This window comes from Pseudobutyrivibrio sp. JW11, assembly GCF_900115355.1.
Lineage (GTDB): Bacteria > Bacillota > Clostridia > Lachnospirales > Lachnospiraceae > Pseudobutyrivibrio > Pseudobutyrivibrio ruminis.
The window spans coordinates 1-57,671 of the sequence record NZ_FOWB01000018.1; the positions used below are offsets into that span (position 1 = coordinate 1).

At 39.9% G+C, this 57,671-nt stretch carries 54 protein-coding genes, 5 tRNA genes, 1 rRNA gene and 1 pseudogene (1 of these 61 running past the window's edge); 55 read left to right on the plus strand and 6 right to left on the minus strand.

The features are described from left to right. The 7 genes from BM102_RS12430 to BM102_RS12460 form a co-directional block, all read left to right on the plus strand. Nucleotides 1-316, plus strand: a 23S ribosomal RNA gene (locus tag BM102_RS12430); the annotation flags it as partial. A gap of 61 nt (nt 317-377) precedes the next feature. Further along, nucleotides 378-451, plus strand: a tRNA-Asp gene (locus tag BM102_RS12435). Nucleotides 452-463: 12 nt separating this feature from the next. Next, nucleotides 464-536, plus strand: a tRNA-Val gene (locus tag BM102_RS12440). 21 nt (nt 537-557) lie between these two features. Beyond that, nucleotides 558-639, plus strand: a tRNA-Tyr gene (locus tag BM102_RS12445). A 13-nt stretch (nt 640-652) separates the two neighbouring features. Further along, nucleotides 653-726, plus strand: a tRNA-Met gene (locus tag BM102_RS12450). Between the two features lie 6 nt (nt 727-732). After that, nucleotides 733-805 (plus strand) — tRNA-Phe (locus BM102_RS12455). A gap of 64 nt (nt 806-869) precedes the next feature. Further along, nucleotides 870-1,802: a D-2-hydroxyacid dehydrogenase gene (locus BM102_RS12460; protein ID WP_090482408.1), complete on the plus strand. Its 933-nt coding sequence runs from the start codon at nt 870-872 to the stop codon at nt 1,800-1,802. Here BM102_RS12460 and BM102_RS12465 read toward each other — a convergent pair. Next, nucleotides 1,799-2,797 (minus strand): zinc dependent phospholipase C family protein, encoded by a 999-nt coding sequence (locus tag BM102_RS12465; protein ID WP_090482411.1) that lies wholly within the window; start codon nt 2,795-2,797, stop codon nt 1,799-1,801. The genes BM102_RS12460 and BM102_RS12465 overlap by 4 nt on opposite strands. Nucleotides 2,798-3,074: 277 nt before the next feature. Here BM102_RS12465 and BM102_RS12470 point away from each other — a divergent pair, with 277 nt between their 5' ends. From BM102_RS12470 to BM102_RS12485, 4 genes are all read left to right on the plus strand, one after another. Beyond that, on the plus strand, nt 3,075-4,508 hold the full coding sequence (locus BM102_RS12470; RefSeq protein ID WP_074792115.1) for a radical SAM/SPASM domain-containing protein: 1,434 nt from the start codon (nt 3,075-3,077) through the stop codon (nt 4,506-4,508). Nucleotides 4,509-4,757: 249 nt separating this feature from the next. After that, on the plus strand, nt 4,758-6,185 hold the full coding sequence (locus BM102_RS12475) for an ATP-binding protein (protein WP_090482414.1): 1,428 nt from the start codon (nt 4,758-4,760) through the stop codon (nt 6,183-6,185). 36 nt (nt 6,186-6,221) lie between these two features. Further along, nucleotides 6,222-7,049 carry a transketolase gene (locus BM102_RS12480; RefSeq protein WP_033152596.1) on the plus strand — a complete coding sequence of 276 codons (828 nt, stop codon included), beginning with the start codon at nt 6,222-6,224 and terminating at the stop codon, nt 7,047-7,049. Continuing rightward, nucleotides 7,049-7,987, plus strand: a complete 939-nt coding sequence (locus tag BM102_RS12485) for a transketolase family protein (RefSeq protein WP_090482417.1) — start codon at nt 7,049-7,051, stop codon at nt 7,985-7,987. The genes BM102_RS12480 and BM102_RS12485 overlap by 1 nt, the downstream gene beginning before the upstream one ends. A gap of 90 nt (nt 7,988-8,077) precedes the next feature. Here the strand turns inward: BM102_RS12485 and BM102_RS12490 are convergent, their stop codons facing one another. Together BM102_RS12490 and BM102_RS12495 are read right to left on the minus strand one after the other, a co-directional pair. Next, nucleotides 8,078-8,992 carry a PucR family transcriptional regulator gene (locus tag BM102_RS12490; protein ID WP_090482420.1) on the minus strand — a complete coding sequence of 305 codons (915 nt, stop codon included), beginning with the start codon at nt 8,990-8,992 and terminating at the stop codon, nt 8,078-8,080. Nucleotides 8,993-9,037: 45 nt separating this feature from the next. Then, nucleotides 9,038-10,144, minus strand: coding sequence for an ABC transporter ATP-binding protein (locus BM102_RS12495; RefSeq protein WP_044936733.1), 1,107 nt, complete (start codon nt 10,142-10,144; stop codon nt 9,038-9,040). A 294-nt stretch (nt 10,145-10,438) separates the two neighbouring features. Between BM102_RS12495 and BM102_RS12500 the strand changes: the two genes are divergently transcribed. The 3 genes from BM102_RS12500 to dnaB are packed head-to-tail and all read left to right on the plus strand — an operon-like array spanning nt 10,439 to nt 14,308. Beyond that, the gene (locus BM102_RS12500; protein WP_090482424.1) at nt 10,439-12,496 is read left to right on the plus strand and encodes a GGDEF domain-containing protein; all 2,058 of its coding nucleotides are present in this window, start codon (nt 10,439-10,441) and stop codon (nt 12,494-12,496) included. Then, complete coding sequence (rplI, locus tag BM102_RS12505; protein WP_090482427.1) at nt 12,493-12,939, plus strand: 50S ribosomal protein L9; 447 nt, start codon at nt 12,493-12,495, stop codon at nt 12,937-12,939. Before BM102_RS12500 ends, rplI begins: the two co-directional genes overlap by 4 nt. A 16-nt stretch (nt 12,940-12,955) precedes the next feature. Next, a complete protein-coding gene (dnaB, locus tag BM102_RS12510; RefSeq protein WP_044936727.1) occupies nt 12,956-14,308 on the plus strand; it encodes a replicative DNA helicase in 1,353 nt (450 codons plus the stop codon). Between the two features lie 152 nt (nt 14,309-14,460). On the opposite strand, the gene BM102_RS12515 is transcribed toward dnaB, so the two are convergent. Continuing rightward, nucleotides 14,461-15,090, minus strand: coding sequence for a hypothetical protein (locus BM102_RS12515; RefSeq protein ID WP_090482429.1), 630 nt, complete (start codon nt 15,088-15,090; stop codon nt 14,461-14,463). Beyond that, nucleotides 15,068-16,363 (minus strand): serine/threonine protein kinase, encoded by a 1,296-nt coding sequence (locus tag BM102_RS12520; protein ID WP_177194970.1) that lies wholly within the window; start codon nt 16,361-16,363, stop codon nt 15,068-15,070. The genes BM102_RS12515 and BM102_RS12520 overlap by 23 nt, the downstream gene beginning before the upstream one ends. Nucleotides 16,364-16,607: 244 nt before the next feature. Between BM102_RS12520 and BM102_RS12525 the strand changes: the two genes are divergently transcribed. Continuing rightward, complete coding sequence (locus tag BM102_RS12525) at nt 16,608-17,354, plus strand: adaptor protein MecA (RefSeq protein ID WP_044936720.1); 747 nt, start codon at nt 16,608-16,610, stop codon at nt 17,352-17,354. Nucleotides 17,355-17,878: 524 nt separating this feature from the next. Continuing rightward, nucleotides 17,879-19,162 (plus strand): annotated as a pseudogene (gene ltrA / locus BM102_RS12530) (group II intron reverse transcriptase/maturase). Between the two features lie 90 nt (nt 19,163-19,252). Here ltrA and BM102_RS12535 read toward each other — a convergent pair. Further along, complete coding sequence (locus BM102_RS12535; RefSeq protein WP_015550586.1) at nt 19,253-19,459, minus strand: DUF1858 domain-containing protein; 207 nt, start codon at nt 19,457-19,459, stop codon at nt 19,253-19,255. 330 nt (nt 19,460-19,789) lie between these two features. Between BM102_RS12535 and BM102_RS12540 the strand changes: the two genes are divergently transcribed. The 39 genes from BM102_RS12540 to BM102_RS12735 form a co-directional block, all read left to right on the plus strand. Next, nucleotides 19,790-19,960 (plus strand): DUF362 domain-containing protein, encoded by a 171-nt coding sequence (locus BM102_RS12540; protein ID WP_090482436.1) that lies wholly within the window; start codon nt 19,790-19,792, stop codon nt 19,958-19,960. Between the two features lie 816 nt (nt 19,961-20,776). Beyond that, entirely contained in the window at nt 20,777-22,519 is a 1,743-nt protein-coding gene (locus tag BM102_RS12550; RefSeq protein ID WP_177194971.1) for a glycosyl hydrolase family 18 protein, read from the plus strand. Between the two features lie 86 nt (nt 22,520-22,605). Further along, entirely contained in the window at nt 22,606-23,667 is a 1,062-nt protein-coding gene (locus BM102_RS12555; protein WP_044936716.1) for an L-threonylcarbamoyladenylate synthase, read from the plus strand. A 29-nt stretch (nt 23,668-23,696) separates the two neighbouring features. After that, complete coding sequence (locus tag BM102_RS12560; RefSeq protein WP_074792137.1) at nt 23,697-24,149, plus strand: arsenate reductase/protein-tyrosine-phosphatase family protein; 453 nt, start codon at nt 23,697-23,699, stop codon at nt 24,147-24,149. 44 nt (nt 24,150-24,193) lie between these two features. After that, entirely contained in the window at nt 24,194-24,679 is a 486-nt protein-coding gene (locus BM102_RS12565) for a deoxycytidylate deaminase (protein WP_044936711.1), read from the plus strand. A gap of 32 nt (nt 24,680-24,711) precedes the next feature. After that, a complete protein-coding gene (locus tag BM102_RS12570; protein WP_033152619.1) occupies nt 24,712-25,014 on the plus strand; it encodes an AtpZ/AtpI family protein in 303 nt (100 codons plus the stop codon). After that, nucleotides 25,007-25,453 (plus strand): hypothetical protein, encoded by a 447-nt coding sequence (locus tag BM102_RS12575; RefSeq protein ID WP_177175634.1) that lies wholly within the window; start codon nt 25,007-25,009, stop codon nt 25,451-25,453. The genes BM102_RS12570 and BM102_RS12575 overlap by 8 nt, the downstream gene beginning before the upstream one ends. After that, nucleotides 25,450-26,178, plus strand: a complete 729-nt coding sequence (gene atpB / locus BM102_RS12580) for a F0F1 ATP synthase subunit A (protein WP_044936707.1) — start codon at nt 25,450-25,452, stop codon at nt 26,176-26,178. The genes BM102_RS12575 and atpB overlap by 4 nt, the downstream gene beginning before the upstream one ends. Before the next feature lie 45 nt (nt 26,179-26,223). Further along, nucleotides 26,224-26,481: an ATP synthase F0 subunit C gene (gene atpE, locus BM102_RS12585; protein ID WP_033152623.1), complete on the plus strand. Its 258-nt coding sequence runs from the start codon at nt 26,224-26,226 to the stop codon at nt 26,479-26,481. A 40-nt stretch (nt 26,482-26,521) separates the two neighbouring features. Further along, a complete protein-coding gene (atpF, locus tag BM102_RS12590) occupies nt 26,522-27,037 on the plus strand; it encodes a F0F1 ATP synthase subunit B (protein WP_044936705.1) in 516 nt (171 codons plus the stop codon). Next, complete coding sequence (atpH, locus tag BM102_RS12595) at nt 27,025-27,591, plus strand: ATP synthase F1 subunit delta (protein WP_044936702.1); 567 nt, start codon at nt 27,025-27,027, stop codon at nt 27,589-27,591. Before atpF ends, atpH begins: the two co-directional genes overlap by 13 nt. Beyond that, nucleotides 27,588-29,093 (plus strand): F0F1 ATP synthase subunit alpha, encoded by a 1,506-nt coding sequence (gene atpA, locus BM102_RS12600; RefSeq protein WP_074792143.1) that lies wholly within the window; start codon nt 27,588-27,590, stop codon nt 29,091-29,093. Before atpH ends, atpA begins: the two co-directional genes overlap by 4 nt. A gap of 15 nt (nt 29,094-29,108) precedes the next feature. Next, nucleotides 29,109-29,975, plus strand: coding sequence for an ATP synthase F1 subunit gamma (atpG, locus tag BM102_RS12605; RefSeq protein ID WP_090482445.1), 867 nt, complete (start codon nt 29,109-29,111; stop codon nt 29,973-29,975). Nucleotides 29,976-29,997: 22 nt separating this feature from the next. Then, complete coding sequence (gene atpD, locus BM102_RS12610) at nt 29,998-31,395, plus strand: F0F1 ATP synthase subunit beta (protein ID WP_044936696.1); 1,398 nt, start codon at nt 29,998-30,000, stop codon at nt 31,393-31,395. Between the two features lie 13 nt (nt 31,396-31,408). Then, on the plus strand, nt 31,409-31,813 hold the full coding sequence (atpC, locus tag BM102_RS12615; protein WP_044936693.1) for an ATP synthase F1 subunit epsilon: 405 nt from the start codon (nt 31,409-31,411) through the stop codon (nt 31,811-31,813). A gap of 25 nt (nt 31,814-31,838) precedes the next feature. Beyond that, nucleotides 31,839-32,066, plus strand: coding sequence for a hypothetical protein (locus tag BM102_RS12620; RefSeq protein ID WP_044936691.1), 228 nt, complete (start codon nt 31,839-31,841; stop codon nt 32,064-32,066). A 134-nt stretch (nt 32,067-32,200) separates the two neighbouring features. After that, nucleotides 32,201-33,259: a phosphate/phosphite/phosphonate ABC transporter substrate-binding protein gene (locus tag BM102_RS12625; protein ID WP_044936689.1), complete on the plus strand. Its 1,059-nt coding sequence runs from the start codon at nt 32,201-32,203 to the stop codon at nt 33,257-33,259. Between the two features lie 81 nt (nt 33,260-33,340). Continuing rightward, on the plus strand, nt 33,341-34,114 hold the full coding sequence (phnC, locus tag BM102_RS12630) for a phosphonate ABC transporter ATP-binding protein (protein WP_033152645.1): 774 nt from the start codon (nt 33,341-33,343) through the stop codon (nt 34,112-34,114). 4 nt (nt 34,115-34,118) lie between these two features. Beyond that, on the plus strand, nt 34,119-34,943 hold the full coding sequence (gene phnE, locus BM102_RS12635; RefSeq protein ID WP_090482448.1) for a phosphonate ABC transporter, permease protein PhnE: 825 nt from the start codon (nt 34,119-34,121) through the stop codon (nt 34,941-34,943). Between the two features lie 12 nt (nt 34,944-34,955). Beyond that, nucleotides 34,956-35,765 carry a phosphonate ABC transporter, permease protein PhnE gene (gene phnE / locus BM102_RS12640; RefSeq protein ID WP_044936684.1) on the plus strand — a complete coding sequence of 270 codons (810 nt, stop codon included), beginning with the start codon at nt 34,956-34,958 and terminating at the stop codon, nt 35,763-35,765. A gap of 11 nt (nt 35,766-35,776) precedes the next feature. Beyond that, complete coding sequence (locus BM102_RS12645; protein ID WP_090482451.1) at nt 35,777-37,309, plus strand: bifunctional metallophosphatase/5'-nucleotidase; 1,533 nt, start codon at nt 35,777-35,779, stop codon at nt 37,307-37,309. A 133-nt stretch (nt 37,310-37,442) separates the two neighbouring features. Next, nucleotides 37,443-37,946, plus strand: coding sequence for a transcription elongation factor GreA (gene greA / locus BM102_RS12650; protein WP_044936680.1), 504 nt, complete (start codon nt 37,443-37,445; stop codon nt 37,944-37,946). 17 nt (nt 37,947-37,963) lie between these two features. Beyond that, nucleotides 37,964-39,223: a tocopherol cyclase family protein gene (locus tag BM102_RS12655; RefSeq protein ID WP_143085495.1), complete on the plus strand. Its 1,260-nt coding sequence runs from the start codon at nt 37,964-37,966 to the stop codon at nt 39,221-39,223. A gap of 20 nt (nt 39,224-39,243) precedes the next feature. Continuing rightward, the gene (locus BM102_RS12660; RefSeq protein WP_090482453.1) at nt 39,244-40,680 is read left to right on the plus strand and encodes an aminoacyl-histidine dipeptidase; all 1,437 of its coding nucleotides are present in this window, start codon (nt 39,244-39,246) and stop codon (nt 40,678-40,680) included. 32 nt (nt 40,681-40,712) lie between these two features. Beyond that, complete coding sequence (locus BM102_RS12665) at nt 40,713-41,786, plus strand: 6-phosphofructokinase (protein WP_044936676.1); 1,074 nt, start codon at nt 40,713-40,715, stop codon at nt 41,784-41,786. A gap of 33 nt (nt 41,787-41,819) precedes the next feature. Beyond that, entirely contained in the window at nt 41,820-43,409 is a 1,590-nt protein-coding gene (gene dnaX / locus BM102_RS12670; RefSeq protein WP_044936674.1) for a DNA polymerase III subunit gamma/tau, read from the plus strand. 15 nt (nt 43,410-43,424) lie between these two features. Next, complete coding sequence (locus tag BM102_RS12675) at nt 43,425-43,766, plus strand: YbaB/EbfC family nucleoid-associated protein (protein WP_028243206.1); 342 nt, start codon at nt 43,425-43,427, stop codon at nt 43,764-43,766. Between the two features lie 3 nt (nt 43,767-43,769). Further along, on the plus strand, nt 43,770-44,369 hold the full coding sequence (gene recR, locus BM102_RS12680; protein ID WP_044936671.1) for a recombination mediator RecR: 600 nt from the start codon (nt 43,770-43,772) through the stop codon (nt 44,367-44,369). A gap of 22 nt (nt 44,370-44,391) precedes the next feature. Further along, a complete protein-coding gene (locus BM102_RS12685) occupies nt 44,392-47,400 on the plus strand; it encodes a toll/interleukin-1 receptor domain-containing protein (RefSeq protein WP_177194972.1) in 3,009 nt (1,002 codons plus the stop codon). A 310-nt stretch (nt 47,401-47,710) separates the two neighbouring features. Then, the gene (locus BM102_RS12690; RefSeq protein ID WP_090482459.1) at nt 47,711-51,067 is read left to right on the plus strand and encodes an Ig-like domain-containing protein; all 3,357 of its coding nucleotides are present in this window, start codon (nt 47,711-47,713) and stop codon (nt 51,065-51,067) included. 14 nt (nt 51,068-51,081) lie between these two features. Then, nucleotides 51,082-52,563 carry a trypsin-like peptidase domain-containing protein gene (locus BM102_RS12695; protein WP_090482461.1) on the plus strand — a complete coding sequence of 494 codons (1,482 nt, stop codon included), beginning with the start codon at nt 51,082-51,084 and terminating at the stop codon, nt 52,561-52,563. Beyond that, nucleotides 52,553-53,335 carry a PP2C family protein-serine/threonine phosphatase gene (locus BM102_RS12700; RefSeq protein WP_090482463.1) on the plus strand — a complete coding sequence of 261 codons (783 nt, stop codon included), beginning with the start codon at nt 52,553-52,555 and terminating at the stop codon, nt 53,333-53,335. Before BM102_RS12695 ends, BM102_RS12700 begins: the two co-directional genes overlap by 11 nt. A 1-nt stretch (nt 53,336) precedes the next feature. Beyond that, nucleotides 53,337-55,031, plus strand: coding sequence for a serine/threonine protein kinase (locus BM102_RS12705; RefSeq protein ID WP_090482466.1), 1,695 nt, complete (start codon nt 53,337-53,339; stop codon nt 55,029-55,031). Between the two features lie 2 nt (nt 55,032-55,033). Beyond that, entirely contained in the window at nt 55,034-55,414 is a 381-nt protein-coding gene (locus BM102_RS12710; RefSeq protein WP_090482469.1) for a hypothetical protein, read from the plus strand. A gap of 65 nt (nt 55,415-55,479) precedes the next feature. Then, entirely contained in the window at nt 55,480-55,764 is a 285-nt protein-coding gene (locus BM102_RS12715) for a hypothetical protein (protein ID WP_090482472.1), read from the plus strand. Nucleotides 55,765-55,781: 17 nt separating this feature from the next. After that, nucleotides 55,782-56,087: a WXG100 family type VII secretion target gene (locus BM102_RS12720; protein WP_090482474.1), complete on the plus strand. Its 306-nt coding sequence runs from the start codon at nt 55,782-55,784 to the stop codon at nt 56,085-56,087. Between the two features lie 59 nt (nt 56,088-56,146). Further along, nucleotides 56,147-56,575, plus strand: coding sequence for a hypothetical protein (locus tag BM102_RS12725; RefSeq protein WP_090482476.1), 429 nt, complete (start codon nt 56,147-56,149; stop codon nt 56,573-56,575). A gap of 16 nt (nt 56,576-56,591) precedes the next feature. Beyond that, complete coding sequence (locus tag BM102_RS12730) at nt 56,592-56,957, plus strand: hypothetical protein (RefSeq protein ID WP_090482479.1); 366 nt, start codon at nt 56,592-56,594, stop codon at nt 56,955-56,957. A 24-nt stretch (nt 56,958-56,981) separates the two neighbouring features. Next, nucleotides 56,982-57,671: part of an LXG domain-containing protein coding region (locus tag BM102_RS12735; RefSeq protein ID WP_143085496.1), annotated on the plus strand (this coding region is incomplete at its 3' end). Its footprint extends 30 nt past the window's final position; the window shows 690 of its 720 annotated nt.

A 57,671-nucleotide genomic window follows, 5' to 3' on the forward strand; every position in this document is an offset into this window, starting at 1 on the left:
TTCAGAACGTCGTGAGACAGTTCGGTCCCTATCCGGCGCGGGCGTAGGATATTTGAGAGGAGCTGCCCCTAGTACGAGAGGACCGGGGTGGACGGACCACTGGTGTATCAGCTGTCGACCAACGGCATAGCTGAGTAGCCAAGTCTGGACGGGATAAACGCTGAAGGCATCTAAGCGTGAAGCCCCCCTCAAGATGAGATATCCCATTCCTTTAAGGAAATAAGATCCCTTATAGACGATAAGGTAGATAGGTTCAAGGTGTAAGTGCGGTAACGCATTCAGCTGATGAATACTAATAGATCGAAGGTTTATTCTAAAAAGAAGATATGTAGTATCGGAATACTGTGTGAAGTTTTGAGGTTGTTATAACCTTAAATGGCCTCATGGCTCAGTTGGTTAGAGCGCCGCCCTGTCACGGCGGAGGTCGAGGGTTCAAGTCCCTCTGGGGTCGTTTTAATAATGTGGGATCTTAGCTCAGCTGGGAGAGCATCTGCCTTACAAGCAGGGGGTCACAGGTTCGAGCCCTGTAGGTCCCACTTAATTAAATATTTTACTATGGGCGGTTTCCCGAGTGGCCAAAGGGGACAGACTGTAAATCTGCTGCAAATTGCTTCGGTGGTTCGAATCCACCACCGCCCATCTTTTTTAATATCGCGGGATGGAGCAGTCTGGAAGCTCGCCGGGCTCATAACCCGGAGGTCGGTGGTTCAAATCCATCTCCCGCAACTACGTGCCCAGATAGCTCAGTTGGTAGAGCAGAGGACTGAAAATCCTCGTGTCGTTGGTTCGATTCCGACTCTGGGCACTTGTTTTTTATAAACCTTCAAGATATAATGCTTGAAGGTTTTTTTGTATTTATAGGAGGCAATATGAAAATAGTATTTTTAGACAGAAAATCTATAGGTGAAGATATAGATTTAAGTTGTTTTAATGAATTTGGGGATGTTGTTATATATGATTATTCTACCCCAGAAGAGGCAGCTGAAAGAACCGTGGATGCCGATGTGGTTATCATAAATAAAGTACCAATCAATGAAAATACAATTGGCAAGGCTAATAATCTTAAGCTTGTATGTGTTACAGCTACGGGAACTAATAATCTTGATAAGGATTACTTAGACAAGAGAAATATAGCCTGGAGAAATGTGGCTGGATACTCAACTGAAGCGGTTGCTCAGCATACATTAGCTTTATTACTTAATTTATATGAGCATCTACGTTATTACGATGATTATGTAAAAAGCGAAAAGTACGTAAATGATAAGTTATTTACACATTTTGAGATGCATTTTAACGAAATAGCTAATAAGACATGGGGCGTTATTGGATTAGGTGCTATTGGAAAAAGAGTGGCAGAAATAGCAACTTGCCTTGGTGCGAATGTAGTTTACTATTCTACTAGTGGAAAGAATCACAGCGATATCTACAAAGAAGTCGATTTTGACACTTTGTTATCCACATCAGATGTTATCTCTATCCACGCACCACTTGATGAAAACACCTTACACTTAATGGATAAGAATGCATTTGAAAAGATGAAAAATAGTGCCATTCTCATAAATGTTGGTAGAGGTCCAATCGTTGTGGAAAAAGACCTTGCGGACGCACTTGAGAGTGGACAAATAGCTGGAGCTGGCTTAGACGTACTTGATGTTGAGCCTATGTCTCCAGAAAATCCACTACGCAATATAAAAGACAGCAACAAGCTTATCATTACACCACATATTGCGTGGGCAGCTGTAGAAGCAAGACAGCGCTTGATGAAGATTATTTACAATCAGGTAAAGGATTACTTTAATTAATCAAGAGGTAAACCTGATAGATAACTATTGTCACTGAGACTTACTAATAATTTGTTTCTATAATGAAGATACATATTTGTTTCAGTGACAGTATCGATATCTGAATCAAAGAATGAAGTATTACCGCAGGATTTCATATAAAGGTTAATTCGTTCTATGAAGTCAGGCATAGCTTCATTGAATAATTCAAAAATACTTTCGTTTCTATTAATTGAAGGATTCCAAGGATTGTGCCAGTTGGCATTGAAAGAATTGCAAGGGTCGTTGTACTTAATAATAGTATCACTAGGAATCATAGACGAAATAACATCGCATTTAAAGAATAGGTGCTCTATTCTTTGAATGCGTTTTTTCTTTTTTCCTGATGGATCATTCATTAATCGATTCAGTTTTATAAATGATTTTATAGCATTTTTTATAGTTCCATATCGTACGTGATATTCTGGGAAAGCTCGGTTTATGCTTATAAAAAGCAATTCTGTAATAACTCGTTTCTCGTTGTCTGAAGGTGATACAGTTCTAGCATAATCAAATTGACTAGGGAGTACATGCTTAAAATGATTTAGAACCAAATGATCTATATCAGTTTCTAGAGAAACATGTCTTCCGAAATCATATATGCCACTTTTCTTCAGATTATTAAAATGATCACTTTTAAAATAGACATAAGGATGGCAAATCACATCCAAGGAATAATGACCCATAAATCCCATTATATAAGCATCACAAATACGTCTATCGTGAGCATCATCAAAGCTATTTCTTGCATCAAAAAGGTAATCAAAAAAAAGCATAACCCGTTCTCTATGCATTACATTTCCAATATTCTTCTTATAAAAGACATATGCAGGGATATGATAGAAAAAGATATCAGGCCCTTGAAGGCCCAATCCAAAACATGTCTGATGTTTTTCAATCAGATTCTTAGTATCGTCAGATTCGATGAATGATATACATTGTTCTCCGAAAGTTAAATGAGTAATAAAACCTGGCATATATTCTCCCAATACAAAAATAAAAATTTACCCCGAATTTACCAAGCTAGAATACCTTTATGATAAAGGAACAATAAATGCAATAACTTGGTATAAATCCATAATACCATATATAGTGGTACATATTGCTAAAATACTGTGAAATAAGATTATATAGCAAACCTATACATATGAAAAAAATTGTATAAATCAAAAAACAAAGAAAAAACTTTGTATATAGCATAAAAATTTGTGGAATCTATACTAAAGTTAGGTTAAATGAAACGGAGGAACTAAAATGGGAGTAAAAGATAATGTTGAAAGAGCTGCATTTAGTGCGGCTATAGATGAAGTTCTGAAGAATGTAAAAAAGAATCCACAGAAAAGCCTATTAAAGATTGTTGATATGACAGAGAAAATGATGGGTGGAAGTAGTAAAGGATTCCGTACAGCTGCTTTTGCAGGAGCTAGAGATCTCATTAATCAAGAAGACTCTAAGTGGATGAACTATGTTACACGATTATTAACTGAAACAGATCCACATGTTGCAAAAATGACAGCATTAAATCTTGGATACCAGGCTGCATTTAAAGGTACCAAGATGATTAGGGAGAATAGAGAAAAATTTGGTTGTAATATACCATGGCTGATTCTCATGGATCCAACAAGTGCCTGCAATCTTCGTTGCACAGGATGTTGGGCAGCTGAGTATGGTCATAAACTTAATTTAACATTTGAAGAATTGGACAGCATTGTCACCCAAGGTAAGGAACTTGGAATTTACTTCTATATGTTAACTGGTGGCGAACCACTTGTTAGAAAGGCTGATATTATAAAGCTTTGCGAGAAGCATAATGATTGTGCATTCCATAGCTACACAAATGGAACACTTGTAGATCAGGCATTTTGTGATGAAATGAAGAGAGTAGGAAATTTATCACTTTCAATTTCTCTTGAGGGCTTTGAAGATGCAAATGATTTCCGCCGTGGTGAAGGTGTATTCGCAAAGGTAATTCATGCCATGGATTTACTCCATGAAAATGGATTAATTTTCGGTAATTCAGTTTGCTATACATCAAAGAATATGGATTCAGTAACTTCTGATGAATTCTTTGATTTATTGATTGAACATGGATCAAGATTTGCTTGGTATTTCCATCTTATGCCAGTTGGAATGAAGGCTTCTCCAGAATTAATGCCTTCTCCAGAACAAAGAGAGTACATTTATCATAGACTTCGTGAAGTTCGTGGCCGTGAAGGTGGTAAAGAAATTTATGTTATGGACTTCCAGAACGATGGAGAGTTTGTTGGTGGATGCATTGCCGGAGGAAGAAACTATTGCCATATTAATCCAAAGGGCGATGTAGAGCCATGCGTATTTATACATTATTCTGGTGCAAATATTCGTGAAAAATCTCTTATTGAGTGTCTCCAGCAGCCATTATTCATGGAGTACAGAAAAGGACAGCCATTTAATGACAATATGCTTAGACCTTGTCCTATGTTGGAAAATCCAGAACTTCTTCAAGAGATGGTTAAGCGTTCAGGTGCTCATTCTACAGATGTTGAGCAAGAAGAGCCTGTTGAGCATTTATGTGAAAAGTGCGCAGAATATGCAGCAAACTGGAAGCCAACAGCAGATAAGCTTTGGGAAGAGCATCCATACAGACAAAAAGGATATATTAATTATGCAAATGCAGAAGAAAAGGGATATGCATATAAAGTAAATTAATAAAGATGCTTTAGACCTGACAGAGATCAGCTGTCAGGTCTTTTTTTAGCCATTATAAGGTAAAAAAAGAGAATGCATAGTTGATAAAAATAAGAGATAATGCTAAAGTAAAGAAAGGTTATTAAAGATTATTCTAAAATAGTTTAGAATAATAAAAATTAAATCTTAATATTTTCAGAATATTGCATCCATAGTTGAAACGTGATACCATGGATTTGCACGCTAGTTAGTGTGTAAAGGAGAGGTGTTATGTTTAAAGGACGCAAATCAGAAATTGAAAAACTAAATGGATTTTATGAGGGAGAAGAAGCATCCGTTGCAGTTGTTTCTGGCCAATTGGGGGTTGGAAAGACAGCTCTATTAAGAGAGTTTGCAAAGGATAAAGAAGCCATTTTTTTCGAGGCTTACGAGACTACTGCTAAGCATCAGTTTGAGCAGATTAGCAAAACTATAGGCTCGTCAACTGTTCTTGATGGGGAGGCATTTTGCCAAGAAATTTCTAAGAGGGCTGCAAAATCTAAGCAGCTTATCATCATTGACCAATACCCTCATATTGTTAAGTCAGATCCAGATTTTGATAAAAAACTTCATGAATATATCGTCGGAGAATGGAAGAAATTACCAGTTAAGCTCATTCTATGTTCCGATGCGTTTATGCTTGTTGATAAATACATAAAGGGTAAAAAGGCCCTATGGAAAAACGATATAACACTTGATTTGGTAGTTCAGCCATTAGGATTTTATGACTCTTGCGAGTTTTTTGCAGATGCTAGTCCGAAGGAAGCTGCATTTTTATATGGCATTACAGGCGGTATTCCATACAACCTGGTACGCACAGCAGCACTACTTGGAATAGATGGTTACGATATGTACGGCATCAGTCCAATACATGGTGAAGATAAAATAAAAGAAGTGGCGTACAAGCTGTTTTTGGATAAGAATTGCAATCTTGGTTTGAATCCGGAGCAGGTTATGGCTACTGAGCTTCGTGAGCTATCATATTACAACTATATGCTTGCGACACTTGCCAAGGGATTAAATAGAGTTAATCAGATTTCAGTAGAGGTTGAAAAGCCAAAGGATGTTGTGGTTCCTTACTTGAACTCGCTAATGTCGATTGGCGTTTGTACAAAGGATACAGCAATCACTGAGATTACAAATAGAAAGAAAACTCGTTATTCGATAGTTAATACCAGCACATTATTCTGGTACAAGCACATTGTGGCAAACTACAATTTATATATTTCAGGTCAGGTTGATGAGCTTTGGGACACAATCAAAGCAGACATTGATGACTATATGAAGGAAGTATTCATCAAAATATGTGCTGAATACTTACGAGATAGAAGCGATAATAACCTTCTTCCATTTACTATCGAAGAGATTGGAAACTGGTGGGTTAATGACGATGAAGCAGGAACCACAGATGGGTTTGATTTGGTATCACTTGGAAAATGTGATGGCAAGTCAGCTACGATTTTTGCCCAGTGCTATTATATCCATGAGCCAATAGAAGTTGCTCAATTAAAGTCATTAATTGAAAAAACAAAGCAGCTTCACAGACAGGGAGATGCATTTTATCTAGTATTTTCTAATGCAGGCTTCCATGAAAATGCTATCACCATTTCATCAGCAATCAAAAACATTATGTTGATTACGTTGGATGAAATGAGATAATTATAGGTTTTACCCAATGATTTTAGGAGGAGAAAAATGACAAATCAAGAGCTAGTAAAAACTGCTATTGAAGTCCGCAAGGGAATCATTGAAGGTGTTCACGCTGCAAAAGCTGGACATCCAGGCGGATCTCTTTCAGCAACAGAGGTATTTACATATCTCTACTTTGAGGAGATGAATATCGATCCAAAGAATCCAAAGAAGGCAGACAGAGATAGATTCGTGCTTTCAAAGGGACACACTGCACCAGGTCTTTATGCCACACTTGCGCAGAGAGGCTTCTTCCCAGTTGAGGATTTAAAGGGCCTTCGTAGCATTGGAAGTCACTTACAGGGACATCCATGTGTGCAGCATACACCAGGTATTGATGCATCATCAGGTTCACTTGGCCAGGGAATTTCTGTAGCAACAGGTATGGCTCTTTCAGCAAAACTCTCTAATGAATCTTATAGAGTTTATACACTTCTTGGAGATGGTGAAATCCAGGAAGGTCAGGTATGGGAAGCTGCTATGTTCGCAGCTGCAAAGAAGCTTGATAACCTTTGCGTAATCGTAGACAACAACGGTCTTCAGATTGATGGACGTATCGAGGACGTAAACAGCCCATATCCAATCCCAGACAAATTCAGAGCATTCAACTTCCATGTAGTAGAAGTTGCAGATGGAAATGATTTTGATCAGCTTCGCGCTGCTTTCAAAGAAGCAAGAGAAACAAAAGGACAGCCTACTGCAATCATTATGAAAACAGTAAAGGGCAAGGGTGTTTCATTTATGGAGAACCAGGTAGGATGGCACGGAAAAGCTCCTAACGACGAGGAGTATGCTATCGCTATGGAAGAATTAAAGAAAGCAGGTGAAGAGTAATGGCAGATGTTAAGAAAATCGCAACTCGTGAGAGCTACGGTAACGCTCTCGTTGCTTTAGGTGAGAAATATGACAATTTAGTAGTTCTTGATGCTGACCTTGCAGAGGCTACAAAGACAGGTATTTTTAAGAAGGCATTTCCTGAGCGCCATATTGACTGTGGTATTGCAGAGTCAAACATGGTTGGTATTGCAGCAGGTCTTGCTAGCACAGGAAAGGTTCCATTCTGCTCATCATTTGCAATGTTTGCAGCAGGACGTGCTTTCGAGCAGGTACGTAACTCAGTTGGTTACCCACACCTCAATGTAAAGATTGGTGCAACTCATGCTGGTATTTCAGTAGGTGAGGACGGTGCTTCACATCAGTGTAACGAGGATATCGCTCTTATGCGTACAATCCCAGGCATGACTATCATCAATCCTTCTGATGATGTTGAAGCAAAGGCTGCTGTAGAGGCTGCTTACAAGATGGATGGTCCAGTTTACCTTCGTTTTGGACGTCTTGCAGTACCTGTAATCAACGACAGACCAGATTATAAGTTTGAAATTGGTAAGGGTGTTGTTCTTAAAGAGGGCAAGGATCTTACAATCATTGCTACAGGTCTTGAGGTTAATGAATCACTTGAAGCTGCAAAGAAGCTTGCTGAAGACGGAATTGATGCTGAGGTTATCAATATCCACACAATCAAGCCTATCGATGCTGATCTTATCGTAAAGAGCGCATCTAAGACTGGCAAGGTTGTAACAGTAGAAGAGCATTCAATTATCGGTGGTCTTGGTGGAGCTGTTGCAGAAGTTCTTTCAGAGAAGTGCCCTACAAAGATGCTTCGCATCGGCGTAAAGGATACATTCGGTGAGTCAGGCCCAGCTGTAAAGCTTCTTGCTAAGTATGAGCTCGACGCCGAGGGAATCTACAAGCAGATTAAAGCATTTGTATAATCAAGTATAACTAAAGCCAATTAGTTACGGCTACATGCCTGCTAATTGGCTATTTTTATGTTCTGTATTAACTTAAATGATAATTCTTATTTATCTACTGCGAATGTAATTGTAAAGCATCAATGATAGCTTCACCGTAATTGCATCCGAAAATTTTCTCACGTCATATCCTGTTAGATCGGCGAATTTATCCAGACGATATATCAAGGTATTACGATGAATGAACATTTTGCGGGAAGTCTCGGCAAGCGACAAATCATTATCGAAAAATGCCTCTAAAAGGTTCAAAGTTTCCACGTCAAGCTGCGCTAAAATGTCGATATTTATATGGTTGTTTAGATATGTTTCAACTTCATCCTCTGGAATATTGTAAAGCAAACGTCCCAGACCCATGGTGCTGTATGAATATACATGGTCGGAGCTTCTAAATATATTTCCAATATGCATAGCCAAAACAATATCTTTATAAGAATTAGGTAACTCAGTGAATTTGCTTATAGGCAAATCGTAAGAAACCTTAAAACTCAAAAATGCTTCTGACTCTAACATATCTAAGAACTCATTGCAGTACTGAAGGATATCCTCGTCAGATGGAACAGTATCGAAGTGGACGATTATCGCAATGTGCTTTGAATCTATTTGAACCAAAGCATCCTGGGAATCAGGCAATAAACTCTTCAACAACGATACGGCTTCCTTTGGATAATCAACCTGACTTTCCAAATAGAAAAGCATACGGATGGCATTTTCATCAATATGAAAGCGATGAATGTAAGCGGCTGCATCAGAGTAGGAAAGCTCTCTGGTTAAATAGGCCCTATAAAAAGAGCTCTTCGAGTCCAGCACATTAAAGCGGACAACCATTTCTTTTAATTTATTAACGGTTTCCTCATCTGATAATTCTGAATCAGTGATTTGAAAATTAATGCCTGTAGCCTTTGATAATTGTTCTAGTAATTTTTCCTTTTTATCATCGAAATTCATAAAAAAAGAGGTACCTTTCAAAAAGATACCTCCATTTTAAATCATTAAATTGGACTAATCAATTGATTAGTTAGCAATTGTAAGCTCTGTGTCCTTATCGAAGAAGTGAGCCTTCTCCATATCAAGAGCAAACTTAACTGTGTCGCCACCTCTAGCTGTTGTACGAGGGTCAACTCTTGCTGTAACCTGAGTTCCAGCATAATCGAAGTATAAGTAAACCTCTGCACCAAGAAGCTCGTATACAGAAATCTTAGCTTCGATAACTGAAGAAGACTGTGTATCAACGTAAATCTGAGAATCATGAATATCCTCTGGACGGATACCAAGGATTACTTCCTTACCACCGTAGTTCTTCTCTGAAAGAGCCTTTGTCTTTGCTGGTGGAATCTGGATTGTAGCACCGTTAACCTGGATAGCTGTGCAATCAGCGTTAAGTGTACCATTGAGGAAGTTCATCTGTGGTGAACCAATGAATCCAGCAACGAACAGGTTGCATGGCTTCTGATAAAGGTTTGCAGGTGTATCGATCTGCTGAACAACACCGTCCTTCATAACTACGATTCTTGTACCAAGTGTCATAGCCTCTGTCTGATCATGTGTAACGTAAATCATTGTAGCTCCGAGTGAATCATGAAGCTTAGAAATCTCTGTTCTCATCTGAACACGAAGCTTTGCATCAAGGTTTGAAAGAGGCTCATCCATAAGGAATACCTTAGGGTTACGAACGATTGCACGACCCATAGCAACACGCTGTCTCTGACCACCTGAAAGAGCCTTTGGCTTTCTGTCAAGAAGCTTCTCAAGGTCAAGGATCTTAGCAGCCTCACGTACCTTCTTATCGATTTCGTCCTTTGGTACCTTACGAAGCTTAAGACCAAATGCCATGTTATCGTAAACTGTCATATGTGGATAAAGAGCGTAGTTTTGGAATACCATTGCGATATCTCTGTCCTTAGGCTCTACGTCGTTCATAAGCTTTCCGTCGATGAGAAGCTCACCTGAAGAAATTTCCTCAAGACCTGCGATCATACGAAGAGTTGTAGACTTACCACAACCAGAAGGTCCTACGAAAATGATGAATTCCTGATCCTTAATCTCAAGGTTGAAATCCTTAACAGCCTGGAAGCCATTTGGATAAACCTTATTAATGTTTTTTAATGAAATGTCTGCCATAATAAAATATCCTCTCTTTGAAAAATTAGGGTTCCCCCCTGAACTATCTAAAATTATAAAAAATGGTGAAACTGTGAACAATGTTAGAATAACCAAAAAATACAAAAACGTTTCGTTATTTTAACAACGGGCTGTGAAATATATACAAAATGGTCCTATATGAATTGAGCACATATTCCATACTTGGATAATAAATTATATAAAACTGGATGTGATATGATATAATACATGCCAAAGGTAGAATTGAGGTAACTATCTGATGATAGTAGAGAATTGACTAATCGGGAGAATATTATGGAAGCATTAAAGTATAGGAATCGTCTGAAAAGATATCTGAGATTCCCTCTGTACATGCTTATTATTTTTTTAATAGGTTGTATCATTCTAAGCTTTGTAAATCCAAAGGCAGCCGGCATAACACTTATCTTTGTTCTAGTTTATGGTGTAGCCTGCTTTGCATATTACAAGGCCAATCTTAAATCCTTTAAAAACACAATAATTGAATACGCAGTTCATTATGGAACAGTCCAAAAGGAGCTTTTAAAGAACTTTAGATTGCCATATGTATTGCTAGATTCTACTGGAAGAATCATGTGGATGAATGAGGAGTTTTGTCAGCTTGTTGATAAAAACAAAACTTACAATAAATCAATCACAAGCATCTTCTCAGAAATCACACGTGAAGGAATCGACCATGCTAAGGATGACAACTTCGATATTCATATTGAATATAATGAGAGAAAGTATTTAGCATGCCTTCAGCGACTTGATATGACCGAGCCTCTTCAGGGCAGCAATCTTGTTGCTAATATGGATGAAGTTACTGATGGATTAGTAGCTATCATCTTGTTTGATGAGACAGATATTCAAGCTACAAAAGCAAAGATTAACGACCAGGGCATGGTAATGGCCCTTCTTTATGTAGATAATTACGATGAAGTATTTGATCAGGTAGAGAATGCAAAGCGCTCAATGCTTTTAGCACTCCTTGATAGAAAGATTAATAAATACTTTGGCGAAGCTGATGCAATAGTTAGCCGTCTTGAAAAAGATAAATACCTCATCATGTTCCAGCACAAATATCTCAAGAATTTCGAGGATGATAAATTCTCTATCGTGGAAGATATTACTGGAATAAAGATGGGAAATGATAAAGATATCACAGTAAGTATTGGTATCGGACTTGGAAGCGACAACTACAATCAAAAGGCACAGTATGCACATGTTGCTATCGATCTTGCACTTGCTCGTGGCGGATGCCAGGTAGTTGTTAAGAATGGACAGGACGTTTCTTATTATGGTACTCATGGTAAGGAAGTGGAGCGTTCAACTCGTGTTAAGGCCAGAGTTAAGGCACAGGCCCTTCGCGAGCTCATGGAAACAAGAGAAAGAATTATTGTTATGGGACACAATCTTTCTGATGCAGACTGCTTAGGAGCATCAGTTGGTGTGTTCTGCGCAGGTCGAGAAATTGGAAAGCCTGTAAATATCGTTATTGATACAATCACAAGCTCTATGCGCCCAGTTGTTGAGAGCTTTACAGAAAAGGGCGAGTACCCAGACGACATGTTCATCACAAGTGAGCAGGCACTCAATCTTTGCAATGAAAACACCCTTATTATGGTTGTTGATACCAACAGACCAAGCTATGTGGAATGTCCAGGACTTCTATATAAAAATAAAAACATCGTTGTAATTGATCACCACAGACAGGTGGAGGAGATTATTGAAAATCCAATTCTCTCTTACATCGAGCCTTATGCATCATCTGCAAGTGAGATGATTGCCGAGGTGCTTCAGTATTTCGCAGAGAAAATCAATATCAACCCAACTGAGGCTGATTGTATTTATGCAGGTATCTTGATTGATACAAACAACTTTATGACAAAGACTGGTGTTCGTACATTTGAGGCAGCTGCCTTCCTCCGTAGAAATGGAGCAGAGGTTACTAGAGTTAGAAAGATGCTTCGTGAAAATATGGAGACATACAAGGCCCGCGCAGAAATCGTTAGAAATGCAGCAGTATACAGAGATGCATTTGCCATCGCAGAATGTGAGCCAGATGGAAATCTTGAAAGCCCAACAGTAGTTGGCGCTCAGGCAGCTAATGAGCTTCTTAATATCGTAGGTATTAAAGCGTCATTTGTTTTGACAAAATATATGGACAAGATTTTCATCAGTTCTCGTTCAATCGATGAAATCGATGTTCAGAGTATTATGGCCCGCCTGGGTGGTGGTGGACATGTAAATATTGCAGGAGCCCAGATTCAAAATCGTACACTTGATGAGGTTCGTGAGGACCTTGAAGCAACAATAGATAAAATGCTAGAAGAAGGAGAAATTAGGCTATGAAAGTAATACTTCTTTCAGACGTAAAGTCACTTGGTAAAAAAGGCGAGGTTGTAGAGGTTAGCGAAGGCTACGCAAGAAATATGCTCTTCAAGAAAAAGCTTGGAGTAGAGGCAACAAACGCAGCACTCAATGACCTTAAGCTTCAGAATAAACACGATGAAAAAGTCGCTCAGGAAAACTATGAAGCAGCACTTGCATTTGAAAAAGAAATTGCAGAGTGGAAAGTAGAAACAAAGATTAAAACAGGTGAGGGCGGAAGAACCTTCGGATCTGTTTCAACAAAAGAAATCGCTGAGGCTGCAAAGAAGCAGTACGGCAAAGAAATCGACAAAAAGAAAATTGTTCTTGATGATCCAATCAGATCCCTTGGAACATACGAGGTAAAGGTAAAGCTTCATCCAAAGGTAACAGCAACACTTCGTGTACATGTTTCAGAACAATAAATAAAGGAAAGAATACATAATGGAAGATGTAATTCGCAGACAAATGCCCAACTCTTTGGAGGCGGAGCAGTCAGTAATCGGTTCAATGATTGTTGATAGAGATGTAATTGTTGAGTGTTCAGAAATCCTCATCAAAGACGATTTTTATCATCAGCAGTACGGAATGCTTTTCGAAGCAATCGTAGAACTTTTTAATGCTGGCGAGCCTGTTGATGAGGTTACTCTTCAAAATAAGCTTAAAGAAAAGGGGGTTCCACCGGAATTTGCTTCGTTGGAATTCATCCAGGAGCTTGTACTTGGAGTACCAACCACAGTCAATGCTAAAAGCTACGCTAATATCGTAAAAGATAAGGCAGTACTTAGAAATGTAATTAAAGTAAATCAGAAAATCGAGAACATGTGCTTTGAAGGCACTGATGATGTTGATACTATTTTGAACCAGACTGAAAGAGATATTTTCTCATTGGTTCAGAACAGAGGAAACACAGACTATGTTCCAATCCGTCAGGTTGTTATGAATGCAATCGCAAAGATTGAACAGGCTTCAAAGCAGAAGGGTGTAGTTACAGGTATCCCAACAGGATTTATCGATTTGGATAGACAGACTGCTGGACTTCAGCCTTCGGATCTTATCCTTATTGCGGCCCGTCCTTCAATGGGTAAAACAGCCTTCGTTCTTAACCTGGCACAGCACATCACTATTCACGAGCATCTTTGTGCAGCAATATTCTCACTGGAAATGTCAAAGGAGCAATTGGTTAACCGTCTTTTTGCTCTGGAGTCAAGAGTAGATGCGCAAAAGCTTAGAACAGGTAATCTTCAGGAGGCAGATTGGGAAAACCTCATCGAAGGTGCTGGTAAAATCGGTAACTCAAAGCTTATTATTGATGATACACCAGGTATTTCAATTGGTGAGCTTCGAAGCAAATGTAGAAAGTTCAAAATGGAATTTGGCTTGTCTATTATTATCATCGACTACTTACAGTTGATGTCTGGTAATGGTAAATCAGAAAGTAGACAGCAGGAAATTTCAGATATTTCACGTTCACTAAAGGGACTTGCCCGTGAGCTAAACGTACCTGTTATAGCACTATCACAGCTTTCCCGTGCGGTTGAGCAGCGTCCTGACCACAGACCTATGATGTCGGATTTGCGTGAATCCGGAGCCATCGAGCAGGATGCCGACGTGGTTATGTTCATTTACCGTGATGATTACTATAACCATGATACAGAATTAAAAAATGTTTCAGAAATCATCGTAGCTAAACAACGTAACGGTCCTATCGGAACTATCGAGCTTACATGGCTCCCAGAATACACAAGATTCGCAAACCGCGACAGAAGCCAGTATGCAAACCATGATGAATAAAATAAGAGGGCGATATTTCGCCCTCTATTTTTGTACTCTAATATATTTTCAATTTTTAATTCGTTTTTATTTGTCTTTTTCAGTATGGACTTCAATTTGACGATACTGGAGTCCTTTATCAGAGTAATACTCATATAACTCATTCCCCGCAGCTACTCTATTAATTGAAACAATGCCTCAAAGTCTGATTCTTTCAAACGAAAAGGATTGTTTATGATAGGGAGGCCTTGAATAGAATCATATTTCTTTATATTAAATAACGCTTTATCATTAACTTCATTTGATTTGGTTAAAAACCCAATATTTTTCATATCTACTACTCCTTCCATATTATTTATAAATCTGTAAACATCACGTTTACACCAAGGCATAAGAGATCCTATCAAAAATTGCTTATCACACTGGTTGTAAATAGAAGCGTTTTCTGGAGTAAGCTTGTCAAAATCCACAATCACATATCCATCCCATTCGTTAATGAGATAGCTGGCAACAGATGTGTTACATCCCAAAGCGTAAACAACATCCATATATTTGTAGCAAGTGATGTCTTTATATTTCATTTGATGTTCTCCAACAAATCCCAATAGTTGGCTATCATCAGAAATTTCAATATAAAGAACCGGCTTTTTAAGCCCAGAGCTTAAAAAATTTGCTAAACAAAGGCACAAGTGAGTGACACCAAGCTTATGAGAAACCGCTGTAACAGATATCTTTTTATTTTTTTCGAATTTATTTTTTGTTGACTTATTAAGCCAGTGTTTAAACAGTAAAATCCTTTTCATTCTTCAGAACCATAGAAAAAAATCTATCTTCATCCTTAGATAAATTCAAAGACCACTTATTTGATGGATACATGAAAACCTTTTTATGTAAATCCTTTGCAAGTTTCAAGGAAAAAAGTTTGTTAGAAAAATTAGAAATAACATAAACAGTTTTATCCTTGATCCAATATGGATAATTTATAGTTTTCCAAGGAGATGCACTTACTATATAAAATATAATTTGAGCATCTGAAATGTATTTGTCATTAGTACCACAGTCCAGGACATAAAGACCTTTTGGAGGTGTGTAACTTTCTATGGCATCCCCATAATTTAGAATACCTCTAAAGTTTTTGTGGTATAAAACACCTGACCTAACGTGGCTGTCTTTGAAATGTTCCCAAAGATGATGAACAGTGTCTTTTTCAAAATCTTTGTAGTATGTTTCTATATGTTTGCTATTAAGAAAGCGACATAGATTAATAGCGATATGAGTGGTTCCGACTCCACAATCGGCTCCAATCACGGCTATTTTCCTAACGAGAATGCCTGATTCCGTATTTTCATTAGCTCTAACTCCCTGTAGTTTTAGCAACTGTGACTTTAATTCAATGATAGAATTGTGCCTATCAGTTGGATTTGCAGCAGTGGCTTTATCTACTAGTTTTTTCAACCTGAAATCATCTTTTGCATAACTATTAATCTGCAAAAACTCAATTATCTTTCCAACGCTGTATATATCACAACGCTCATCAAGCTTTTGGCCTTTTAACTGTTCAGGTGCGGCCCAATTTTTTGTGCCTAAGGGCATAGCCGTAGCCGACTGAGACTTTTTTATAGCAATACCAAAGTCAATAAGGCGTAGTTTATCACCCTGCAAAATAAGATGCTCTGGCTTTAAATCCCTGTAAAGCACAGGCTCCGGCTCTGCAGAATGCAACGCTTCAAAGATATGGCATACTTCAATGGCCAATCTATATAGCTCTTCTTTAGATAACTTAGTTTGTAACAGATACTCCCTGAGGGAAATTCCTTCAATAAATTCCTCAACTAGGTAGTACATATCATTTGTATCTTCTACACTAAAAATGGTGGGTATTCGGGATGATTTAATCCCTTGTAAAAGATGTGCTTCGGATAGGATGCTGTGTGCATTAGGACTCGCCTTGTGAATGGCTTTAAGAATTCTTAATGCTCCTATCGACTTATAATTGACAAGTAATACTGCGGTAGCTGCTGTTTCTTGCAGTATACGAATGACTTCGTACTTGTCTTCAATACCTTTTGGTATCAATCTATCAGCTCCTTCCTTTCGGAAAGGCATCTCGCAGACAAGTTTATAACACAGAACAAATTATAATGCAAGCACAAATTTGAAAAAAGTTTTTGTTTTATAACAAATCACTTTATAAAAATTTAATACTTTTATCACCTTTTATATGGTATCTTTGCTTTACTTTCCGATATAATATATATATAATCCATATAAGAAAAATGCTAATAGTAGCGCATCTTATATCGATCGGGAGGTGATTTTTATGAAGATTGAAAGAATCAACGAAAACCAGATCAGATGCACTCTGTCTAGAGAAGATTTAATAAGCCGACACATTAAGCTCTCAGAATTAGCTTATGGTTCTGCAAAGGCCAGAGAATTATTTAGAGAACTTATGGAACAGGCTTCCTACCAGTACGGTTTTGAAGCGGAAGATATTCCACTTATGATAGAAGCTATACCACTTTCATCAGAATCCATTGTCCTTCTTGTGACAAAGGTAGAAAATCCTGACGAGCTTGACACTCGTTTCTCAAGATTTTCAGAGGATGACGATGACTACGATGATGATGACGAAATCATCGATGCACCAGCAAAGCCATTTAATGAGGCAGCAGCAGACGACATACTTAACATATTCAACAGTCTTATTGAAAAGGCACAGGAAGCTATAACAGCTTCACCAGAAAAGGCAGCAAAAAATGGTTTGCCAGTGGACATCACAAAGATGTTTGTTTTCGACAACATGGATGATGTAATCCGACTTTCTGGAATACTTGGTAGCTTTTACAAGGGAAAGAATTCTCTCTATAAGAGTCCATTTGATAACAAATACTATTTAGTAGTTAGTAAATCAGATGATACAGCTGAAACATACAATAAAGTATGCAACATCTTATCAGAATACAGTGATCAGCAGAATTATGTAGTTGGTACAGACCAATACATGGCTGAGCACTATGAAGTACTTGTCAACGGTGATGCGGTACAGAAATTAGCAATGATATAAAAAAAGAGCTTCGCTATGCGAAGCTCTTTTTTAATGTTTGCGCGCCATGGGCGCGCTCTAACGGGTGCAAGTCCCGAACACGCCCAGATAGTGGGAAGTGTATAGCTGAACAGCAAGGGTGTCCATCGTGAGGTGGAATCTGAAGGAAGCTGCAAGCAAATCTCTGGTCCGACGGACAGAAATCACATATAAGGCTAGGCTACGAGAGACAAGTTGGCATTAAGCAACAAAGTCTAATAACTATCACATTTGTAGTAGCAGAGTAAATGTGGCGGATATATGGAGAGAAAGAGCGTGCACCTTAAGCGTGGAGGTCTCACAGAGGTTCCATTAGCCTAGTAACAACGAACTGTGAGAAGTCAGCCGAGCCCATAGTAGTGAAGAAATCTCTGTAATGGAGATGGAGCGAAGGGGTGAACAATCAATAAGTTTGAGTATGTCTCGTGTTGCAGAAATGACAACATCTGCCGTAATCAATCGGGAAAAGGGTGGTCAAATCAAGCGAGGCGGAAAGGAAAGAACGCATGGACACAAGTAGTCTAATGGAGCAGATACTATCTAGCGATAATCTCAACAGAGCATATCTGCAAGTCGTACGAAACAAAGGAGCAGAGGGAGTGGACGGAATGAAGTACACAGAACTCAAAGACCACCTTGAAAAGAACGGCGATATCATCAAGGACCAGTTGAGGACAAGAAAGTATAAACCTCAGCCAGTACGAAGAGTGGAGATACCAAAGCCTGATGGTGGTATCAGAAACCTAGGAGTACCAACAGTAACAGACAGATTCATACAACAAGCCATAGCACAGGTTTTAACACCAATCTATGAGGAACAATTCCATGACCACAGTTATGGATTCAGACCTAATAGATGTGCACAGCAAGCAATCCTAACAGCGCTCGATATGATGAATGATGGTTATGACTGGATTGTAGACATTGACTTGGAGAAGTTCTTTGACACAGTTAATCACGATAAACTTATGACTATCATAGGTAGAACCATAAAAGACGGAGATGTTATTTCTATCGTTAGGAAATACCTGGTCAGTGGAATCATGATTGATGATGAGTACGAGGACTCTATTGTGGGAACACCACAAGGAGGAAATCTCTCGCCATTATTGGCGAATATCATGTTGAATGAACTTGATAAGGAGATGGAAAAGCGTGGGCTTAACTTTGTAAGATACGCAGATGATTGTATCATCATGGTTGGTAGTGAAATGTCTGCTAATAGAGTCATGAGAAATATCTCGCGATTCATTGAAGAGAAACTAGGTCTCAAGGTCAATATGACCAAGAGTAAAGTGGACAAGCCGCAAGGACTTAAATACCTTGGATTTGGATTCTACTTTGACTCAAGAGCACATCAGTTTAAGGCAAAACCACATGCGAAATCAGTAGCGAAGTTTAAGAAAAGAATGAAAGAACTTACATGACGTAGTTGGGGCGTTAGCAACAGCTACAAAGTTAAGAAACTCAATCAGCTTATTCGAGGTTGGATAAACTACTTCAGGATAGGAAGTATGAAAACACTTTGTAAAGAACTTGATAGAAACATCAGGTTTAGACTTCGTATGTGTATTTGGAAGCATTGGAAAACTCCGCAGAATAGAGCTAAGAATTTGATGAAGCTAGACGTACCAAGATGGGCAGCGTATAAAATCGCCTATTGTGGAGACAGATATGCAAGACTCGCTCATAATGGATGGGTGCAAAAGGCTATAAGTACAAAGAGACTAACCTCATTTGGATTAGTCTCAATGTTAGATTACTACACCGTAAGGTGTGTTACTTGTTAAGTTGATTGAACCGCCGTGTACGGAACCGTACGCACGGTGGTGTGAGAGGTCGGGAGATTAATTAAATCTCCCTCCTACTCGATTTGCGTTTTAAGCCTTTGAATCAAGGAATGTATTAATCTCTTCAACGAGATCATCAGCATCGATACCGTGTACCATTGCTGCCTCCTCGATAGTCTCCATCTGTGAAGATGGGCATCCGAGGCAGTGCATGCCGATATTAAGTAAGATAGGAGCTACATCAGCATCAATCTGAAGAAGCTCGCCGATCATAGTTGCTTTAGAAACTCTTGCCATTTTGACTTCTCCTTTCTTAACATTTCAATTGATAATAACATGCTTTTTTTCTTTTCGCAAACCATTATTCCAATGTTGTGAATTATATACAATTACATTGTGCTCAATTTGAAGTTGGCGCGAAACTAATTTGTGTACACAATTAAAACAACTGTTAGCCTGAATCAACAGGAGTTAGAATAATATAACCGCGGTGAGCCCTGATTTTAAAGGGATTCATAAAAAAACAATTTTGTCCTTGATTTAGACACAATTTAGGTGTAATATATGAGACATCAAACGAAATTGATTAATTTTTATCAATTAAGATATTTAAGGAGGATTTTAACTATGGCATACGTTATTTCTGATTCATGCGTATCATGTGGTACATGCGAGCCTGAGTGCCCAGTAGGAGCTATCTCACAGGGAGATTCACAGTTCAACATCGACGCTGACGCTTGCGTTGAGTGTGGTACATGTGCAGGTGTTTGCCCAACAGGAGCAATCTCTCAGGGCTAATAGCTTAATCAAGAAAACCGGTTAAAGAGCATCGCAATCGCGGTGCTCTTTTTTTGTGCCTGCTCCCCGGCACCCCCGTTGTGAGTAAGGACCCCGGCCCAGGCCCCTCCCAACAAAATATATATGGAATTGTCCCCCTTGTAGTGTGGGCTATATGTTTATTTACTTGCATCGTCTGCGGATTATGTTTTTCTAAGCATCACGTGTCGCATTTTTTATGGTGCGTGTTCTTTAAATTCTTTGCACTTCTAACGCCGCTGTTGTTAGAGTGGGCAGACACACACTATTTATAAGTATTGATCTCCACAGCAAGCTTAGGAATAATTGCCGCGGCATTTGTAGTGAGCCTAGAAAATTAGAAAGGGGAATTTTGAGATGATAGGCGTGAGGCGCCATGGACGGCGCCGAGAGCCCGACAACGAAACGGACTGAGTTAAAGGGCGGCGCCTAATCATCCAAAATCCCCTTTCTAAATTTTCTTGGCAAACGGAGTATGAGCGCAATTATCCTAAGCCTTGTGTGGAGAGTAATAGGTAGACTTCAAGTGTCTGCCCTCTACCTACAGTGGCTTCGAAGTGCAAAACCAATTAAAGGACACGCACTTAATGCTCCCTTGTGATGCTAAGAAAAACTATAATCCTTGCGCTGTCTGCGTAAATAAACATATAGCCCACACTACAGGGGGACAATTCCATGAAAACCTCGAGGGAGGGGCCTGGGCCGGGGTGCAGTGCGGGGAGCGGGGCCACATAAAGGTGGAATTTGGCGGGATGGTTTGTTATACTTTGAGGGAATATAGATACGAGGGAGATGCTTATGAGCAATACGTATAGACATAGACGAAAGAGAAAGAAAAGATTTAGGATTCCGAGGGGTTATATTTACATTGCGGCAGGAATTATAGCTCTTGCGGTGCTGATAGTTGGCATATATGCGATTAAGAAGTATACGCCTACAAAAGAGCATATGGATTTGGCGGATTACTTCCAGGTATTCCATGAAAACGAAGCAGCGGTCGTTTTGGATGGAGAATATATCAGTTCTGAGCTTGAGGAGCATGGTTATGCCATAGTAAATGATGGCAATGTTTATTTGGAGCTTGGATTTGTAAAGGATTATCTGGATGATGGATATGTTTACGATTCATCAGAGATTACTCTGAGATATGCTACTGATTCTGAGGTTTATACTGCAACAGTTGGTAGTGCAGATTATTCAATAGATAAGAGCAATAATAGTCTTGGCTTGCCAGTAGTATTGGCGCAGGATGATACAGTCTATATTGCGGAGGATTATCTTAAGCTTCTTACAGATTTCAAGATTAATTATTATTCAGAGCCTGATAGAGTTGTTGTCCAGACTGTAGGTTCATCTACAGATTTGTATACAGCAAAGCGTAAGACTCAGATTAGAAAGCTTAATGGTCCAAAGAGCCCAGTCCTTGAGGATGTCACAAAGGGCGAAGCTATCTACGTTGTTCGTGATACAGGTAAGTGGAGCTTTGTTGTTTCAGAAAATGGTGTTATGGGTTACATCAAAAATAGTGCCATAACATTTAAGAGTACTGAGACAGTTGAAGCAGAGTTGCCTGAGCGTACATACAATCATATTTCAGCAGGACAGGATATTTCATTGCTTTGGCATCAGGTTACAAACCAGTCAGCGAATGGAGATATTGCCACAGTTCTTGCAAGCTCAACAGGTGTTGATGTTATGTCACCAACCTGGTTTTATTTGAATGATAACAAAGGCGGAATTGCTTCAATCGCAAGCTCTTCATATGTAAGTACATGTCATGCAAATAATGTGCAGGTATGGGGCCTTGTTAGCAATCTTGAGGATGCAGATGTTGATACAACAACAGTTTTAAACACTACATCATCAAGAGACGCATTAGTTAATAATCTTATTGCGCAGGCTATAACATACGGTCTTGATGGAATCAATATTGATATCGAGCAGCTCTCAGGAGATGCAGCAGATGGATATATTCAGTTCATCAAGGAGCTTTCTATTAAATGTGAAAAGAACGATATCATTCTTTCAGTAGACAATTATGTACCTACTGCTTCATCTGAGATTTATAATCGAGCAGAGCAGGCTAAGTATGCTGATTACGTAATCATCATGGGTTACGATGAGCATTATGGCGGAAGCGAGGAAGCAGGTTCTGTTGCATCAATTAATTGGGTAGATCAGGGTGTGGCTGACACACTTAACGATGTACCAGCTGAACAGGTAATCCTTGGTATGCCATTCTATTGTAGAGTTTGGGAAGTGGCAGAGGATGGTTCTGTTGATAGCACAGCTTACGGAATGGATGCAATTCAGTCATATCTTAAGACAAACGGTGTGTCTGCAGCATGGTCAGATGAGTATGGTCAGTACTACGCAGAATATGCTGATGGAAGCACAACTTACAAGATTTGGGTGGAGGATGAAACTTCCATCGAAGAAAAGTTAAAGGTAATGGATAAATACAATCTGGCTGGAGGAGCCTTCTGGAAGAAGGGCTTTGATAGTACAGGAGTATGGAATATTATTGCAAAGTACCTATAAGAGAACACAAAAAAATCATGGTTTTATGGGCTTTGTAACAGTTCAAAAAGATTGAGTTCTAATGGAAAAGTGATATAATTTTGAGTATGATTACTAGGATTATGGATGTTTCTGCAGAGCCAATCAATATGGAATATATCAGTGAGGCTTCTGAGATACTTAGAAAGGGAGGGCTTGTAGCCTTTCCGACAGAGACAGTTTACGGATTAGGCGGTGACGCCAAAGATAAGGAGGCCTCGCGTAAGATATACGCAGCAAAGGGTCGTCCATCGGACAACCCTTTAATTGTACATATTGCAAGGTTCTCACAGTTACAAGAAATTTCAAAGGATTTGCCAGAGAACGCTAAAAAGCTGGCAGATGCATTTTGGCCAGGACCACTTACAATGGTGGTCAACAAAAACGAGGTTATCCCATACGAGACAACAGGTGGTCTTGATACGGTGGCAGTAAGAATGCCAAACAATCCAATCGCCTTAGCACTTATTGAGGAAAGTGGATGTATGATTGCGGCACCTAGCGCCAACACATCAGGCCGACCAAGCCCTACAAAGGCTAGTCACGTATACGAGGATTTATCAGGAAAGATAGACGCCATCTTGGATGGAGGTGCTGTAGATATCGGATTGGAGTCTACCATCGTAGATTTGACAGAGGATGTTGTTACAATCCTTAGGCCAGGATACATCAATATGGAAATGCTGAAAGAGGTGGTTGGAGAGGTCAGAATCGACCCAGGCATTGTCTACAACGACAAAGGCACCACCAGTGGAGCAAAGCCAAAAGCACCAGGAATGAGATATAAGCATTATGCACCTAAGGGTGATTTGACTATCATTTCCGGTGATGAGGATAAAGTCGTAGCCAAAATCAATGAGCTTACAAAAGCAGCAATTGAGGCTGGTTCAAAGGTTGGTATTATCGCTACATCAGAAACTGCGGATAGATATAGCGATGGTCAGATTCTTGTAATAGGGGACAGATCTGACGAGGGCAGCATAGCTCACAATCTTTACGACATTCTACGAAAGTTTGACGAACTTGGTGTAGATTTGATATATTCTGAAAGCTTCGCTACTCCAAATATGGGGCAGGCAATCATGAATCGATTGTTGAAAGCAGCTGGTCAGAAGACACTTGACGTTTAGGCATCAACCGGCAGTCAGGAGAATATGAAATGAAAAATATTAATAGAGTGATTTTTGCTTCCGGTAGTGGAACATCGCGAGCCCCCATGGCGGCGGCGATTTTCCATGCCACTGAGCACAGCAGGCCGATAATTTGTGAGGCCAGGGGACTTATAGTTCAGTTCCCGGAGCCGTTGAATCAAAAGGCGGAAGCGATTTTAATCAGTAATGGCACTACGCTGAAGGATTACTCTTCCAAACAGTTACTAGATACGGATTTTTCCGAATCCACACTTGTAATCACAATGGAAGAGACCCAAAGGCAAAAAATATTAAGTGAATATGCAAACGCCACAGAGGAAAATACACGCCTCTTAAACGAGCTCGTTGGGGACGAGCTTGAGGTGATGGATCCCTATGGTGGCTCAGTACAGACCTATGGTTTGTGCTACGAAGTCTTAAAGGCTTCGATTGAGAAGTTAATGAGGGTTATTGAGGCATAAATATAAATAAGGCAAGAATTATATACGTATTGGAGGAATAGACCATGAGTGATAAGAGACTTGATTATATTAGCTGGGATGAGTACTTTATGGGCGTTGCAGTATTATCGGGTATGAGATCTAAGGACCCAAATACACAGGTTGGAGCTTGTATTGTTAGCCAGGACAATAAGATTTTATCAATGGGCTACAATGGTTTTCCAAATGGATGTTCAGATGATGAGTTCCCTTGGGCAAGAGTAGGGGACCCTCTGGAAAATAAATATTTCTATACAACACACAGCGAATTGAACGCTATCCTGAACTACCGAGGTGGTTCACTGGAAGGTTCAAAGCTGTACGTGTCACTATTTCCATGTAACGAATGTGCAAAGGCTATTATTCAGTCAGGCATAAAAACTGTTATCTACGACAGTGATAAATACGAAAACACACCATCAGTTATAGCATCAAAGCGCATGCTTAGAGCTGCTGGGGTAGAGTTCTATCAGTACAAGCATACTGGTAGAGAGATTTCATTTACACTTTAAGCAACTGTAAATTGAACAAATAGGAGCTTACATTGAGGGACAAGAAGAAGACAAATCGTGAAGTGGCCAATTCGCTGGTAATGGTACTTCAATTTGGAATAAATGTAATAGTGCCGATTTTCTTATGTATGGCAGTGGGGATTGTGTTATCAAAAGTGACCAGTTCTCACAGCGACATGTATATCATCGGAGGAATTCTGATAGGCATAGTTGCTGCATTTAACGGGGCATATCGTTCGGTTAAGGGATACTTAAAAAATGAAGAATCCCCAGGGCAGCGAGCAAGACGTCTGGAAGAAGAGGCAAAAAATCAGTCAGAGGAAAAGCATGATTAATTGGATGAAAAGACTAAATCAAGCTCTACCTGGCTTGGTTTTAGGAATACTAATATACGGTGTTTTAATTGAACTGATTGGGGTTTGGTTTGTAACTGACAAAGTCAGATACACCAGCGGACTTCTAATAGGAGTTGGATGTGCCACATTTATGGCAATCCACATAGCAATGATTATCGAAGAATCAGTTCGCATAGGAAAGGGGCATGAAAAATATCTTTCCTTTAAATCTGTGATGCGATACTTAATCGTATGCGCAGTGATGATTTTGATGATGGTCTTTAAACTTGGCAACATGTTTACAGCTCTCATCGGTATTTTAGGGCTTAAGGTAAGTGCATATGCGCAGCCTTTGCTAATAAAGAGACTCGGAAAAACTAGTTCCAATATATCCGAGGGTAATGATGAAGAACTTAATACAAAGGAGGTGAAAGTGTGACAGAAGGAATTTTGCTGGCCTCAAGCGATACTGTGGACATGATAAAAGGCTTGTTCAAATACGAAGTCTTTGGTCATGAAGTTTGGATCACAACTTCCCATGTCTGCATCCTTATCGTGTGGCTTGCGTTGGTTATATTTTCTCTTATTGCCAACCGTAAGCTGAAGCATGCCACTGAAGTTCCTGATACCTTCCAGAGTATCTTGGAGTTGATAGTAGGACTCTTAGATAAGATGGTGGAAGGAAGTATGGGTAAGCACGCACCAGTGTTTGCAAACTGGATTTGTACCATATTCTGTTTCATTTTGGTATCTAACTTATCCGGTTTGGTTGGCTTAAGACCACCAACAGCCGATTACGGCACAACATTGGCCCTTGCATTAATTACCTTTGTTTGCATTCATGTAGTAAAGGTAAGGCACCAGAGCGCGAAGGACATTTGGATTGACAAGTGTTCTCCATTGCCACCATGGCTACCAATCTGGATGCCAATAAACGTAATATCCGATATTGCGGTGCCTATTTCAATGTCACTACGTTTATTTGCAAACGTTCTTTCAGGAACAATCATTATGGGTCTTGTATATGGATTGCTAGGAAAGTTCGCCTTGATATGGCCTGCAGCATTGCATGTATATTTCGATATTTTCTCAGGTGCAATCCAGACCTATGTATTCTGTATGTTGACAATGACATACATAGCTCAGTCTTATGGTGATTCGTAAAGGGACTGAAAACAAAAAGTTTACTATATTAGGAGGAAAACATTTATGAACATTACAGGAGAAGATTTAATAAAAGCTTGTTCAGCAATCGGTGCCGGCTTAGCAGTTATCGCTGGTATTGGTCCTGGTATTGGACAGGGTATTGCAGCTGGTCATGGTGCAGCAGCCGTTGGTCGTAACCCAGGAGCACAGGGACAGATCATGTCTACTATGTTACTTGGTCAGGCCGTTGCCGAGACAACTGGTCTTTACGGACTTGTAATTGCCCTTCTGTTACTCTTTGTACAGCCATTAGTAGGCTAAGGAAACTAGGAAGAAAAATTTTAAGAAGGAGGGCTAAAAGTTGGAAAGACTATTTGATTTAGACTTTCAGTTAGTAAATGATGTAGTGCTTTTAGCCATAGCAATGTTCTTCCTATTCCTTATAATGTCAAACAAGCTTTTCAATCCAGCAAGAAAGCTTCTGCAGGATAGAAAAGATGGCATTGCAAGGGACATTGCAGATGCAAAGAAAGAAAAGGAAGAGGCAGAAAAGCTAAAGGCAGAGTACGAAGCAAAGCTAAAGAACATCAGCAAAGAGCGTGATGAAATTTTAGCAGAAGCAAGACAAAAAGCCTTAAAGAGTGAAACCAAGATTGTAAGCGACGCTAAGGAAGAAGCTGCAGCAATCATTGCAAGAGCAAATGAGGAAGCTGAGCTTGAGAAGAAGAAGGTTGCAGACGAGGTTAAGCAGGAAATGATTTCTGTAGCTGCATTGATGGCACAGAAGGTTGTAGCTGCCAACATCGACACAACAATTCAGAATTCCTTAGTAGAGCAAACACTTAAGGAAATGGGTGAAGGAACATGGCTAAATTAGTCTCAAACGTATATGGTGATGCATTGTTTGAGCTAGCTGTGGAATCAGGGAAAATCGATGATTTCCTGAAGGAAGCTGAAGGAGTCATTGATGTTGTTAAATCAAACGACGGCTTTTCTCAGATGATGAATCATCCAAAAATTAATAAAGAAGAAAAGCTTCAAATCATCGACGAGGTTTTCAAAGGCAGAGTCAGTGATGAAATGGTAGGTCTCTTAAGAATGCTTGAAGAGAAGGACCATTCAAAGGATATCGAGACAGTGCTCAACTACTTTATTGATCGAGTATTCGATTATAAAAAGATTGGTAAGGCAACAGTTTCAACTCCTATGGAATTGACAGAAGCACAGAAAAACGATGTCGAGAAGCGTTTACTTCAAACTACCGATTATGCTTCATTTGTCATGACATACAAGGTAGACCCTGAATTAATCGGGGGTATGGTAATTCGCATTAAAGATAGAGTCATTGATAGTTCAATCAAGACTCAGATTAGTAAATTAACTCACGAGTTATCAAATATTCAATTGAAAGTAGGTGAATGCGCTCCATGAATTTAAAACCAGAAGAGATTAGCTCGGTTATTAAAGAGCAGATGAAACGCTATGCTGCGCAGCTTGACGTGTCAGACGTTGGAACTGTCATTCAGGTTGCAGATGGAATTGCACGTATTCACGGATTACAGAATGCTATGCAGGGCGAACTTTTAGAGTTCCCTGGCGAAGTATACGGCATGGTATTAAACCTTGAGGAAGACAATGTTGGTTGCGTACTCTTAGGTAACGACAAGAACATCAATGAAGGCGATACAGTTAAGACTACTGGTCGTGTTGTTGAGGTTCCAGTTGGAAATGCAATGCTTGGACGTGTAGTTAATGCACTTGGACAGCCTATCGATGGAAAGGGACCTATTGATACTACAAAGTTCCGTCCAATCGAGCGTGTTGCTTCAGGCGTTATCTCTCGTAAATCCGTTGATACACCATTGCAGACAGGTATTAAAGCCATCGATTCCATGATTCCAATCGGACGTGGACAGCGTGAGCTTATTATCGGTGATAGACAGACAGGTAAAACTGCTATCGCTATCGATACAATTATCAATCAGAAGGGACAGGGCGTAAAATGTATTTACGTTGCAATTGGCCAGAAGGCATCAACAGTTGCAGCCCTTGTTAAAACTTTAGAGGAATATGGTGCTATGGCATGGACAACAGTTGTTGCTGCTACAGCTTCAGAGCTTGCTCCACTTCAGTACATCGCTCCATATTCAGGATGTGCCATCGGTGAAGAGTGGATGGAAAACGGTGAGGATGTTCTTATCATCTATGATGATTTAAGTAAGCATGCTACTGCATACCGTACACTTTCATTACTTCTCCGTCGTCCACCAGGACGTGAGGCTTACCCAGGTGATGTATTCTACTTACACTCAAGACTTCTTGAGCGTGCTGCTAGACTTTCAGACAAACTGGGCGGAGGATCACTTACCGCACTTCCTATCATTGAGACACAGGCAGGCGATGTATCTGCATACATCCCTACAAACGTTATCTCAATTACTGATGGTCAGATTTATCTTGAGACAGAAGCTTTCAACGCAGGTTTCAGACCAGCCGTAAACGCAGGTCTTTCAGTATCCCGTGTAGGTGGTTCTGCTCAGATTAAGGCTATGAAGAAAATCGCAGCTCCTATCCGTGTAGAGCTTGCTCAGTACCGAGAGCTTGCAGCTTTCGCACAGTTCGGTTCAGAGCTTGATGCAGATACAGCTGAGAAGCTTGCACAAGGTGAGCGTATCAAGGAAATGCTTAAGCAACCACAGTACGCACCAATGCCAGTAGAGTATCAGATTATGATTATCTACGCTGCTACAAAGAAATATCTTCTTGATATTCCTACAGCAGATATTCAGGCATTTGAAAAAGCTTTATTTGATCTTGTTGATACAAAGTATCCAGAGATTCCAGAGGCTATTAAGACAACTAAGGTTCTCGAGGATGACATGGAGCAGAAGCTTATCGCTGCTATTGAGGAGTGTAAAAAGAGCTACAAGTAAGGAGGGTGATCTGTTATGGCCTCAATGAGAGACATAAAAAGAAGAAAACAGAGTGTTAGTAGCACTCAGCAGATCACTAAGGCCATGAAGCTTGTATCTACAGTAAAGCTCCAGAAGGCTAGAAGCAAGGCAGAGCAGACTACACCATACTTCAATGCTATGTACAACACAATTTGTAGCATGCTTGCCAAGGCTGGCAACGTAAACAACAGATATTTGCAGGATAATGGTTCTGATAAGATTGGCGTTATCGTCATCACATCAAACCGTGGTCTTGCAGGTGGTTACAACTCAAACGTTGTAAAGATGATTACAGGTGCCGGCATGAAGCCTGATGAAGTAAAGCTTTACACAATAGGTCATAAAGGTGGTGAGAGCCTTGCTCACAAGGGTTACACTGTGGCAAAGGACTATTCTCCAGTAATGGAGGCACCAACTTATGCAGATGCTATGGCAATCTGTAATGACGTTCTTTCCGACTATGCTAATGGTGAGATCGGACAGATTTATCTTGTGTACACACACTTCAAAAATACAGTAAGCCAGATTCCAAAGCTTATGAAGCTGTTACCAGCTGAAATTAGTGAAGAGGATGTAGAGGCTGCAAAATCTACAGGGGCTGAAGCTCTTATGAATTTTGAGCCAAACGAGGAAGAAGCTTTAGAGCTTATCATTCCAAAGTATGTTACTTCATTAGTTTACGGCGCACTTGTTGAAGCTGTTGCTTCAGAAAACGGTGCACGTATGCAGGCAATGGATTCAGCTACAAATAATGCTGAGGAAATCATTAGTGATCTATCATTAAAATACAATCGTGCCCGCCAGGGATCAATCACTCAGGAATTGACCGAGATTATCGCTGGTGCAGAGGCGCTTTCTTAAAAAAGCAGATAGGAGTGAAAAGATGGCAAATAATATTGGTAAAATCACTCAGATCATCGGTGCGGTACTTGACGTAAAGTTTGGCGAAGGCCAGCTTCCAGAAATCAACGACGCTCTTGAAATCACAAGAGATAACGGCGAGAGACTGGTTGTTGAGGTTGCGCAGCATTTGGGTGACGATACAGTTCGTTGTATTGCCATGGGTCCTACAGACGGTTTAGTACGTGGAATGGATGTAGTAGCTACAGGTGCACCAATTTCGGTTCCTGTTGGTGAGGCAACATTAGGACGTATTTTTAACGTACTTGGTGAAGCTATCGATGAGCAGCCAGCACCTACAGGTGTTGAGAAGATGCCAATCCATAGAAAAGCACCAGCGTTTGAGGAGCAGGCAACATCAACTGAAATGCTTGAGACAGGTATTAAGGTCGTTGACCTTCTTTGCCCATATCAGAAAGGTGGAAAGATCGGTTTGTTCGGTGGTGCCGGTGTAGGTAAAACCGTACTTATTCAGGAGCTTATCCACAACATCGCTACTGAGCACGGTGGATATTCAGTATTCACAGGTGTAGGTGAGCGTACTCGTGAAGGTAATGACCTTTACTACGAAATGAAGGAGTCAGGCGTTATCGACAAGACCTGCATGGTTTTCGGTCAGATGAACGAACCACCTGGAGCCAGAATGAGAGTTGGTCTTACTGGACTTACAATGGCTGAGTACTTCAGAGATAAGGGTGGAAAGGATGTGCTTCTTTTCATCGATAACATCTTCCGTTTTACTCAGGCTGGTTCAGAGGTTTCAGCCCTCTTAGGTCGTATGCCTTCAGCCGTTGGTTATCAGCCAACACTTCAGACAGAGATGGGTGCTCTCCAGGAGCGTATCACATCTACAAAGAACGGTTCTATCACATCAGTACAGGCTGTTTACGTGCCTGCCGACGATTTGACTGACCCAGCTCCAGCTACAACATTCGCACACTTGGATGCTACTACAGTTCTTGAGCGTTCTATCGCCGAGCTTGGTATTTATCCAGCGGTAGACCCACTTGGTTCTACATCTCGTATCCTTGATCCACGTATCGTTGGTCAGGAGCATTTCGAGGTTGCTCGTGGTGTACAGGAGATTCTTCAGAAATATAAAGAGCTGCAGGACATCATCGCTATCCTTGGTATGGACGAGCTTTCAGAAGAGGATAAGCTTGTTGTTAACCGTGCACGTAAGATTCAGAGATTCTTGTCACAGCCATTCTTCGTAGCTGGTCAGTTTACTGGTCTTGAAGGAAAGTATGTGCCAATCGCTGAGACAGTACGTGGCTTCAAGGAAATCCTTGAAGGTAAGCACGATGATATCCCAGAGAGCTACTTCCTCAATGCTGGTACAATCGACGAGGTTCGTGCCAAGATGAATCAGAACAAATAGGAGGTGGCGTTTCATGGCAGATAACACCTTTAAAGTTTCAATCATTACACCAGAGCGTACTTTCTACGAAGGTGAAGCAACAATGGTTGAATTCAATACAGTTGAGGGTGAAATTGGCGTTCTGCCAAAGCACATCCCCTTAACTACAGTAATAGCACCAGGTATTTGTACCATCACCGAGGCAGAGGGAGTGAAAAAGGCTGCAGTTCATGCGGGACTCGCTGAAATACTTCCTGACAAGGTGACATTGCTTGCTGAAATTGCTGAATGGCCAGATGAGATTGATGTTGAACGTGCCCGTAGCGCGGAAGACAGAGCGAGAGCTCGTCTAGCTGAAAAGGATGCAAATCTTGATGTGCTTAGAGCTGAGGTAGCCTTGAAGAAGGCATTGGTTCGTCAGGACATAAAGGCAAAATAATCATAGGAATTAGGGGAGGCATAACATGTTAGATGCTGAGACAAAACGAGATATAGAAGATCTCAAGAGAGAATTAAAATCATATGAGGACGAAGAGGCTAATCTTCTTAAGGAGCTTGAAACTCTCCGTGCTCGTAAGAATGTGGTTAAGGATAAATTAAAGGTCCTTAGCAATGATGATAAATATCAACAGGACATGCTTAGTATGGTCTATCAGCAGAGACGTGGAGCATCCCAAAAACCAAGTGAATAAATTTTGTAAAATTATGGCGCCATACGTGGCGCCATTTTTTTGTATTTAAATAAAAACAGAAATTAAATCGTGCTTGCATATCCTCCTATAATAATGTAGCATATCTACGATAATTATATTCCAGGAGGGGAAAGATGAAGAAGTTTATTTCTAAAATGCTTGTTGGTGTCACAGCTATGTCTTTATTAGTTGGATGCGGTAGTGACGCTACAAAGACTGAGACAGCTCAGACAACAGACGCAGAAAGCGGAAATGTCAAAATTGACAAATTAACAATTGGTTTCGTACCATCACGTGAGCCAGACGAAATCGTAACAGCTACAGAGCCACTTAAGGAGCTCCTTACAAACGAGCTTGCAGGCCTTGGTTATGATATCGGCGAGGTAGATATCACAGTTGGAACTAGCTTTGAGGCAGTAGGAGAGGGACTTTCAGCTGGTACTATCGACGTTGGACTTATTCCAGGTGGTACATATGTATTATACGACGATGGTTGCGATGTACTTCTTACAGCAACTAGAGACGGTCTTTCAATCGACAGCGATAGCGCAAAGGATTGGAACGACAACAAGCCTACAGAGGCTACATCAGAGCAGGTAACATACTATAGAGCACTTATCATTGCAGGTCCTTCAGAGGCAGGTCAGGCTGTTGCTGAAAAGGTAAACAATGGCGAAGAGCTCACATGGGAAGATTTAGATGGACTTAACTGGAGCGTAATGAATTCTTCATCTCCAGCAGGATATATTTATCCTTCACTTTGGCTTCAGGACAATTACGGAAAGCACATTACAGATCTTTCACACACAGCTTTATCAGATAACTATGGTACAGCATTCTCAAGACTTGCATCTGGTCAGGTAGACGTACTTGTTACATACGCTGACGCAAGACGTGACAACGAGGATAAATGGACATCAGAGTACGGTAGAAGCGCAAGCATCTGGGATGAGACAAATGTTATTGGTGTAACAGATGGTATCTACAACGATACAATCAGCGTTAGCAAGTCATCTCCAATCATGGATGATGCTTTCAAGGCTGCTCTTTCACAGGCATTCATCAACATCGGTAACACAGATGCTGGTAAGGAAGTAATCGCTATCTACAGCCACAATGGTTATGTTGAGGCAAACTCAGAGGATTACGATTCAGAGAGAAAAGCTCAAGAGCTTATTATGTCATTACAATAATGTTTTATTTATTCGAATAATCGAACTATTAAAGGAAGATATTTCGGTATCTTCCTTTTTTTAAAGAAATGGAGTTATTAAATGATTAAATTTGAAGATGTTGGAAAAAAATATCCTAATGGTTTCGAGGGATTAAAGCATGTAAACCTTGAAATTGAGCAGGGGGAATTTGTTGCTATTATTGGACTTTCTGGTGCTGGTAAGTCAACACTTATCCGTACAATCAACAGAATGCACGATGTAACAAGCGGAAAGCTCACAGTAGATGACGTTGATGTTATGTCACTTTCAGGAAAGCAGCTAAGACGTTTCAGAAGAAAAATTGGAATGATCTTCCAATCATTCAATTTGATTACTAGAACTACAGTTATTAAAAATGTTTTAACAGCACTTGTACCAGACATGCCATGGTACAGATCAGTATTCGGTATTTATTCAAAGGAAGAAAAGTTACAGGCACTTGAGTGTCTTGATAAAGTAGGTATCTTGGATAAAGCATTCGTTCGTGCTGACCAGCTTTCAGGTGGACAGCAGCAGAGAGTAGCTCTTGCTAGAACACTTGCACAGAATCCAGCAATCATCCTTGCTGATGAGCCAGTTGCTGCACTTGATCCAGTTACTGCAAATCAGGTTATGGGTGATTTCAAGAGAATCAACGAGGATATGAACATTTCTATCTTAATTAACATCCACCACGTTGATTTAGCTCTCAAATATGCTAACAGAGTTGTTGGTATCAGAGCCGGTGAAATCGTTTATGATGGACCTGCCAGTGAAGTTACACCGGAGGTTTTAGCAAATATATATAATGGCAAAGTAGATGCCGAGGGTAACGTACAGGAAGAAGAGGAGTAAACGCATGAGTATTTATGATAAGGTTTTTAAGCCTCACGTTTACACATTGCCTAATGGCAAATCCGTAGAGAAGAAAGCTTCCCGCGGCCCTGTTTACGCAATCATCATTTTGGCAATGTGTATTTTGTCAGTCAAGATTACAGGCTTCAACATGACAGTTTTAGCCCAGAGAATAGGAGAGTTCTTCGTCATCATCGGCGATATGTTCAAGTCTCCTAGATTAGAGTTTATGGAGTACGTTTGGGGACCAATTTTCGACACTATCAAGATGTCACTTCTTGGTTCATTAGTAGGTTCACTTTTATCAGTGCCTTTCGCAATGCTTGCCAGCACAAACGTATGTCGCAACAAAGTAGTAGTTTCAATCGTTAGATTATTTTTCAGTATCGTTAGAACAATTCCTACCATCGTAACAGCACTCGTAGCTACACTTATCGTAGGATTTGGTACACTTGCAGGTACTATTTCAATTGCAGTTTTCTCATTTGCTTACATTGGAAAGCTTACATACGAGGAAATCGAAACAGTAGATATGGGTTCATTTGAGGCAATGGAAGCTATGGGTGCAACACGTCCAATGGCATTCATTACAGCGATCATCCCACAGGTATTACCATTCTTCTTATCTAACTGCCTCTTCAACTTCGAAGGAAATGTTAGATATGCAGCAGTACTTGGTTATGTAGGTGCCGGCGGTATCGGTATTATTCTTAACGAGCGTATTTCTTGGAGAGATTATCCAAGCGTTGGTATGATTCTTATAGCACTCTTCGTTACGGTATTTATCATTGAATCAATCAGCAGATATTTCCGTAAGAAATTGGTTTAATGGAGGTGCGTAATGAATAGTAGAATAGAACAAGCTTATGAAAAGAGACCCAAGAATTGGGTTTACAATACATGCATCGCTGTAATCACACTTGCACTTATTATTTGGAGTTGCAGTGCAGTTGAGGCAACAGGTGCAGCAGATGGAAGCAGCACTATCGCATGGAACATCATCAAGGGACTTTTTACACCTGACCTTGGATTTTTGTTTGACTTTTCCACATCAGGCGTACCTTATTTGATGCTTGAAACAATTTGTATCGCTTTCCTTGGTACAATCGTAGGTGCTATCATTTCAATACCACTTGCTTTTGTTTCAGCAGTAAACTTAGTACCAAAGCCAATCGCTTTCATTGGACGAATCGTTCTTATGGCCATTCGTACAATCCCAGCATTTGTATACGGTCTTATGTTTATCCGTGTTACAGGACCTGGTGCTTTCGCCGGTCTTCTCACAATGGGCGTTTGCTCAGTTGGTATGATTACAAAGATGTATACAGAAGCAATCGAGGATTTGGATATCCACGTTATCGAGTCACTTGATGCAGCAGGATGTAGCACATGGCAGAAGATTCGCTACGGTATTTTGCCACAGCTTATGCCAAACTTTGCATCAACAGCAATCTACAGATTTGATATCAACCTTAGAGATGCTACAATCCTTGGTTTAGTTGGTGCCGGTGGTTTCGGTGCTCCACTTATCTTTGCAATGAATGCATACAGATGGAACGAGGCAGGAGCAATCCTTGCTGGATTAATTATATTGATTCTTGTTATTGAGTACATCTCAACAAAAATCAGAACTAAGCTCACTAGAGGTTAAAGGAGGCAAATATGCGTATCTTATTTACATCTGATACACATGGTCATCTCTTTCCAGTGAATTATGCGAAAAACTGCCCTGAGAACTCAGGGCTTTTTTGCATTTCTTCCCAGATAAAAAAAGACGATGATACATTGATTATTGACGGTGGTGATTCACTTCAGGGAACTCCACTTATGACATATTATTTAGAGCACAAGGATGAATACAATTTCCATCCTATGGCCGAGGGCTTCAACGAATTGGGCCTTGATTACTACACATTTGGTAATCACGATTTCAACTTTGGCTATGATGCAATTGTTGATTATGCAAATAGCATGAATGCCACACTTGTCTGCGCCAATGTTTTAGATAAGGGCGGCAAGCTTGATATTAAAAAGCACGTGATTCATACAATGGCAGACGGCACAAAGATAGGTATCACAGGTGCAGTTACAGGATATGTAAATGTGTGGGAGCAGCCAGCAAATTTGGAGCTTCTCCAGGTGCTTGAGCCAATGGATGTGCTCAAAGAAGAGTATGAATATCTCAAGGATAAATGCGATATCACTGTATGCGTTTATCACGGTGGATTCGAGGAAGACTTAGCTACAGGAAAGCTTTTATCAGATACTGCAGAAAATCAGGCATGCAAAATGGCAAGAGAATTTGGCTTTGATATTATACTCACAGGTCATCAGCATATGCCAGTTGAGGGTGTTGAAATTGCTGGTACTTACGGTGTTCAGCCACCATCAAATGCCACAAAGTTCTGCGAGCTACAGGTTGTAAAGGACGATGATGGACTTAGTATTTCATCTAAGCTTGTGGATGTAAATCCTGTTGATGAAAGACTTCAGTACATTATCGATGAGCACGGTTTCATGGATGATTTAACTGACTGCGTAGAGGTTTGGTTGGATCAGCCAATCGGCTCATTGGAAAAGGAAATTGCTCCAGAGTCAAAGATTGATGCAGCAGTAAATGGCAGCAAGGTAGCAGCTATTTTCAATCAGGTGCAGCTTGATTTTACAGGTGCAGATTTCTCTTGCACTAGCCTTGCAAATGATCCACTTGGCTTAAAGAAGGAGATTACTGTAAGAGACGTACTTGCTATCTACCAATTCGCAAATACGGTAGAAGTAAAGCAGGTAACAAAGGCAGTTATCAAGGAAGCATTAGAAAGATGTGCTGAGTACTTCGACTACGATGCTGCTACTAAGGAAGTAAAGATTTCCAAGGTATTCCTTGAGCCAAAGGTTGAGCACTACAACTACGATTTCTACGCTGGCCTGGAGTACACATTTGATATCACTCGCCCTGTAGGAGACAGAGTTGTCACTCTCAAAAAGCTAGACGGAACAGAGCTTTCTGACACAGAAACCTACACACTTTCCACCAGCAACTACCGAGCAACAGGCACCGGCGGCTACGAATGCATCGGCAATGCTCCTCTCGCCCGCAGCTACTCAGAAGAAATGCCAGACTTGGTTATTGATTTCATCAGGAAGAACACTCCAGTTGGGGAAATTGTAAATAGCAAATTTAAGATTGTATATTAATAAGATGGCGTCGCGTATAGCGGCGCCTTTTGATATTTGGCTATATTAGTTGAAGATTGCTTTTTAGATACAGCATCACTTGTGTTATAATACAAATTGAGAAATTATATAGTAAGAATTAGGAGGCAGTACAATGGGCGAGCGTCTTACAAAAGGAGATATTGAAAAGATTCAGGCCGAGATAGATGAGCGCAAGCTAGTTCTTAGACCAAAGTTATTAGAAGAAGTAAAAGAAACCAGAGCACAGGGCGATCTTTCGGAGAACTTTGAGTATCATGAGGCAAAACGAGCAAAGAATATGAATGATAGCCGTATACGTTATCTTGAAAAAATGCTTAAGTTTGCAGAGGTAGTAGATGATACAAGTGCAGATGATGAGATTGGTATAAATAATACAGTTACAATATACATTCCAGAGGATGATTGCGAGGAAACATATAAGCTTGTTACAAGCATCCGAGGCAATTCATTGAAGGGGCTTATTTCCATAGAATCACCTTTAGGTGCAGCCATCCGAGGAAAGCATGTTGGCGATAAAGCAACAGTAAAGGTTAATGACAGCTATTCATACGAAGTAGAAATTCGTAAAATCGATAAGACTACAACTGATGAGGATGATCAAATCAAGCGTTATTAAACAGCGGGGGCAGAATCATGGTAAAGGAAAAGATTAGTCAACTAGGGGAGACAGTTCTTGAAAAAATAGATGGCCTTGATGTGAAGGAAAAGCTCATAGAGGGTAGCTTTAATCACTCTGATATTTTGAGGAACAACTTCATGTTAAAGGGTGCCTTGGCCAGCGAGGGTTATGACTGGTGGTGGCACAGCTTCACAGGTCACAACAAAAAGACAGGTGAGGAAAAGGCATTCTTTATAGAGTTCTTTACAATCAACCCAGAGCTTGGTGGGGATGAGCCAGTGTTTGGCCAGCTTCCAGAGAACAAAGCAGCAGGCAAAAAGCCATCTTATATGATGGTAAAGGCAGGATGCTGGGGCGAGGGCGCAAAGCAGCTTCATCGTTTCTTTGGCTGGAATCAGGTCAACATAAAGGAAGATGCCCCATTTTTGATTAGCGCAGATAACTGCTTCTGCTCTGAAACACGTACCCTTGGTATGGTGGAAGTGACAGAGGAGGATGCAGCAAATCATCCAGAGTGGATGTGCCAGTCAGGCAAGATGATTTGGGACCTAAACATCGAAAAGGACATCGCTTTCAACGTAGGTTACGGCGCAAGCTGGGCATCACGTGAATTAGAGGCCTTCGAAATGTTCTGGCACGCCGAGGGAATGAAGACATTCTTCAACGGCTCTGTTATATTAGATGGTGAAGAATATGTTGTAGATAAAGACAGCTGCTACGGCTATGCAGATAAAAACTGGGGAAAGGATTTCACATCTCCATGGGTATGGCTGGCAAGCTCTCATTTAAAGAGCAAGCTCACAGGTAAGTGGCTTGACAATACAGCATTTGATATAGGTGGCGGTCGCCCAAAGATTCGCACAGGAAAGACATTTGAAAATGTTATTCTTGGTGCAGTTTGGTATGAAGGCGAGCCATATGAGTTCAACTTCTCAAAGTTCTGGACTCTGACAAAGACAGATTTCGCCTGCAATACAGAGGGCGATGAGGTTGTTTGGAACATCACCCAGGAGACACCTCTTGCAAAGATAGAGGGCCATTTTACCTGCCAGAAAAAGGACATGCTTCTTATCAATTACGAAGCACCAGATGGAGAGAAGCGCCACAACAATCTTTGGAATGGCGGCAATGGAAAGGGCGAGCTAAAGCTCTACAAAAAGATATTGAAAACCAAGGATAACGAGGATGGCTCTATGGCCAAATTCGAATGGGAATTGGTGGACGATATGGAAGCTTATAACATCGGATGTGAGTTCGGTGAATATGATAAATAAACAGTTAGGAGATTTATAAAATGGCAGTATTAAGCAATTGTAAGCCAGAGAGAGTATTTCATTATTTCGAGGAGATTTGTAACATCCCTCACCCAAGTTATCACGAGGAGAAAATCAGCGCATACTTAGTTGATTTCGCAAAGGCACACAATCTTGAGTATTATCAGGATGATTTATACAACGTAATCATGATCAAGGAAGCATCTGAGGGAATGGAGAATGCAGCTCCAATCATCCTTCAGGGCCACATGGATATGGTTGCAGAGCAGGATGATGACTGCAAGAAGGACATGCTTACAGAAGGTCTTGACCTTGAAATTGTTGATGGTTTCGTTACAGCAAAGGGCACAACACTTGGTGGCGATGACGGAATCGCAGTAGCAATGGCACTTGCAATCCTTGAGGATGAGGAGCTTAAGCACCCACGTATCGAGGTTATCATCACAGTATCAGAAGAAGTAGGTATGGAAGGTGCAGCAGGCATCGATGTTTCAATGCTCAAGGGCCGCAAGCTTCTCAACCTTGACTCAGAAGAAGAAGGACATTTCCTTGCAGGTTGCGCAGGTGGATGTCGTGTAGATGTTGAGTTCCCAGTAAAGAAGGAGTCTTTAAAGGGCGCACTTGTTTCAATCGAAGTAAAGAACTGCACAGGTGGACACTCAGGTGCAGAAATCGATAAGGGTAGAGCAAATGCATCTTACGTTGCAAACAGAGTTCTTGCAGCAGGTCTTGAGGTAGGCGAGGTTTGTATCGTAGATTTAGTTGGTGGAACAAAGGACAATGCAATCCCACGTGCTACAAGCGCAAAGGTTGTTACAACTCCAGCAGTTGTTGAAGCTATGACAAAAGAAGCAGATGCAATCAAGAATGAGTTTGCAATCACAGACCCAGAGATGGAAATCGTTATCACAAATGAAGGCAACGTAGTAGTAGATGGTGTAAACGCAGCTCAGTCAGAGCGTTTCATCCAGCTCCTTCAGTCTATGCCAAACGGCGTTCAGACAATGAGCCACGATATCGAAGGCTTAGTAGAGACATCACTTAACCTTGGTATCCTTAATGTATTAGATGACGAAATCAAGTATTCATGCTCACTTAGAAGCTCAGTAGATAGCGCAAAGAACGCACTTATCCGCAAGGTACTTATGGTTGCAAAGGCATTCGGTTGCCAGACATCAATCCACGGCGAGTACCCAGCATGGGAGTACTTAAGAGAGTCTAGCTTCAGAGACGAAATGGTAAAGATTTACACAGATATGTACGGCGAGGCACCAATCGTAGAGACAATCCACGCAGGTGTTGAGTGCGGACTTTTAGCTTCAAAGCTTCCAGGACTTGATGCAGTTTCAATCGGACCAGAGATGTACGATATTCACACTCCAAAGGAGCGTTTATCAATTGCTTCAACAGAGCGTGTTTACAATTATGTAAGAAAAGTTATTGAGGATATGAACTAAAACCGTAACAAACTTAAGAAGAGGAGGTTTTTATGTTGAGAATCGGAATGCTTACAAGTGGTGGAGATTGCCAGGCACTGAACGCTGCAATGCGTGGTGTTGTAAAGGGACTTGCAGCAAATGTAAAGGACCTGGAGGTGTATGGCTTCTTCAATGGCTACAAGGGTTTGATTTATGGGGACTACAGACTCCTTACTAGCCAGGACTTTTCAGGAATCCTTACACGAGGAGGAACAATCTTGGGCTCAAGCCGTCAGCCATTCAAGCTCATGCGTGAGCCAGATGAGAATGGACTTGATAAGGTAGAGGCTATGAAGTCAAACTACTACAAGCTCAATCTTAATTGCTTGGTTATCCTTGGTGGAAACGGTACTCAGAAGACAGCAAACCTCCTTCGCGAGGAAGGATTAAATATCATTCATCTTCCAAAGACAATCGATAACGATATCTTTGGAACAGATGTGACATTCGGATTCCAGAGTGCAATCGACATTGCATGTAACACAATCGACTGCATCCACACCACAGCATCATCACACAGCCGTGTGTTTATCGTAGAGGTTATGGGCCACAAGGTTGGCTGGCTCACCCTTTACGCAGGTGTTGCATCAGGTGCAGATATCATCCTGCTTCCAGAGATTCCATACGATATCAAGAAAGTCATCAAGGCTATCAATCATCGTGCGGAAGAAGGCAAGGGCTTCACAATTCTTGCAGTTGCCGAGGGTGCAATTTCCAAGGAAGATGCAAAGCTTTCAAAGAAGGATTACAAAAAGAAGCTTGAGACATCAAAGTATCCATCAGTTTCTTACGAGATTGCAGACCGCATTCAGAAGGAAACAGGAATCGAAGTTCGTGTTACAGTGCCAGGACATATGCAGCGAGGCGGAAGCCCAGATCCATTTGATAGAGTGCTTTGCACACGCCTTGGTTCTGCAGCAGCCCAGGCTATCATGGATGGCGATTTCGGCAACATGATTGCAATGGTAGATGGCAAGACAAAGCGCATCCCACTGGAAAAGGTAGCAGGAAAGCTCAAGGTAGTTGAGCCTGATTGCCAGATGATAGAGGAAGCGAAACGAATCGGAATAAGCTTCGGCGACTAAGCCAGGCTAATAAATAATAGGTAGGTAATTGACATGTCTTATATGGCATTATACAGAAAGTTCCGTCCACAGACATTTGACGATGTAAAAGGACAGGACCATATCGTTACAACTCTTCAAAACCAAATAAAAAGTGACCGTATAGGACATGCATATCTTTTTACAGGAACAAGAGGAACAGGTAAAACAACTATCGCCAAGATTCTCGCCCGTACAATCAACTGCGAGAATCCACAGGATGGTTGCCCTTGTATGGAATGTGCCATGTGTAAATCAATCACAGCCGGCAATTCCATGAACGTAATAGAAATGGATGCTGCATCAAACAACGGTGTAGACAGCATCAGACAGATTGTTGAGGAGGTGGCATACCCTCCTACAGAAGGTAAATACAAGGTATACATCATCGATGAGGTACATATGCTTAGTACCGGTGCTTTCAATGCCTTGCTGAAAACCTTGGAGGAGCCACCTTCTTATGTTGTGTTCATTTTGGCCACAACAGAAGTGCACAAGATTCCAATCACAATCCTTAGCCGATGCCAGCGTTACGACTTCCATCGTATTTCCATCGACACAATCGCTGCTCGTTTGCAGGAGCTGATGGATAAGGAAGGCGTGCAGGTAGAGGAAAAAGCTTTGCGCTACATTGCAAAGGCTGCGGATGGTTCAATGCGTGATGGCCTTAGTTTGCTGGATCAGTGTATCGCATTTTACATTGGTCAGACCCTTACATATGACAATGTGTTAAAGGTACTTGGTGCCATTGATACAGAGGTGTTCTCAAGACTTCTACGCCACATCATTAATGGCGAAATCACCCAGTGCATTGGCATCCTTGAGGAAATCATCACACAGGGCCGCGATTTAAATCAGTTCGTAAACGACTTCACTTGGTATTTACGAAATCTGATGCTTATCAAGAGCTCAGATGATATGGAAGATGTGCTTGAAATGTCTTCTGACAACCTGGCACTTCTAAAAGAAGAAGCTCAGATGGTTGACACAGAGATATTAATGAGATACATTCAAGTTCTGTCAGCACTTTCTAACGATATTAAGTACGCAAGCCAAAAGCGAGTACTGATAGAGATAGCCCTGATAAAGCTTTGCAAGCCACAGATGGAGCAGGATATTTCTGCTCTCAACAATCGAATGGCAAACCTTGAGAAAAAGGTGGAAGAGGGAGTGCCAGTAGTGATGGCCGCACCTCAGGCACAAGGCGCCACACCCAGCGCAGCTCCTGTAAAAAAGGAGCCATTACCAGCAGCAGTAAAAGAAGAGGTAAAGCAGGTGGCAAGCAACTGGAATGCAGTGCTTGGCAAGGTGGCACCAAATATAAAAATGTATTTGAAAGAGGTTACTACAGTCACAACTAATGACTTGGGAGAGCTTGTGCTGATATTTGATCAGCCAGCAGGTTCCGAGCGTATGGCAGGAGATTTTGTTAATCGCCCAGAAGTGCTGGATGAAATCGTGGCAGCAATCGAAGGCATGATTCACAAGACAGTAACCATTAAAGTAGAGATTAATTCCAGCGGTGTTAGTTCACAGAACACAAAGACAGACGTAAGAGACTACTTCGCGGGATTAGGTATAGAAATTGAAACTGACCCAGAGTAATAGGAGGATTTAAATATGGGAAAAGGAAGAGGCGGATTTCCAGGAGGAGCAATGGGTGGAGCCAACATGGCCAACCTTATGAAGCAGGCACAGCGTATGCAGCGCCAGATGGAAGAGGCTCAGGCAAAGCTTGAGGAGACAGAAGTTACAGGCACAGCCGGTGGCGGTGTTGTTGAAGTTACAGTTACAGGTTCAAAGGAAATCACAAAGGTACACATCGATCCAGAAGCAGTAGATCCAGATGATGTAGAGATGCTTGAAGACCTTGTTATGGCAGCTACAAACGAAGCACTTCACAAGATTGATGAAATCACAGCAGCATCTATGCCAAAGATGCCAGGTGGACTAGGATTTTAATAGATGGAATATTACAGCAAAGAAATTAGCAACTTAATAGCGGAGCTAAGTGATTTGCCTAGTATTGGAAGTAAGTCAGCCCAAAGGCTGGCTTTCCATATATTAGGGATGGATGAGGAAAAGGTTAACGATTTGGCCAATGCCATCGTGCAGGCCAGGAAAAATGTGAGATATTGCAAGCAGTGTTTCACACTTACTGACGATGAGCTTTGCCCAATCTGCTCCAACCCAAAGCGCAACCAAAACATCATCATGGTAGTGGAGGATACCAGGGATTTGGCTGCCTATGAAAAGACAGGCAAATTCGAGGGTGTTTACCATGTGCTTCACGGAGCAATCTCCCCAATGGCCGGCATAGGCCCGGGAGATATCAAGCTGAAGGAATTGATGGTTCGCTTGCAGCAGACAGATGTAGAGGAGGTCATCATCGCCACCAACTCATCATTGGAAGGTGAAACCACAGCGGCCTACATCAGCAAGCTGATTAAACCAACAGGCATCAGAGTAAGCCGAATCGCCTCAGGTGTTCCAGTGGGCGGAAACCTGGAATACATCGACGAGGTCACATTGCTTAGAGCGCTAGACGGCAGAACAGAGTTATAGAAAATAAAAGGGAAGAATGATTATGAAATACGATGCATTTATTAGCTACAGACATTTGGAGCGGGATATGTTTGTGGCAAAGAGAGTACACAAGGCTCTCGAGACTACCAAGATTCCTAGAAAGATTCAGAAGGAAATTGGCAGAAAAAAGATAGATAGAGTTTTCAGAGACCAGGAGGAGCTTCCAATCGGAAGCGACCTGGGCTCTAATATTGAGGCGGCTCTTAGAGAAGCAGCCTTTCTAGTTGTCATTTGTTCTCCACAGACAAAAGATTCATATTGGGTAATGAAGGAAATCGACACCTTCATTGCGATGCACGGCCGCGAGAATATCTTAGCAGTGCTTGTAGATGGAGAACCAGCAGATTCATTTCCACCACAGCTTTTAACAGATGAAAATGGTAATCTTGTGGAGCCGCTTGCAGCAGATGTTAGAGGTAAAAACAAGAAAGAGGTCAAGAAGAAGCTCAAGACAGAGACACTTCGTCTGGCTGCTTCTATTTTGCATGTAGATTATGACGATTTAAAGCAGCGTCATAGAGAGCGCCAGATGCGCCGAAATGTTGGGATTGCAGCAGCTATTGCAGCTATCGCAGTGGCGTTTGGTGGATACACAGCTTACAACCTTGCAAAGATAAACGAAGAGTATCAGCAGAAGCTTGTGAATGAAGCGCGAGTAATTGCAGCCACATCACTTGATGTGTTAGATGATGGCGATGCCAAAACAGCAGCGCTAGTTGCAATGGAAGGAATCGGTACCGAAGAAAACGGCCGCCCATATGTGACAGACCCAGTGTTTGCACTGTCTCAGGCTCTTGGCACTTATAATCTGGGATTAAATCTGGAGCACGATTTAAAGCTGAATCACGATGTAAATATTTCTGATTTTGCCATTAATGAAGATGGCAACAGAGTTATATCAGTAGATAACAATAACAAGATTTATATCTGGAATTTGGATAACGGTGAATGCACTTTTAAAAAGCCGGTTGATGTTGTTGAAGAGGAAGATGACAGAATTAGGGCTGTTGGGTTCGCAGGAGATATTGCTGTCGTTGCATCAGATTATTATCTTCGTGGCTATAATGACCAGGGTGAACTTCAGTATGAATACGCGCCTGAGGATGGCATCACATTTGCAAAAGTAGATGACTTTGGAAAGTATGTGGCTATTAAAACAGCGTATTACGATGATGAATACGAGAAACACGATTATGTTGAAATAGTAGACGCTACAACAGGTGAATCTTTAAAGAAATATGAGAATCAAACGCAGACTGCTTTTGGCGCCACAATGATGTTTGATAAAGATGGTAAAACATTCTATATTGAGCACTTGCCTGGTAATGATGAAGATCCAAACTATGCAACAGTAATTGATCTTACAACAGATGATATGATTGATATTCCTGTTGAAGGTGGAGCAATTATGGATATTGTTCCTACTAAAGATGGAGATGTTGCCATTGCTAGCATGAGTTATGATGCGTTGATGTCATATGAAAATGCACCAATGCATATATATAAGTGTGATAGAAAAACCGGTGAAATAAAGTGGTCCCGCGATGTAGATTACATAGGAGGTGCACTTAGTACAAGTTATTCTCATTTAGGAAGTAGAATTTTAGATATTGATGGAGTGGAATATCCTCAATTGATCATAAATGGCACAAAGAAGATGTACATTTTGGATTTGTACTCAGGTGAAGATGTATCCTCCTTCTCCACAAACGGCTTTATTCAAAATTATATGATGAGCGGAAGCAGCCAATTGCTATTTGTAGGAACTTCGGATGGAAAGCTTTCATATTACGATGCATTAACAGGTGAAGTGGCAGATGATGGCTTGGTAGATGTTTCGGATTCATTAATTGATTTTGATATAAAAAATGCGGTATTTGTATCTTCTGGATTTAGAAGTCCAAATCTTACTGTTTTGAAATTTAACGCAGACGAAGATTATGTTGCAAAAACGGAGATGGATACTGGCTTCTATGGTGGAGCAGCGATGAGCCCTTCCGGGGACACATATGTATTGCAGACTAGCAATGATGCTGCTTCCAATGCATACACCTGTAGAGTCTTCGAAACAGCTACCGGAGAAGAAATTGGAACAATTGATATCGACGGTGGACGATACGGAAAATTGTATTATCTAGATGAAGATACAATCATCTTTCCAACCTATGGGGGATCAGTATTATATTACTCAGTTAGTGATAAAAAGACTGAGGAAGTCAAAATATCAGAAGAAGATCTTATTAGCACAGATTATGCAATATCTACAAATTTGAAATATGTTGCTTATGGTGACGATAAGGAATTCTATGTAATCGATACACAAGCTCGAAAAATAATATACAGTGGAGAGGTTGACTTCAATTTCTGGAACATTGCTGTATCTAACGATGGAAAGACTGTATATGGTATTGATGTTTATGGCAAAGCATACAAGGTTAATGCCATCTCAGGAAAGTCGAAACCAATTTTTGAGGACTACAAAGTAAATGATATAAAGACAAGCCAGGATGACAATATAATTGCTGTCATCACAGAAGATGGTTATTTGAGAGTCTATAACTGGGAGATAAAGAAAGCGGAAAACACTATAGAGTATTATGGTGACAATTATTCTTACGTTGAATTCTCAAAGGATAATAATCTGCTGTATTTACAGGGAGATGATTTGTATTTCCGTATATACGATAGACAACAGGATAAGAACGTGTTCCTGATGAGCAACCAGATTAATGACTTGTCATATACGATTTATGATGAAGAAAAGAATCAACTATCTATTTTCAATTACACAGATATGTACATAATTGATTTGAATACATATGGATTTATAGATTATGCAGAGTACGGAAGATTATATATACCTCAAGCACAGGTGATTGTTAGTGCATATGGAACAACAATGACAGAGTTTAATGTTAAAACACAGGATGACTTGATAGAAAAAGTAAAAGAAAAATATGGAGATGCTAAGTTAACAGAACTCCAAAAACTGAAATATTTAGTTCAATAAGATTAAAGACATGAAAAGACCGAGGAAGAAGAAATTCCTCGGTCTTTTTGTTATAAGTATTGACGTGAAAGATAATAAGTATTATTATACTACCTACAACGCAATAAATTTTATGACAAAAATTTTTAACATTGTGGCTCAAACAATAAAATACATCTATACGAGATACAGAGAAACGCCGAAAATGCAGGCGTTATAAATTTTTTTAATATAAAATAGTTAAAGATTGAAAATGATTAGTAAAAGGAATAAAATTGAATTAATTGTGAAATAATTACCATTAACACAACAAAGCGGAGGAGAATGTATTTTGGGAAACAATAAAATTCTTTATGCCACTAAACGAGTAGTGGCAGCAGTAATGCTATCAGTATTACTTTTTTCCACATCAGAAATAGGCGTTTTAGCTGATAATTTGGATGGTCAGGAAGATACAATCACAGATGAAAGTATTCAGCCAGAAGAAGAAACAGTGGAAGAAGAAACGCAGACAGAAGAACAGGAGAATGCAGAGGAAGAAATCCGGCAGCAAACATTTAAGTTAGATGCTGTCCCAGAATCTAGTGGAGCGGATTTAACGGAATCAAAAGTAGAGAAATCAGGACAGGAAGCAGGTGGAAACGGCGATAACGGTGGCGAGGATGACAACCAAGACGATGAAGAATGTACTAATCATGATTGGGCTGATCCTGTCTATAGCGATGATGGCACAAAACTCATATATAAATGCAAAAATGCAAAATGCGATTGTACAAAGGAAGAGTCAACAAAGCCTGTAATTACAGAGGTAGATGTTAAAGGCGAAAAGGCAGAAGAGCAAGAGAAAATCTTTCATTCCAAAACAACAATTAAAGCGATAGTACATGTTGAAGGATTTGCATTAGATAAAAACCTAGATAACGTTGATGTAGATATTTGTGTATATGATTATAGCGATGAAACATCAACAGACAACCAATCGGGATTTAGTCTGAATAGCATATGCACTCCTGAAAGAAGCGGTGCTAATGGAACTCTAACAGTGACCTGGACATTAGAACCCGAAGTGGGAAAGATGTATTCTCTTGGTTACGTCGTAGCAGTCAATAAGATAAACGATAAAGTTTCGATTGCAGCAGATAAATATGAGCTTAATGACATAGTAGGCAATGCTGATGCAGCAAAAGAGAACAGCAAATTTAAATACACAATAAGTAGTAGTGATGGCACATATACATTAACAGAGCAGGATGTTAATGATAACGAAATAAAGTGGTATTCAAATAATGGTAACAGTGAGGATAAATTAAACCTAAAAATCGAAGGAAAAGCAAATGCCAAGATTCAAGTAAACAGCATTACAGATAGCCAAGGACAGGCAATTGAATTTGAAAGAAAAGATGGGAATGGCCGCTTTGAGACAAGACAGATTACTTTTTCTATCTTTGGACTTGAATGGACTTGGGACATCAATGTATGGGTGGTAGACAACATTTATGAAGCCCAGCTACCTACAGACGCATCCCGTACATACACAGTTACCTATACCATAGAGGGTGACAAAGAAAATACTTATACAAAAACCATAAAAACATTCATAGACAACGAACCTCCAAAGCTTGAAATAACATATAACAATCAATCGTCTCCAACAGGTTCGGAGGGGGCAGAAGCTGGATTCTACAATAATGATGTAACAGTTACTGCTAAAATAACTGAGGTTAATTTTGATGCGGTGGATGTATTACCAGGATTAACAGTAGTAGGAAGCACAGCAGGAGAAATACACTTTGAAAAGAAAACAGCTTCCGAACCATTAGAGAATGGAGATATTGTATATACGTATGAAGCAAAGGTTTCTGCCGAAGGTGATTATCATGTAAGCGGATGTGTAAGCGATAGAGCAGGAAACAATAATGCCGAAGGTTCATTTGAACAGACAAACTTTACGATTGATAAAACTGCTCCAGTAGTAGCAGAAATAACATTTGATAACAATGAAGCAAAAAACGAAAAATATTATAAGGCGGCAAGAACTGCAACAATTAAGGTTCAAGAGAAAAACTTTAGTACAGATGATAAATTTACAAGTTTAGAAATAACATCTAATGGTGGCAAGGCAGAAATTAGTGCTTGGCAGCAGTCAGGGGATGGTACATATACAAAGACGGTAACATTCTCAGAAGATGGTACATACAGCTTTAAGTTTAGCTGCAAAGATAAAGCTACAAATGTTTCTGAAACAAAAACGGTTAACGAATTTGTAATAGATACAAAAGCACCAGAGGTATCTGTAGAGTTTGATAATAATTCTGTACAGAATGGAAAGTATTTTAATTCTGCAAGAACAGCAAAAATAAAAATCAAGGATATAAATACAAAAGCTTCTCAAGCTGTAATAACAAAGTCTTCAGAAGAAGGCCTAAATGAATTACCTGAAATCAGTGGATATTATGATTCAGACGAGGAACATGAGGCGACTATTAGATTTGAAAAAGATGGAACATACGGATTCAAGGTGTCTTGCGAGGACTTGGCAGGAAATGTATCTGATTCATATACATGCAGCTCATTTGTAATAGATACGACAGCTCCTGTTATAGATATAACTGGTGTAGAAAACATGTCTGCAAATAAAGGAGCAGTTGAGCCACTCATAAGTGTAACGGACAAAAACCTAGAGGAAAAAAGTTTAGAAGTAACTCTTACAGGTTCAAATAACGGACTTGTGAATGGTGGTATGACTACGACTACAATTGCCGATGGGTATCAAATCAAGGTTTCTGATATCGCCCATGAAAAGGATAAAGATGATTTATATACCCTTAATGCAGTTATCACTGATTTGGCAGGAAATAAATCTGAGCGAAAGATAGAGTACTCAGTAAATAGATTTGGTTCTGTTTATGTTCTTTCACAAGCAACTAAAGATATGGTTGATGGATATTATGTTACATCTCCACAGGATGTTGTGATAACAGAAATCAATGTAGATAGCCTTGCTTACAAGGAAGTATCAGTAGGATTTGAAGGAAATGTAAAAACACTATCAGAAGGTAGAGGATATACCACTAGTGATTTGGTTAATGATCGTGGTTGGCATTCTATAAGCTATGTTGTTGGAAAAAATAATTTCAACAATGATGGAATATACAATGTGACTGTATTCTCAGAGGATAGAGCAACTAATAAGCAAAGTAATCAATCCAAAGATGCTGAAATAGAATTTTTAATGGATATGACAGCTCCAAGTGTAGTTGTATCAGGAATTGAAGATAACGGAACTTACGAAGAAGCGAATCATGATTTTTCAGTAAATGCTACAGACACAATTGGTGTATCAGCAATGATTATCACACTAAATGGAGAAGAGCTAGGAAGCTATACAAGTGAGGAATTGGCAGAAAGTGGTGGAACAAAGACTCTGACTATTCCTGAAAAAGCAGATTTGCAAAATATCGAAATAACATGTTCCGATGTTGCTGGTAACGTAACAAATCTTAGTTATAACAATTTGCTTGTTTCTCAGAAAGCGGAAGAACTAAGAGATAACGAGATTATTAGTGAGGTTCCAGGACCAAAAGCTGCTGGCGCGGCAATTCCAATAGCCATAGCTGCTGTTGCTTCAGTTGGTGCAGCAGGTGCAGGAGTTGGAGTATTTGCATTTAAAAAGATAAAGACTAGATAGTAGGAGATTTATTAATGAAGGGATTTAAGGCTCTTTGTGTATTGTCGTTAGGTTTAATAATGGCATTCTCGCCTGTTTATAAAGTGCAGGCTGCAGACGACACATCAAATGCTGAAAGTGCAAAAAATGGTGTTGTTCAAGTTAATACCGTATTTACGGATGAAAGCAATGTCAAACATATTATATGTGGTGCATCGGGATTTTTAATTGGAGATTCAGAGGGAAGTGAGTACGTAATAACCTGCAATCACATCCTTAATCCTGATGATGAGACTATTACTGCTGCTTTAGAATACCTTGAATTACCAAATTCAGAGGAAGATGTAGCGAAAATTTCATTTTCCACAGAGGTGGTAGTAGAAGGAGATGTTGTTCTTAGTACAACGGTTGTAAATACCAGCGCAGAATTAGACTTGGCTGTTTTGCAATTGCCACAGCCTATATATACAAAGAGTCCACTTACACTTCTTACATCACAAAATTATGAGGTGGCTAATCTGCCTTATGCGATAGCAGATACCGTATATGCGATGGGATATCCAGATGCAATAACTTATGATTCTGAAACCCAGTACTATTCAGATGAACAAGTGGCTATGACCATGGGGCATATCGTAAACCTTGTAAATCTACAAAATGTTCAAGTGATAGAAAGTGATGCAGCAGTAGGAGCAAATAACTGTGGCGGTCCACTTGTAGACGAGTATGGATATGTTATAGGAATGAATCTTCTTACAAGTGATGGAATGTATTCATGTGCACTGGACTCAACCAAAATAACAAAGCTTTTAGATGGCCTTGGAATTCAATATTCCTGTGAATATGAAAGACCTGTAGAGGAAGAGGAAGCCCCTGAAACTGAGGTATCTGATACAAAAGATAAGGGAATACCTACATACATAATAGTAATAATATGCGTTGGCATAGTTGCAGTTGTCGCAGGTATTACGACCACAGTAATTGTTATTGTAATCAATAAAGATAAACCTAAAAAGAAGTCAAAGAAGCAGCTTAAGCAAGAGGAAGAAGCCCGAATGCAAAGTTTTATAAATAAGCCGGGAGTAAAAACTCCAAAAGACCCGTTTAAGTTTGAAGCTGCTAATGACAACTGTGGGCCAACAGACACTGTTATATTAGCTGGCAAACCAGCTTCCAGCGAAACTACTATCCTTGGTCAAGGGCAAGGGATTTCCCAGCAGATTAAAATGGGAACACTTATAAGAGTAAAAACTGGAGAAAAAATACCATTGAACAAAGGTTATTTCACCATAGGAAAGGATAGCCTGCATGCAGATTATTATGTAAAAGATAATGGAACGATTAGTAGGCAACATGCTGCAATTCGTCAAACAAATAATGGTATTTTCCTAGAGGATTGTAATTCCACAAATGGAACCTGGTTGAATGGAGTAAAACTGGAAAAGGGTGGCAAGCAAAAACTTTCAAATGGTTCAGTAATTAAGATTTCAAACGAAGAGTTTAAATATGAGTTATAAAACAGACGTCAATACTGACATAGGAACAAAAAAAGAAGTAAACCAAGATTCGTTACTGGTAAAGCAAGGGAAAACAGCTGCGGGAGATGTAGTGTGTGTAGCATGTTTATGTGATGGAATGGGAGGTTTATCCCAAGGGGAAATGGCAAGCTCAAGCTTTGTTCGTAGAATAGATGAGTGGTTTAGAAATGAACTGCCAGGAGCGCTTAGTAAAGAGGAAAAAACGGAAGAGCTTAGCGCCAACGACATGGATAATAAGTCGTTAAAGCAGGTTCAAATACAGTTAAATCTAATAGTTCAGCAGATGAATGAAAAACTAAAAGAGTATGGTCGCACTCAAGGATTCAGAATAGGAACAACTGTTGTAATGATGGTGATTGTTAATGATGAATACTTGGTAATGAATGTTGGAGATTCAAGGGCATACGTATTTACGAATTCTCAAATAGGTCTTTTAACACATGATCATAGTTATGTGCAGCAGCAAATGGATTTAGGAAAAATGACATATGAAGAAGCTGTGAATAGCGATAAGAAAAGCATACTTCTTCAGTGCATAGGAGCATCCGAAGAAGTGAAGCCGGATTTTTATACAGGATCCTGTAACAAAGGAGAAAACTATTTACTGTGTTCAGATGGATTATGGAGAAAGCTAGATCCAAATGAAATAGTGAAAATTGCAGCCCAAAGGGATGGGTTAAAGAAGCTCACTGAGTTAGTAAAAAATAGAGGAGAGACAGATAACATATCAGGGTTATTAATTAGTATTTAAAATGCTGGAAATAGGAAGCGTAATTGACAACAAATACAAAATACTAAATAGAATTGGCAAAGGTGGAATGAGCATTGTCTATCTTGCAATGAATGAGCGTGCAAATAAGCAATGGGCAATAAAAGAAATCCGAAAAGATGCAATGATAGATTCTGATGTAAATCTGCAAAGCATCAAGACCGAAACAGAGTTGCTAAAAAACTTATCACATCCTAATTTGCCAAGCATTATAGACATAATAGATTACGAAGATAGCATTCTAATTGTAATGGACTATATAGAAGGTAATACATTAGGAAAAGCGCTAGAGGAATATGGCCCACAACCACAAGAATTTGTTATTGAATGGGCAAAGCAGCTTTGTGATGTATTGGGATATTTACATTCTCAGAATCCGCCGATTATTTACAGGGATTTGAAACCATCCAATATAATGCTTAAGCCGGATGGCACTATTGTGCTCATAGATTTTGGAACAGCAAGACAGTACAAGGTAGACAATATAGAAGATACTACCTGTCTTGGGACAAGAGGATATGCTGCACCTGAACAGTTTGGTGGTCATGGCCAAACAGATGCAAGAACAGATATATATTGCCTTGGAACAACTATGTATCATCTTTTGACTGGGAAAAATCCTAGTGAGCCACCTTATGAAATATATCCAATAAGATATTGGAATCAGGAGTTTTCACAGGGATTGGAGCAAATAATACTTAAGTGTACACAGCTTGATCCTGAAAAACGCTATCAAAAATGTTCATCTATAATTTACGATTTAGAGCACTATTATGAGTTGGATCAAAACTATCGTAAAAAAGAAAAAGTAAAGCTGGGAACTTTTGTTGCAGCAATGAGCATGGCTCTGATTACAGGTGTAGCTGCAATAACATGTCATGTATATGCTAGCAATCTACAACAATCTGGCTATGAAACACATATAGATAATGCTGATAAAAATCAGAATTCAGCAGATATGGAAACAAATTATATAGAGGCAATAAATATCGATCCATCTAAGGCAGATGCATATATAAATCTGGTAGATAAAGTTTATTTGGCAGATGAAAACTTTTCAGAAGATGAGGCGACAGAGCTCAGGCAATTGTTGATAACTACCAGTGGAAATCGCACATATGAGGATATCCTTAGTCAAAATGGGTCTGAGTATGCACTGTTTGCATATCGATTAGGCTTGGCTTATTTCTATAGCTATGAAGGCACGGGAAATAAACAGCAGTCAGCTTATTGGTTCAAAAAAGCGGCTGAGGGAGACTTGGAGCAGAGTCAAAAGGAGAGAGCTGTGCGATTGGGAAGTATAGCAGATTATTATATTTCCCTAGGAACAATAGATAAATCAGGGGATGGTGGTGTCTCATATAGTGACTACTGGGACGATCTAATGGCATTGTCAGATGGCAATATTGCTGAATTGGATAATGCAACCACAGCTTTGGTTATATATAAGGAACTTGCAAGTCAGATTTCAAGCAATGCCGAAAAGTTTCATAGAGATGGTGTCGCATATGATGATATGGAAATGGCATTACAAAACATTGAGGAACATGTAAAGAATGATATTGATAGCACAGATGCTGTAAATATCGAAAGAGTAACGACGATGGAAGAAGAATTGCGAACCAATATTGAAAAAGCAAGACAGACTATTTCATTGGCGGAACAGGAGAATAAATAAAAGTGGATACAGTTCAACAAACACAATTACTCAATAACATAGCCATAGTTTTAGCTGTTACAGCGATTACATTTCTCATAGTGGCCGTTGTTCTGTGGTTTGTATTTGATATAGCACATTCGATTAGAGTATTAACAAGAATAGGCACAAACAAGGATGTAGCGATTACAAAGACACCAGGGGTACAAAAGTCAAACGCTGTTCTTAACTGGAATACATCTGAGATGTTAAAAACCAAAAAGGTGTATGAATGTCCAGAAACGGAAATATTAGATAGTTCAACAGAATTGTTAACTGATGAAACACAGTTATTGACAGAGGTACCAAGTGGATTTGAGATAGAAGAAGACATAGTGATAACTGGAACTGATAGAACTATATAGCAAGTTGTATTAAACACCATAAAAAATGGGTTTAAATAAAAATTTTATAATAGGAGGAAAGAATAATGGCAGAAACAGGTATGAATACGGAAGAAGTCACTACTGCATTAAACACGATAGTGACAGAGGCAGCAGAGTTGGACATTATAGCAGATTCTGTTTTTGGGTTGGCTGAGCCTTTAAGTGAGGCTTGGAAAGGCGGTAATGCTGAGGACAATATAGCATACCTAGCAGAACTTGGACAGAATATGAAATCAATGTCAGATGCTATTATGGCTATTCATGATTGGACAGTTGTATTAAGAAACAATTATGAAGAAGTTGCCACTGACGGAAGTAATACATATTAGAAAGGGAGGGATATACCATGGCAGACATTATTTACGGACAGACCGATGATATGGCTGATACTAGTAATAAGCTGACTACTTTTAGTTCAGACTTAGAGGCTAGACTTAATCAAATAAGAAATAATATAACAACAATTGCAGACGCAACAAAGGGAAAATCATCTCCAGCATTATTAGATAATTATGAGGATTTAGATATAAAGCTGAAGCAATACGTTGAAGAGTTAGAAGTATATGGTAGCGGACTTCAGCAAAAGGCTAACGATTTTGAAGAAGTCGATGCTGTTGCGTCAGCGTCAGTTCCTACATATACAGTAGGCTAAGGTTTTTTTCATATGGCGGCTTTGTCCGCCATATGAATATTGTATAAAGGGAGGCAAAAATGGGAACAACAGCAGAACAAGAAGAAGCTGCTAGAAGAGCAGCCATAATGGCCGCAATAGCAGCATTAAAAATTGAGCTTGTTGGGGTAAATACTGCAATCAAATATTACGAAGCTATCCTTAGCATACTACAAAATGAAGATAGTTCTCTTGCATTTATAAAAAAAGATTTGACTACATTTGTATATGATTATGTGAGTAGCTACGATTTAAAAGGTGATACTCCATGGGGAGGCAATAAAAAAAATTCTGCGGTTACTGATTTAATGACAGCTAAAGCGGAAAAGACACTATATATTTCGGATACAGATAGCTTAAGCAGCAATATTGACTCTGCGATTGAAACAACAAATGAAAAACTAACTGAATTGTATAGTAAGAGAGATGATTTAGAAGATAAAATAGCGGATTTGGAATCACAATTATAGTAAGGGAGGAGGACATATGGCATTTGCAGACGAGAAGGGGAGACGTGAGTGTGGATCTGGAACTAGTTCAGCAGAAATACAGATTGACCAGGAAGTATATGAAGAGCTGGTTAAAGGAATAGAAGATCAGGCTGAATTAATAATAAGTAGAGATCAAGCATATTCAGAAGTAGATGCTTTTACAAGCAACAATGTTACTGTTCCTAAATATGAGGAAGAAGACCACAATATGGTTGATTTATTAAAGCAGTTAAAGGAACAGGTTTTTATGATTACAGAAACTATGAACAACATTAAAGAAAACTATCTTAATGTTGATGAAGAAAGCAAAAGAACTGCTCAAACAGAAAGTGTAAGAATGACAGGGCAAACTATTGCCTAAGATTTGATTAAAGGGAGATTTATTATGTCATACGCAGACGAAAAGGGGAACATAGAAGTAGGCGAAGTAGATATAGAGTGGGATGTTGCAGCACTAAGAAGTTATTTTGATGAATGCCAAAAGGTTTATAACGAGTTCCTTGAAATGTCAGATGCGTTAATTACCGCATTTGAAGCATTTGCAAATGATGAAACTCATAAAGGTCCAGAGGCTGATAGTGCAAAACATTTCATAGAAGAAAGACAAAAGCCACTTCTAATAGATATCACAAATGATATTCAAAAGCTTATGGACTTGCAGAACGGCCTTATGGATGATTTTAGTGAGACCGTAGATTCTTCATCCACTGCAAAAATAAGTACAGCCCAACTTCGTCAGATAATGCTAGATTTTATCTCTTATGAAGACTGCCTAGAAACAAATGGCAAGGCCATAGAAGCTATGGCTGAGATGCTAAATGAGAAATGCTCTGCTGTAGGAACATTTACAGTTCCAGACTATAGAAACTTCTATAAAGAGTTGGAAAAGATAACAAGTAATGATGGTCTATCAGGAATCGTTCCAGAGCTAAAGAAGGCACTTCATGATTTTGATGAAGCTCATAAGAATGACATAAGTGGCAGTGACTATAAAACTATTTTTGATACCATCAAAACAAACCTAGATACATTTATGGCTGGGTTTGGAAATGGAAAGTATTACGATATCAGTACT

Excerpts from the sequence above, each read along its gene's own strand:
- BM102_RS12460 (WP_090482408.1), top strand. The coding sequence starts at position 870 with ATGAAAATAGTATTTTTAGACAGAAAATCTATAGGTGAAGATATAGAT.
- BM102_RS12465 (WP_090482411.1), bottom strand. The coding sequence starts at position 2,797 with ATGCCAGGTTTTATTACTCATTTAACTTTCGGAGAACAATGTATATCA.
- BM102_RS12470 (WP_074792115.1), top strand. The coding sequence starts at position 3,075 with ATGGGAGTAAAAGATAATGTTGAAAGAGCTGCATTTAGTGCGGCTATA.
- BM102_RS12475 (WP_090482414.1), top strand. The coding sequence starts at position 4,758 with ATGTTTAAAGGACGCAAATCAGAAATTGAAAAACTAAATGGATTTTAT.
- BM102_RS12480 (WP_033152596.1), top strand. The coding sequence starts at position 6,222 with ATGACAAATCAAGAGCTAGTAAAAACTGCTATTGAAGTCCGCAAGGGA.
- BM102_RS12485 (WP_090482417.1), top strand. The coding sequence starts at position 7,049 with ATGGCAGATGTTAAGAAAATCGCAACTCGTGAGAGCTACGGTAACGCT.
- BM102_RS12495 (WP_044936733.1), bottom strand. The coding sequence starts at position 10,144 with ATGGCAGACATTTCATTAAAAAACATTAATAAGGTTTATCCAAATGGC.
- BM102_RS12500 (WP_090482424.1), top strand. The coding sequence starts at position 10,439 with ATGGAAGCATTAAAGTATAGGAATCGTCTGAAAAGATATCTGAGATTC.
- rplI (WP_090482427.1), top strand. The coding sequence starts at position 12,493 with ATGAAAGTAATACTTCTTTCAGACGTAAAGTCACTTGGTAAAAAAGGC.
- BM102_RS12515 (WP_090482429.1), bottom strand. The coding sequence starts at position 15,090 with ATGAAAAGGATTTTACTGTTTAAACACTGGCTTAATAAGTCAACAAAA.
- BM102_RS12525 (WP_044936720.1), top strand. The coding sequence starts at position 16,608 with ATGAAGATTGAAAGAATCAACGAAAACCAGATCAGATGCACTCTGTCT.
- BM102_RS12535 (WP_015550586.1), bottom strand. The coding sequence starts at position 19,459 with ATGGCAAGAGTTTCTAAAGCAACTATGATCGGCGAGCTTCTTCAGATT.
- BM102_RS12540 (WP_090482436.1), top strand. The coding sequence starts at position 19,790 with ATGGCATACGTTATTTCTGATTCATGCGTATCATGTGGTACATGCGAG.
- BM102_RS12550 (WP_177194971.1), top strand. The coding sequence starts at position 20,777 with ATGAGCAATACGTATAGACATAGACGAAAGAGAAAGAAAAGATTTAGG.
- BM102_RS12555 (WP_044936716.1), top strand. The coding sequence starts at position 22,606 with ATGATTACTAGGATTATGGATGTTTCTGCAGAGCCAATCAATATGGAA.
- BM102_RS12560 (WP_074792137.1), top strand. The coding sequence starts at position 23,697 with ATGAAAAATATTAATAGAGTGATTTTTGCTTCCGGTAGTGGAACATCG.
- BM102_RS12565 (WP_044936711.1), top strand. The coding sequence starts at position 24,194 with ATGAGTGATAAGAGACTTGATTATATTAGCTGGGATGAGTACTTTATG.
- BM102_RS12575 (WP_177175634.1), top strand. The coding sequence starts at position 25,007 with ATGATTAATTGGATGAAAAGACTAAATCAAGCTCTACCTGGCTTGGTT.
- atpE (WP_033152623.1), top strand. The coding sequence starts at position 26,224 with ATGAACATTACAGGAGAAGATTTAATAAAAGCTTGTTCAGCAATCGGT.
- atpH (WP_044936702.1), top strand. The coding sequence starts at position 27,025 with ATGGCTAAATTAGTCTCAAACGTATATGGTGATGCATTGTTTGAGCTA.
- atpA (WP_074792143.1), top strand. The coding sequence starts at position 27,588 with ATGAATTTAAAACCAGAAGAGATTAGCTCGGTTATTAAAGAGCAGATG.
- atpG (WP_090482445.1), top strand. The coding sequence starts at position 29,109 with ATGGCCTCAATGAGAGACATAAAAAGAAGAAAACAGAGTGTTAGTAGC.
- atpD (WP_044936696.1), top strand. The coding sequence starts at position 29,998 with ATGGCAAATAATATTGGTAAAATCACTCAGATCATCGGTGCGGTACTT.
- atpC (WP_044936693.1), top strand. The coding sequence starts at position 31,409 with ATGGCAGATAACACCTTTAAAGTTTCAATCATTACACCAGAGCGTACT.
- BM102_RS12620 (WP_044936691.1), top strand. The coding sequence starts at position 31,839 with ATGTTAGATGCTGAGACAAAACGAGATATAGAAGATCTCAAGAGAGAA.
- BM102_RS12625 (WP_044936689.1), top strand. The coding sequence starts at position 32,201 with ATGAAGAAGTTTATTTCTAAAATGCTTGTTGGTGTCACAGCTATGTCT.
- phnC (WP_033152645.1), top strand. The coding sequence starts at position 33,341 with ATGATTAAATTTGAAGATGTTGGAAAAAAATATCCTAATGGTTTCGAG.
- phnE (WP_090482448.1), top strand. The coding sequence starts at position 34,119 with ATGAGTATTTATGATAAGGTTTTTAAGCCTCACGTTTACACATTGCCT.
- phnE (WP_044936684.1), top strand. The coding sequence starts at position 34,956 with ATGAATAGTAGAATAGAACAAGCTTATGAAAAGAGACCCAAGAATTGG.
- BM102_RS12645 (WP_090482451.1), top strand. The coding sequence starts at position 35,777 with ATGCGTATCTTATTTACATCTGATACACATGGTCATCTCTTTCCAGTG.
- greA (WP_044936680.1), top strand. The coding sequence starts at position 37,443 with ATGGGCGAGCGTCTTACAAAAGGAGATATTGAAAAGATTCAGGCCGAG.
- BM102_RS12655 (WP_143085495.1), top strand. The coding sequence starts at position 37,964 with ATGGTAAAGGAAAAGATTAGTCAACTAGGGGAGACAGTTCTTGAAAAA.
- BM102_RS12660 (WP_090482453.1), top strand. The coding sequence starts at position 39,244 with ATGGCAGTATTAAGCAATTGTAAGCCAGAGAGAGTATTTCATTATTTC.
- BM102_RS12665 (WP_044936676.1), top strand. The coding sequence starts at position 40,713 with ATGTTGAGAATCGGAATGCTTACAAGTGGTGGAGATTGCCAGGCACTG.
- dnaX (WP_044936674.1), top strand. The coding sequence starts at position 41,820 with ATGTCTTATATGGCATTATACAGAAAGTTCCGTCCACAGACATTTGAC.
- BM102_RS12675 (WP_028243206.1), top strand. The coding sequence starts at position 43,425 with ATGGGAAAAGGAAGAGGCGGATTTCCAGGAGGAGCAATGGGTGGAGCC.
- recR (WP_044936671.1), top strand. The coding sequence starts at position 43,770 with ATGGAATATTACAGCAAAGAAATTAGCAACTTAATAGCGGAGCTAAGT.
- BM102_RS12685 (WP_177194972.1), top strand. The coding sequence starts at position 44,392 with ATGAAATACGATGCATTTATTAGCTACAGACATTTGGAGCGGGATATG.
- BM102_RS12695 (WP_090482461.1), top strand. The coding sequence starts at position 51,082 with ATGAAGGGATTTAAGGCTCTTTGTGTATTGTCGTTAGGTTTAATAATG.
- BM102_RS12700 (WP_090482463.1), top strand. The coding sequence starts at position 52,553 with ATGAGTTATAAAACAGACGTCAATACTGACATAGGAACAAAAAAAGAA.
- BM102_RS12705 (WP_090482466.1), top strand. The coding sequence starts at position 53,337 with ATGCTGGAAATAGGAAGCGTAATTGACAACAAATACAAAATACTAAAT.
- BM102_RS12715 (WP_090482472.1), top strand. The coding sequence starts at position 55,480 with ATGGCAGAAACAGGTATGAATACGGAAGAAGTCACTACTGCATTAAAC.
- BM102_RS12720 (WP_090482474.1), top strand. The coding sequence starts at position 55,782 with ATGGCAGACATTATTTACGGACAGACCGATGATATGGCTGATACTAGT.
- BM102_RS12725 (WP_090482476.1), top strand. The coding sequence starts at position 56,147 with ATGGGAACAACAGCAGAACAAGAAGAAGCTGCTAGAAGAGCAGCCATA.
- BM102_RS12730 (WP_090482479.1), top strand. The coding sequence starts at position 56,592 with ATGGCATTTGCAGACGAGAAGGGGAGACGTGAGTGTGGATCTGGAACT.